Raw genomic sequence first — 57,671 nt, 5'->3', positions numbered from 1 at the left:
CGGCTTCAATTCATGATCGACAAACAGCTGCATCTGATCGGTGTGATGTGGGCTGTCGGGCCGGGTAATTGCAGCGCCGAAAGGCTGGATCGAGCGCGAAGTCACGCGCTCGCCCTCGTGCCATTCGACCCACTGGATGAAGCTGTCACCGTGGACGAGGCCCAGTCGGCCATCTTCGTCGACTTGCCAGGTGGTCGAGGCGCGCAGCGTGTCGGACCCTCCATCGAGCGGAAGGTCGACATCGCCTTGCCGCAGGCGCAGCAGGTCCGACATCGGAGGATCGATCCGACCGAAATGCTCGTTGAGATGGTCCACCGCGTCGCGCAGTTTCTCACGGACATCAGGCGTGGCGCGGTTCTGATACTCGGCGGACATGAAATCGCGGATCATGAGAAGGGCGAGCGCATCTGCTCCGCCTTTATTGTCCGCCTTGAAATCCCAGGTTAGCAGCAGATCGCGCGCCTCCGCCAGGTCGCCTTCGACTTCGAGAGTTTCCAGCGCGCTGAACAGGTCATCCACATAACCCACCCGCTCATACGCCGTATCGTATTTGATCCGCTTCAGCGTTTCGCGGTCGAGCAGGCTGGCTTCCGAAAGCAGCTTATATGCGCGGCGGGACCGGTTCGTCTGTTTGCGCTCTACGCCGAGGATCGGTGAGAAATGGTCCGGGTTCAGATCGCTCCCTTCGCCGGCGGCGGTGAACGGTTCGTTGTTGGCGTTGTAGAGCCAGCCGCTTTCAGGATTGATGAGCTTGGGAATCTCGTCGAATTCGACCGTGCCTTCCCAGATGAGATCGCTGCGATTTCCGGGCAGGACGCCGCGCCAATTGGCCTTCACCTCGTCCTGTTCGGGCCGGTCGGGAAAGGCGGCGTTGTAGATGTAGGCGATGTTGCCTTCGGCATCTGCGTAAACCGCGTTGAAATTCGGGATATCGAGCCGTTCATAAACGGCGAGCCATTCTTCCATGCTCTGCGATTTTCCGAGCCGGTAGAACGCGTCCATCGGCCTCACGCTGTCCATTCCGCCGTACCGGATCGCGAAATAACCGTTGTCGTTCTTGATCACGGGCCCGTGGACGCTGCGATAGATCGTGCGGCGAATGGGCAGCGTGACCGGCCCCATTTTTACAGGGAGCGTGACGGTCTTCGCGTCGAGTTTCAGCCACTCATCGTCGAGCTTGTACATGATGTCATCGCCATCGATGCCGGGCGAGGTCGTCACTTCAAGCTCGTAAACATCGACCAGATCCGGCCGGTTGACGGTGTAGGTCCATCCGAGGTTGCGGTTGTGGCCGAGCACCGGATAGGGCGTGCCGGGCAAGTTTGCGCCGGCATAGTGCCAGCCTTCTCCGCTCTCGACGACCAATTCATACCACGCGACACCGCCACGCAGCGGCTGGTGGGAGTTGGAAATCAATGTCGTCGGCCCGCCGGATTTCTCCGGCGCGACAGCCCAAGCATTCGACCCGAGCAATTGCGCGTCGTCGCCGATCGGGAGCGGGTGAAGCAGGCCTGCCTGCTCCTCGCGGTCGGTCACAGTGCCCGTTTCATCCCGCGGGAAGCCGGGAATATCCGGCCCGAATTCGCGGCGCAGCGGCTCGCCCGCCACGAGCGGCTGGATCACATTTGCAAGGCCGAAGAAGAAAGGCTGGCGCAGCACGAAACCGGCGGCAACGTCCTCGCCATTCACCGGAAACAGGTTTGCGAGCTTGACCTCGTCGGGATTATCCTTGGCATACTGGTTCAGCCCGGCTGCATACCCTTCGAACAGGGCGCGTGTGTCTTCCGGTAGCGATGGATATTCGCGCTCTGCCGTGCCGCGCGCATCGAGCAGATGGTACACATAATCGAATGTCGCGCCGTCCTCGCCCGCGATCGCGCCGTAACGCCCGCGTGACATCGCGATCACGTCCTGGAGGGTGAAGAAATCATCCTCGGACTGGGCAATGGCAACGCCAAACGCGACGTCCGGATCGGTGTCGCCATAGATATGCGGCACGCCGTATTCGCTGCGGATGATTTCAGCCGAGTATTCACCCGGTGGCGGCGTATCGACCCGGTGCGCATAGAATGGCTCCCACGTCATCAGGCCGATCACTGCAACCAATATGAAGGCGGCGACCGCAATACCGGTGCCGACAAACCATTTCCGCATGACAATTCCTCTCGCTTGCAAGCTTGCTAGCGCGCAAATGCCCGCCGGAAAAGGGTGCGCGTGAGGAAGCGATTGGGGATTAGAGGCACATGCGCCCTTCCGCTTTGTGGATTCGGCTGGCTACCCATGCGGGGTGAAAGCGCAGATCACCATCGGCCATGAAGCCTCCGGCCCGCCGGTCGAGTTCGATATTGAGGAACTGCTCGCCACGCGCCTGCTGGTGCAGGGCAATTCGGGTAGCGGTAAATCCCACCTTCTGCGCCGCCTGCTCGAAGAGAGCGCGCGCATGGTGCAGCAGGTGGTGATCGATCCGGAGGGCGACTTTACCTCGCTCGCCGACGAATTCGGCCACATCGTGATTGACGGAGCGGCCTATTCCCCGCCCGAGATCGAGGCGCTTGCCCGCCGGATCCGCGAACACCGGGCAAGCGTCGTGCTGGCGCTGGAGGGCCTTGAGGTCGAACAACAGATCCGCTGCGCTGCACAGTTTATCGCCGCGCTGTTCGATGCCCCGCGCGAACACTGGTTTCCTGCGCTCGTCGTGGTGGATGAAGCGCAAATGTTTGCGCCATCGGTGGCGGGCGAAATTGCCGAGGATACGCGGCGAATGACGTTGGGCGCGATGACGAACCTCATGTGCCGAGGGCGAAAGCGCGGCCTTGCGGGGATCGTCGCGACGCAGCGGCTGGCAAAGCTCGCCAAGAATGTGGCGGCGGAAGCTTCGAACTTCCTGATGGGCCGCACCTTCCTCGATATCGATATGGTGCGCGCCGCCGATCTGTTGGGGATGGAGCGGCGTCAGGCCGAACGTATCCGCGAGCTGGAGCGGGGCTATTTTCTCGCACTCGGACCCGCGATCAGCCGCCGTCCGGTTGCCGTCAAGATCGGGCCCGTGAAATCGGGGAAGAAGGACGATGTGGGCGGTTTGATGCCGATGCCATCGGAGGGTCCGGCTGACATGGAAGCGCTGCTGACACGCGACCTTGCGGCCGAGACTGCGCAGGCTTCTCCGTCTCCTCCACCGCCAGCTGCACCGCCAATCGAGGCTGTCGAGCAGCGGATCGTGAGCAGCGAAGAGGCGACCCTCAATGGCGACGCAGCCGAACCACAGACCGACGTGCAGCAGCGGATCGCTGAGATCATTGAGGAGCTCGCAAGCTCGAGCGAGGCGGCTTTTCAGTCCGCCAGCGGGCAATATCAGACGTTCCTGATGCATTGCCGCCGCGAACGCATTATCGGGCCGATGCCGGACATGCAGGCGTTCCGCCGCGACTTTGCCATTGCTGGAGCGGGGCTGGGTGATCTCGATGAAGCCACGCGCGCCCGCATTCTGAGTCTGGCCAAGAGCGTTGAGCAGGATTTGCTGGCGCCATGGCTCGTAATCGCCCGCGCGGCCCATGCAGGCGAAACCGAAGTGGATGAGGACGCTCTGGCGAGAGCCTACGGAACCAGCTCTCCCGGTCGCATTCGTCGGTTGCTCGATCATCTGGAGAAGCAGGGCGTCATCGTCGTCCGTGAAGATTTTGGCGGAGCGCGGACGGTGATGGTCCCCGGCCTGGAAGACGCCTCGGCGTAGCAGCCCTTTGCGGTAATTGACGCGCGCGATCGCAGGCGCAGAATGCGGCAAAATACGCGCCACCCCTCGCAAGAATCGGTCTGACCCCTATATCCGAGTAACACACCTGCGATTTATCCTCCGCAGGTGCTTGTGTTGCTAATATGCAACACTATATCTAGGCGGCAAAATCCATTGAGGGGAACACCCAGATGAATCTCGAAAAGTTCACAGACCGCGCCAAAGGCTTCCTGCAGAGCGCGCAAACCGTCGCGATCCGCATGAACCACCAGCGGATCACACCGCAGCACCTGTTGAAAGCACTGCTCGAAGACGAAGAAGGCATGGCCGCTGGATTGATCCAGCGCGCGGGCGGCGAAGCGGCGCTCGCGGTTAGCGCGGTCGATGCGGCATTGGCGAAGATCCCGGCAGTGACCGGCGGTGGGGCGCAGCAGACGCCGGGTCTCGATAACGATGCAGTGCGCGTGCTCGACCAGGCGGAGCAGGCCGCCGAAAAGGCCGGCGACAGCTACGTCACGGTCGAGATGATGCTGGTCGCGCTTTCGCTCGCGCCGGGTGCCGCCGGAGAGGCGATGAAGGCGGCAAGCGTCACGCCGCAGGCTCTGAATTCAGCGATCGACCAGCTTCGCGGCGGCAAGAAAGCCGACAGCGCGAATGCGGAAGCCAATTACGACGCGATGGAAAAGTTCGCCCGTGATCTCACACAGGCGGCGCGCGACGGTAAGCTCGATCCGGTTATCGGCCGCGACGAGGAAATCCGCCGCACGATCCAGATCCTCGCCCGCCGGACCAAGAACAACCCGGCGCTGATCGGCGAACCCGGCACGGGTAAGACCGCGATTGCCGAAGGCCTCGCGCTGCGTATTGCCAATGGCGACGTTCCCGACAGCCTCAAGGGCCGCACGCTCATGTCGCTCGACATGGGCGCTCTGATCGCAGGTGCGAAATATCGCGGCGAATTCGAGGAGCGGCTGAAATCGGTTCTGGACGAGGTCAAGAACGCCGACGGCCAGATCATCCTGTTCATCGACGAGATGCACACTCTGATCGGGGCGGGCGCCAGCGAAGGTTCGATGGATGCCTCGAACCTGCTGAAACCTGCTCTGTCGCGCGGCGAGCTGCACTGTATCGGCGCGACGACGCTCGATGAATACCAGAAGTATGTCGAGAAAGACCCGGCGCTTCAGCGGCGGTTTCAGCCCGTCTACATCGAGGAACCGAGCGTCGAAGACACGATCTCGATCCTTCGCGGGATCAAGGACAAGTACGAGCTGCACCACGGCGTGCGTATCACCGACGGTTCGATCGTCGCCGCCGCGCGCCTTTCCGACCGCTACATCCAGAACCGCTTCCTGCCGGATAAGGCAATCGACCTGATGGACGAGGCGGCTTCGCGCATTCGAATGGAAGTCGAGAGCAAGCCCGAAGAGATCGACGAACTCGATCGCCGGATCATCCAGCTCAAGATCGAGGAATCGGCGCTCGAAAAGGAAGGCGATCAGGGCTCGAAAGACCGGCTAGAGAACCTACGCAAGGAATTGGCCGAGCTCGAGCAGGAATCATCCGAGCTGACGACCCGCTGGCAGAACGAGCGCGACAAGATCGCTGCCGAGGGCGAGATAAAGGAACAGCTCGATCATGCCCGGCTTGAGCTGGAGCAGGCTCAGCGCGAAGGCGATCTCGCGAAAGCCGGCGAGCTTTCCTACGGCAGGATCCCCGAGCTTGAAAAGAAGCTCGCGGCTGCTGAGGAAACGACCGAGAACGCGCTGCTCCGCGAAGAGGTTACCGAAGAGGACATCGCAGGCGTTGTGGCCCGCTGGACTGGCATCCCGATGGAACGGATGATGGAAGGCGAGCGCGAAAAACTGCTGCAGATGGAAAGCATCCTCGGCAAACGCGTTATCGGGCAGGAGGCCGCGATCGAGTCCGTTTCCAAGGCCGTCCGCCGCGCGCGCGCGGGCCTCCAGGACCCAAACCGCCCGCTCGGTAGCTTCCTGTTTCTCGGCCCCACGGGTGTCGGCAAAACCGAGCTGACGAAAGCGCTTGCCGGGTTTCTGTTCGACGATGACAGCGCGATGGTGCGCATCGACATGAGCGAATTCATGGAGAAGCACTCGGTTGCCCGCCTCATCGGCGCGCCTCCGGGCTATGTCGGCTATGATGAGGGCGGCGTGTTGACCGAGGCCGTGCGGCGCAGGCCGTACCAGGTCGTGCTGTTCGACGAGGTCGAGAAAGCGCATAGCGATGTCTTCAACGTGCTGCTGCAGGTGCTCGACGATGGGCGCCTCACCGATGGACAAGGCAGGGTGGTTGATTTTTCGAACACGCTGATCATCCTTACCTCGAACCTTGGCAGTCAATTCCTGTCGAACTTGGCGGACGACCAAAAGGTCGCGGAGGTCGAGGATCAGGTCATGGATGCGGTACGAGGGCATTTCCGCCCAGAATTCCTCAACCGCCTGGACGAAATCATCCTGTTCCACCGTCTTGCGATGGAGCACATGGCGCCGATCGTCGAAATTCAGGTCAAGCGGGTGCAGAAGCTGCTGGACGACCGAAAAATCACCATCGACCTGACCGATGCCGCGCTGCGTTGGCTGGGAAGGGTTGGCTATGACCCCGTCTATGGCGCGCGTCCGCTCAAGCGTGCGGTTCAGCGGTACTTGCAGGACCCGCTGGCCGAAATGCTGCTCGAAGGCCGTGTGGCTGACGGGATGGTGGTTACGGTCGACGAAGGCGATGGCGAGCTGAAAATCACCGCGAGGGCGGATCAGGAATAGCGACACTTCGCTGACGTGCGGCTATCCAACCAGGCAGGCCGCCAATATAAAAGGCCCCGGTTTCCCGGGGCCTTTTCTTTTTGGCTTTGGCCGATCGTTTGATCAGAAAGTGAAACGAGCACCTGCGTACAGGAAACGGCCGATGTTATCATAGATGCCGCTGCCAGCTCCCGTACCAGTAACGCCGAGAGGCGGAATGGTGTTGAGGAGGTTGTCTGCACCGACATAGAAGGAATAGCCGTCATCCGTTTCGAAATCGACGCGGATGTTGTGGTAGAACGTTTCCGGATACTCGCTCGGGAACGAATAATCGGCATCCTCAGGCGGACGACCTTGGAGACTGTTGAAGGTCTCGAATTCATCCACGAACTGCTCGCCGATGTAGCGCAAGGTGTAGGTGACCCGCGGGAGACCGAAATCCAAACCAACGATCATGTTACCCGCAAACTCTGGGTCACCCAGCTCGAGAAGCTGCTGATCGATGAAGGTCGGGTCCTCGATGTTGGTGAAGTTATCACGCTCGATCACATATGACAGAAGGCCACGGAACGTAAACCCGACACCTCCAAAGTCACGTGCGTAGTTGAGATCCAAATCGATGCCCGAAGTCTTCTGAGTCGCAAAGTTAAACGGACCCGACAGGAACGAGGAATCATCCGGTCCTACCGTAAAGCTTTCGATCGAGTTGTCAGGTAGACGGCGATCCGACTGACCTTGGAAGGTCCCATCTGGCCGGCGATTGACCGCAGCACAGAACGGATTATCGATGCCGGTCGTACTATCGTAGCACTGATCGATGATCGTCTGCGGCAATAGCGAGAAGATCACGTTGTCGATCTCGATATTGTAGTAGTCTACCGAGAGCGAAAGCCCTGGAACGAATGTCGGCTGGAAAATGAAACCAGCTGTAAAGCTATCCGAAACCTCTGCTTCGAGGTTCGGGTTGCTTCCGTTCAAGCCCCGAATACCCGAGTTCGGAGTATTCTCGAATGGGACTTCGATGCCACCCACCGTAATGGTCGTCGGCACGCCATCAGCAGCACAGTTTGCTCGCCGATTAGGGTTCGCATCGATGAACTGCGCTCCGCATGGATCCTGAAGACCATTCAAGAACGTCTGGCTCGGCTCTGCAAAAAGGTCGTTCTGCGTCGGGATACGTACCGAGCGAGCGTAGCTGCCGCGTAGGCGGAGACTATCGATCGGCTGCCAGATCAGACCAGCGTTATAGGTCTCGGCCGTGCCGACATTGCCGATATTGTAATCGGAAACACGGAACGCACCTTCGAACGTAAGTTCTTGAAAGCCTGGAACATCAGCGAGAAGAGGTACGCGAATTTCCGCATAAGCTTCAAATGCTTCCAAGTTTGGTGGATCGAAGATCGGAATAGCATTCAGGAAGGTCGCACCCGAACGGGTGACTTCATCGAACGCCGAGAATGCGGTCTCTTCGCGATATTCACCACCGACAGCGAATTGCACGGGGCCAGCCGGAAGCTCAAAGAACTCCGACGTGTCACCCGCTACGAATGCAGTGACTTGGTATTGTTCGGCTTCTTGTTGTCGGTTCGAGTCGATCACGAAGTAGTCCAGCGCCGCGGCCGATGGAGCCCCGCTGCCAAACAGATTTACCGGGACACATGCAGCATCATCGTTCGAAGGATCAGCATCTGCGTTGATGCCGCAGACGATATTTCCTGCACCGTCCAGCACTGCGTTTTGCGAGTTGAAGTACTCGGAAATCAAAACGTTGCCAGCCGTCGTGTAGTCGGTTTCCAGTCGCCCGTAATTGAATGCGACTTCGTAGGCCCAGTCATCATTGAATGTGCCATCGACACCGACGACTGCACGATAAGTCTCACGACGATGGTCTTCACCGCGACCACCAAAATCGACATTGAAGCGGAAAGCACGGAAGGCGCCAGGTACGAACGTACCTGTTCCGTTTCCATCGGCGTCCAAGACCTCCACCAGTTCCGGCACACCTGCTTCGACAAGCGTGTTGCGAGCCTGCGCTGTCAGGAACGGGTTGTTGATCGAGAAGGTATTATTGAAGAACGTCGGCTGTCCCTCTTGGATAGCGTCGATACGAGCGTATTTCGCTTCGACAAACGGACGGAAAGCTTCGGTTACTTCGAAGCTCGCCAGCACGTTGACGACGGAGCGTTCAATCTCGGGCGCTAGCTGGCCCGTTAGACGCAGGGTCGAACCAAGACCGCCAATCGCGTTACCTGTCACAGCGTTCTCACGCAGATCGGCTATGATCGGGTTGGGAATCAGATTTCCGTCAGGCAAAAACACGAAAGTTTGTGACAACGGGTTCCCGCGGAAGTCGAGCGCGCCAGTGCAAGAGAAAGGAACTCCATCTGTCGAGTCCGCCGCGGGCAATCCCGGACAACTAGCAGTAAAGAGACCGCCTTCCGAAATGTTATTGTTGCGAATCCCGCCAAGGAACAAACGGTCTGGGATCCCGTCAAAGGCGTTCGGGCCCTCGCCTGAAGCATCTTCGATAGCCTGAAGCTGGCGCCGACCTGTAAAGGCTCCGGAAACCCGGTCACGGTCGGTATTGAACAGTGCACGTTGACGGCTGTACTCACCGGCAACCGCAATATTACCACGATTGTCAGCAAAATTTGTACCAGCGGTAAGGGATGCAAAAACAGTATCGCGCTCACCTTCGCTGGTGATGCCTCCCTGAATTTGGCCTTCAATACCTTCGAAGTCGCGCTTCGTGATGAAGTTCACAACACCTGCTACGGCGTCGGCACCATAAATGGCGCTGTTGCCGCCGGTCGTGATGTCGACGCGCTCAAGCAGCGAATTCGGAATGGTGTTGATGTCGACGCTGGTCGGTACGCCGGGCTGCGACGTTATGTGACGACGTCCGTTGACGAGCACAAGCGTCCGGTTCGTGCCGAGGCCGCGAAGGTCAAGCAAGTTGAGACCAGCGGTACCGATAAACCGCGTCGAGTTCGCTTGGCTGAATGTCGAGCGAAGTGAAGGGAGATCATTCAGAGCGTCGCCGATATTGATTTCGCCAGTTGACTGGATCTCTTCGAGCGAAAGCGAGACGATCGGACTCGTGCTCTCCTGGTTCGGTCGCAGGATGCGCGAACCGGTAACGGTGATCACATTATCGGCGGTGAGCGTATCTTCGGCTACTGAAGCATCGGAATCGACCGTTTCCGCGCTAGTTTCCTGATCTTGAGCCGAGAGTGGCGACCCGGCTGCTGAAAGTGCCAAGGCTGCGACCCCGACGCCCGCATAGAAGCGGGCACGACCGGCAAAGCCGGCAGAGTTCACTTTAGTCATTGATTTTAGTCCCCAGTGGTATGCTGAAAAAATTCAACAGATTTCCAAAAAGCAATCTCGCAGAGTGGACGCAAGATGTGACCCGGGACTCTGCGAGCTTTTTCTGAAAACACGCTGGTGAACGTAGCGAAAATGCAACAATCGGGCGTCTCAGAGGGCGCCTTGCGCGAGATTCAGCCCAAGGGGGTGTTGTCGCGGCCGGTTACCACGCGTTGCAGATGGTGTGATTCTCAACCCTATTCACAAAACAAAAAAGCCGCGGACCGAAGTCCGCGGCTTCTTTTTGTTCGGTCTACTTCGGCTCTAGAAGCGGAAGTTGACACCTGCGAAGATCGTACGAGCGGTGTCGTAGATCGTCGGGAAGGTGTTGCCGTTTCCGAGCGGTGGGCCCGAAGAGGTGCTAACCGGCGGAAGTTCGTCGAACAGGTTAAGGACACCGGCGCGGACGCCGATCGTGTCATTGAACTGCCAGACGGCTGCCAGATCGATGTAGCTGATCGAAGGAAGATCTTCGTCGACTTCCGGGTTCGCAGCAACCGGCTCATCGTCGGTGCCTGCGAAGAAGCGCCACGTCAGCGTCAGGTCGAGATCGGCATTCGTCTGCCAAGTGGCCGACATACGGTGACGATACTCTGGGTTGACCGGCTGAATACAGCCATTGTCCACCACGCCCTTACAGTCGATTGGATCGCCGCCCGGGAACGGAACGAAGTCGTTCTCGTCCAGAAGGGTGGCTGCATAATCGAACTGCAGACCGCCGAGGTTACCGATTTCAGTCGCGTAGCGGATCTGAGCATCGAAACCTGCGGTGTTCACAGTAGCGATGTTCAGGTTCGTCGCGGTGAAGCCAACACCCGGTGCCGCTGCGAGTGTACCCGAAGGTGCACGCTGCAGAAGTTCACAGAAGGTCGGGTCGCCGGTTGCGAGACAGTTATCCAGGATGACCTGAGCACCGATACCCGCGCTGATGAAGTCATCAACCTGGATGTCGAAATAGTCGAGTGACATCGTCAGGCCTGGTACGAAGGTCGGCTCGAACACCACACCAAAGGTGTAGGTATCTGAGCTTTCCGGTACGAGGTCTGTGTTACCGCCGGTGATCGACTGGGTCTGACCGGAGATGACGTCGAGAATGCTACCGAACTGCGCTGCGGTGACACCTGTGTTTGCACAGGCATCAAACGAAGCAATCGGAGCATTCGACGCGCAAGGGTCAAACAGCTGAACGCCATTGGCGTTAACGCCAGCCGAGTTCAGGTTCGGGAGACCCGTGTCCTGACCGGTGAACAGTTCGATGACGTTCGGCGCACGAACAGCACGCTGGAACTGTGCGCGGAACTTGAGGTCCTCAACCGGAGCCCAGACAGCCTGGATACCGAAGGCATCCGTGCTGAAGCCGTTCGAAGTGCCGTTACCGTCGGTCGTGTAATCCGAATAACGATACTGGCCCGAAAGCGTCAGTTCATCGAAGAACGGACGATCGGTTACGAGCGGAATCTGAAGCTCACCGTAAAGTTCGTAGACATTGACCGAACCGGCAACCGGCAGCGTTGCGCCGCCAACACCGGTGAAGCCGCCGCCTGGAACCTGGCTGATTTCGTCAGGGATCGAGTCGAGCGTGTCTTCACGGTACTCGACACCAACGAGGAAGGCGACGCCTTCTTCACTGAATGGCGAGCTGAAGCCGTATGCACCGAGGTCGGCCTGAACGTTGGCACCAACGACCAGCTGGGTGGTTTCACCCACCACGATGCCGACGCCCTGGATGAAGTCGGTCTGATCCGACGTAATCAGAGTGTCGCCGTCCGGCGTACGCTGGAACGGATTATATGGAACACAGCCGCCCGAAGGATCGCGGCAGACGACGTTGCCCGCACCATCATCAACAGCGAAGAACGCTTGCTGAAGATTGGCGATGATGAAGTCGTTGCTCGAAATCGAGGTGTCGGAGGTTTCGGAGTACTGACCGAATGCTTCCCATGCCCAGACGCCGTCACCGAAGTCGCCACGCAGACCGGAAACAAGACGGAAAGCCGAGTTTTCGAGACGCGAGTTACGCGGGCCGCCTTCAACGTTACGGTGCGAAGCGGTGATACCGGCCACATCGTTACCAGCTGCGATATCAGCAGCGCTACAACCGAATACGTCGGTCAGGGCGATGCCGGGAGTTCCCTGGATCAGGGGGTTGTCGCAGTTGATGTTGTAGAAGAACGTACCGAACGAAGCCGTCTGCGCAATCTGCGCATCGGAGATCACATCGGTATAGCTAAGATCGGCAAAGAACTCGATGTTGTCGGTGATCTCATAGTGACCCTTACCGTAGATCGAGAAACGTTCGGATGGGCGCTGGAAGAAGTTGAACGCACCAAAGTTGAACGTCTGAGCCGGTCCACCGATGAAAGGAACGATCGTACCGTCTTCCTGCTGGAACACGTTTTGAACCGCGTCGCCTGCAGCATCGACCACTGTGGAATCTGCGCTACCGAAGAGACGGAAGTTGCCCGAACCAACACAGCCCGCGCCGCCGAAGCTGGTCACAGGGTTGCTGGATTCACCAATCGTACAAGCCGAGAAGACACGGTCGTTCTGCGTCACCGACTCGCGGCGCTCATAGCTACCGAAGAGGGTGACGTTACCGCGGCCGTCAGCCGTGTTGGCGCCAAGGATACCCGTGAACGAGTATTCAGCACCATCGGTCGTCGAACCAGGGATCGGCTGCTGCGCAGCACCCAGAACGCTTTCGAAGAAATCGCTGCTGTTACCGGTCTGCTGGAAGCCGCCCTGAATGTCGAATTCGACGCCTTCGAAGTCACGCTTCAGCACGAAGTTGGCAACACCGCCAACAGCGTCCGAACCGTACACTGCCGAAGCACCGCCGGTCAGGATGTCGATACGCTCGATCAGCTGAGTCGGCACGAGGTCGACGTTGGCCGGCGCACTGACGGACGAACCGTAAGGCAGTCGCTTGCCGTCGATCAGGACGAGAGTACGGATCGCGCCGAGACCGCGCAGGTTCAGCTGCGCTGTACCGGTCGCGGAGTTCGAAACTTCGCCGGCCTGAGCCGCGAAAACCTGCGGCAGCTGGTTGACGAGGTCTTCGATGCGGACCGTACCCTGCTGGGTGATCTGCTCTTCGCTGACGCTGAGAACAGGGTTTGCACCTTCGAGGTTGGGGTTAACATTGAGACGCGAACCGGTAACCAGGATCTGGTTATCTTCGGCGGTTGCCGATGCATCACCATCGGAGGTGATGTCAGCGTCCTGTGCGAAGGCCGGAGCCGACGACAGAACCAAACCAACCGCCAGCGATCCGGCGCTCAGTCGGAGCTGCTTGGAAAATTTCATATGGTTTCTACCCTCATGACTGATGCCTTCCCTGAATAGTGGAAGACACATTTAAGGATGGATCCACCGGCTCGGTCCAAACATGACTGAGCGACGTTTCCATCCAAGCGTCGGGATATCCGTTAACGGCCCGCACGTACTCTGCGCAGAATCCGCCCGTCCGGTCCCTGCGTCGAGGGTTAGGCTCCTTGGAACTCAATTGGAAAGCGATTACAGGCGTTTTCGCCAAATTGAAATCGTGGTGTAGCACTGGTGCAACACTCCCCGAGAGAGGGAATTAACCATCGGTTTGTGCGAAAGCGCGTGGGTTCTTGCAATTCGGACAAAGACCCCGGTAACACATTGCCACACTTGTTGATGGCATTATCGCCGCACTCGGCTTTCGGAGAAATTGAAACATGAATGCGCTTCTTTCGCCAAGGGCTGACCGCACCATAATCGCAGTGGCCGCAGGATTTGCTGCCGTGTGGCTTTCTGCGACGGCTGCCGCCCAACCGGCGCAAGCGCCAACTGACGCCGCCGATGCTCTTGAAACGCCCGAGGTTATCGAAAAGATGTTCGGTTGCCGCGAAATTACCGATGCCGATGCGCGCCTGGCCTGCTTCGACCAAGAGGTCGCGAAAGTGTTCGCAGCTCAGGAGTCGCGAGAACTCGTTCTTGCCGAGCGCGAGCAGATCGTCGAGGCGAAGCGTGGGCTGTTTGGATTGAACTTGCCGAAGATCCGTCTTTTCGGGGGCGGTGAAGGTGACGAGGATGTCAACGAAATCACCGCAACTCTCGCGAGCGCGGAGAAGCTCGGCAATGGCCGCCACATATTCGAGCTGGAAGATGGCGCGCGCTGGATAGAGATCGAGAGCGCGACCGGGTTTCGCAAATTCGGCGCAGGCGACACGATCGTGATCGAGCGAGCTGCTCTCGGAAGCTATAAGGCGAAAGTGAACAACAAGCGCGCAGTGAAAGTGCGCCGGCTCAACTGACCTTTACGTCGAATGCGACTGTCAGGCGCTGGTCCGCGGCTGCGGAGATGAACGGCGTCGTACCGTGGTACATGGTCGATGGGAACAGCGCCAGGTGACAGGGCTTGGGCTTTATGGCCGACAATGCCGGCAGGTCGAGGCCCAGGTCGCGGGGAGGGCGGCCCAATTCAAGCCATCCTTGCCTGTCGATCTCGCTGGAAATCGTTTCCGGGACCGTAAGATAGAGCGCGCTGGAGACAATGCCCGCTGGATGGATATGGGAGGCGTGATGGTCTGACCCGCCGGTAAGCCTGACCGACCACGATCCTGCCAGCGACCATGCCGCCTCGCGATGGCGAAGCAGCGGGTGCTCCCGATCAATCGCCGGGAGGTCGGCGCGATATTCTTCCAGTGCGGCTTCGATCGTGCCTCGCAGTTCGGCGAAAATCGGCTCCGAGCGGTCGAACAGGATGCCGCGGGTCTGGCTGCCACCGCGCAGCGATTGTCCAAGCGGCATCGCCGAAATGTCATGAAGTTTGCGCAATTCTGCAGCGGCGTCGTCAATAAGGTCCGCACGCCCCGCCAAAGATCGAAACTGCACCAAGCCCGTTTGTACATGGAGCCAATCCGCCCGCTCGTTGCCGCTCATGCGCCAAGCGATCCCCAGCAGCGCCCATGCGGCGATATCCCAAGGGTTCTGTTCCAAGACACGGTCGAGCAGCGCTTCGGCCTTACCCGCGTCCTGCGCGCGGAGCCGATGGCGTGCCTCCTGGACCAAGCGCTGGGGTGAGAACGTTGCGAGGGCACTATAGATGACCTCTGCCCGGTCCCACTCGCCCGCCGCCCCCGCATGCGTCGCTTCGAGCAAGGCGAAGTGAGGCTCCTCCGGAAAACGAGCGCGCGCCTCCGCCGCGACATCCGCTGCCTCAGCTGAGCGATCGAGCGAGGCGAGCGCATTGGACAACGCGGCAAGGATGTTCGGATCGCGGGGCTGCTTCGCCGCGGCTTTGGCGTAATGGGAGGCGAAATCCTCATCGCCTACGGCCAGCCGAAATTCGGCAAGCTGGTCTTGCGCCTCGATAAACCCGGGTGCCTGGTCGGCGATTTGCTCCGCGACTATCCGGGCGCCCCTCGCATCGCCGGTAAGTGCGAGCGCGCGCGCCTTGCCCAGCCACAACCTGGCGTTGCCCGGATCGCCCCTGATCGCGCGGTCGAATAGTGTCAAAGCAGCGGGATCGCCGCGTTCAAGCGCTCTCTGGGCGGCGGAGGCAGGATCGCTGTCGGACATGATTGATCGAGCGCTAACCACGCTTGCCGTAGCGACACAAGCGATTGCGGATTGAAACGGGCGCGAAGCCCATCAATTTGGGTTCTTGATTCCGGGCTCTCGCTCACATAGGCGAGTGGCAAACAGCAACGTTTACGTAAACGAGAGGACATCCCCCATCATGCCCACAGCCTATATCGTTGACGCCGTTCGCACTGCCGGCGGCAAACGCGGCGGCCGTCTTGCCGGCGTCCATCCTGTCGACCTTCTTGCCAAATCGCTCGACGCCGTGGTCGAACGCAGCGGGATCGATCCGAAAGCCGTCGATGATGTGGTCACCGGCTGCGTAAGTCAGGCGGGCGAGCAGGCCGGGCAGGTCGGGCGCATGGGTGTGCTCGCCTCGAAACTGCTTCCGCAATCGACTCCCGCCGTCTCGATCGACCGGCAATGCGGATCATCACAGCAGGCAATCCAGTTCGCGGCACAAGCGGTGATGAGCGGCACGCAGGACGTGGTTATTGCGAGCGGCGTCGAAAGCATGACCCGCGTGCCGATGGGCTCGAACATGACACTCCATATGAAGGAGGGGCTGGGCAATTACATGTCACCCGGCGTTATGGAAAAGTACCCTGGCGTACAGTTCAGCCAGTTCATGGGCGCCCAGATGATTGCCGACAAACACGATTTTTCCAAGGATCAGCTCGATAGCTTCGCGCTCGGCAGCCATGCCAAAGCGATCAAGGCCACCGAGACCGGCGCGTTTGAGAAAGAGATTGTCCCGGTAGAAATCGAAACACCCGATGGCGAGGAGATGCACACGGTCGATGAGGGTATCCGCTTCGATGCGACGCTCGAAGGTATCGCCGGGGTCAAGCTGCTCGCGCCCGATGGCAAGATCACCGCGGCGAGCGCCAGCCAGATCTGCGACGGGTCCTCGGCAGTCATGGTCGTTTCGGAAGAAGCGCTGAAACGGCACGGCCTCACGCCAATGGCGCGCATCCACAACCTGACCGTGACAGCGGGCGATCCTGTCATCATGCTCGAAGAGCCGCTGTTCGCGACCGACCGCGCACTTGAACGTGCGGGGATGAAAATCGACGATATCGACCTGTTCGAAGTGAACGAGGCATTCGCACCGGTGCCGCTCGCATGGCTCAAACATACAGGCGCCGATCCGGACCGGCTCAATGTCCATGGCGGCGCGATCGCACTCGGCCATCCGCTGGGCGCTTCGGGAACAAAGCTGATGGCGACGCTGGTCCACGCGCTCCACCGGCACGACAAGAAATACGGGCTTCAGACGATGTGCGAAGGCGGCGGCGTCGCCAACGTCACGATCATCGAGCGCGTTTAACAGACCCACCCAAAGAAGGATTTTTCAATGGAAGTATCATCGAGCACCCCAGCCGTCGTCACTGGCGGGGCATCCGGCCTTGGCGCGGCAACCGCACGCGCTCTTGCAGCCAAAGGCGCGAAAGTCGCGATCTTCGACATGAACGAAGATAAGGGCAACGCCATGGCCGAAGAAATCGGCGGCGTGTTCTGCAAGGTCAATGTGACCAGCGATGACGATGTCGATGCAGGTTTTGCCAAGGCGCGCGATGCCCACGGGCAGGAGCGTATCCTCGTCAACTGCGCCGGTATCGGCAACGCGATCAAGACCGCCAGCCGCGACAAGCAATCGGGCGAGATCAAGCATTTCCCGATCAGCGCGTTCGATTTCGTGATTCAGGTCAACCTAATCGGCACCTTCCGCTGCATCGCCAAGTCGGCTGCCGGGATGATGACGCTCGATCCGATGGGCGATGACGGCGCGCGCGGCGCAATCGTGAACACCGCGTCCGTCGCTGCCGAAGATGGTCAGATCGGTCAGGCCGCCTATTCCGCGTCCAAGGGCGGCGTGGTTGGCATGACCTTGCCGATCGCGCGCGACCTGATGCGCGAAGGCATCCGTGTGAACACCATCCTGCCGGGCATCTTTGAAACCCCGCTGATGAACGCTGCCCCTCCGCAAGTGAAGGAAGCGCTGGCCGCGTCCGTCCCGTTCCCCAAACGCTTGGGCATGCCAGAGGAATACGCGAAACTGGCCATGACCATGATCGAGACCGGCTATTTCAACGGCGAAGACGTGCGTCTCGACGGCGGCATCCGGATGGCACCGCGGTAAGGCTTGCCGCGTTATTATGACGCGGCGCTGCTTACCTGACCCTCACGGTCCGGCGCGAACGCAAAAAATAAGAAAGCCCCCGCTGCCTCTTGGCGGCGGGGGCTTCTTTTTTCGCAGTCCAATCAGAGGCTTTGGCCGCCCGAGATTTCGATGCGTTCGCCCGACATCCAGCGCATTTCATCGGACAGGATCGCGGCAACCGCATCGCCAATCTCCTTGGGTAGGCCGGGACGGCCAAGCGCGGTCATGGCAGAGACGTGGGCGTTCACTTCGGGATTGTCGCGCACCGCACCACCTCCAAAATCGGTCTCAATTGCTCCAGGGGCGAGCGTGTTTACGCGGATACCACGTTCGCCAAGCTCCTTCGCGGCGTAGCGAGCCATCACTTCGACAGCACCCTTCATCGCGGCATAGGCGCCGTATCCGGGCAGGCTGAACCGCGCGAGACCGGTTGAAATGAACAGCACGCGGCCACCTTCGCCGATCATCGGCAGTGCAGCCTGTGTCAGGGCGAGCGGTGCCCGGACATGGAGCCGGTAGAGGCCGTCGAGGGCGGAGAGATCGGTTTCCGCAATCGGCGCATAATGCGCGGCACCTGCATTGTTGACGAGTGCATCCAGAGTATCGCTACCCAAGTCGGCGAGCGATTTGCGCACATCTTCGATGAAGGCAGCAGGGTCGGTTTCCTCCGCGTCGAAAGGCAGCATCACGGCGCGCCCACCGGCGGATGCGGCTTCCTGTACAACCTTTTCGGCTTCTTCTTGCTGCGTGCGGTAAGTGCCGATCACATTCCACCCGCGGCTTGCAAGGGCGAGGGTCATCGCTCGGCCAAGACCACGGCTGGCACCAGTGATAAGGGCTGTCGGGTTGCTCTGTGTCATCTTTATTCTCCTTCGGTTTGAGCCACTTGCGTTGGCGATGAAAGAGATATGAGGGTTCAAGCATGATGCAGCTAGACACATATTTTACATCTGTTAATTGCAGAATATGCATGAAGATGGGTTCGATCATATATTCATCCGGGTCGTTGAGGCGGGCAGCTTGCGCGCGGTTGCGATCGAGCTCGGGATCGATCCTTCTTCGGTCAGTCGCAAAGTCACGGCCTTGGAGGATCGCCTGCAGGCGAAACTGCTCCGGCGATCGACCAAAAGATCGATTCCGACCGAGGCGGGCCGGCGATATTACGAAGGCGTGCGACGTCTGGTGGATGAGCGTATGGCGCTGGAGGCGGACGTTGCCGGCTTGCTCGACGATCCGCGCGGGAAGCTCAGGATCGGGGCGCCGGTCGACTTCGGGGCGCGGTTCGTGGCTCCGGTCATCGCCAAACTGCTGCACGATGCGCCGGATCTCGATATCGAGCTTGTGCTCGGCAGCCGCTTCGACAATCTCACCGAGGCTGGACTTGATATCGTGGTGCGTATCGGGCGACTTTCGGATTCGAGTCTGATCGCGCGCAAAGTGGCCGAAGTGCCGCGCGTAATCGTCGCCTCGGCGGAGTATGCGGACATGCATGGCCTTCCGGAACATCCCTCAGAGCTTGGCGACCACCCCTTTGTATTTTATCGCGGAGGCCAGCGCCGCCTTCCGCTCACGCTTTCTCACGGAAAGAAAAGGCAAAGCGCGGAGGTGACCGGCCGGGTGGCGGCGAACAGCGTTACCGCGATCAAGCAATTGGTGCTTGGAAGCGCTGGCTTGCATCAGGGGCCGCTTTGGGCGTTCGAAAAGGAGGTTTCCTCCGGTCGGATGCGTGTTGTACTCCCGGACTGGGCCGCCGATGCCTTTCCGTTATACCTGGTGAGGCCGCAGACGCCTTACCTACCCGCAAAGGTTCGTGAATTTTCTGATCGGTTCGCGCGGGCCGCCGCCGCTGAACCCTCGCTGGAATAGTTGGCGGCGCGTCCGAAGCGCTTTCGTACAGCGCCTACTGGCGCCTATCGAATTGGTCGATCAAGTTAGCTGTGCGAACGCGATATGGCGGGCGCGATTGACCGATCGGATCGGATCGGGTTTTGTGCTTCAGGACCGCGTAACACGTGGTCCATGTCTCGCGGCCCGCCCGGTTCGATAGCATGACGGGCAGGGCAATAATGGTTGGAGATAGAATGACCGATTACACCCAGATCCTCGTAAACAAGGCTGACGGCGTTGCGACCATCACGCTCAACCGGCCGGACAAGATGAATGCCTATACTCGCACCATGGGAAGCGAGATCATGACGGCGATGGACGATATCGACGCCGATGACGAAGTGCGCGCGGTGATCTTTACCGGTGCGGGTGAACGAGCGTTCTGCGCGGGCGCGGATCTGACGCCGGAAGGGGGAGGCCACGTCTTTTCCGATCCGACCGAGGTCGACGATCTGAGCGATCCGACTGTCCGCGACGGCGGCGGACTGCTGACCCTGCGGCTGTTCGAAAGCAAGAAGCCGCTCATTTCAGCTTGCAACGGCGTGGCCGTCGGCGTCGGTGCGACGATGCAACTCGCCATGGATATCCGTCTTGCGAGTGAAACCGCTCGTTTCGGTTTTGTGTTTGCGCGCCGGGGCATCGTGCCGGAGGCAGCCTCGAGCTGGTTCCTGCCGCGGATTGTCGGGATCAGCCAGGCGCTGGAATGGTGCTATTCAGGCCGTGTCTTCAGCGCTCAGGAAGCCAAGGATGGTGGCCTCATCCGTTCGGTCCACTCGCCGCAGGTGCTTCTGAACGAAGCGCGTGCACTCGCGCAGGAGATCGCGCAAAACACTTCGGCGGTATCTGTGGCGATGACCCGCGCGATGATGTGGCGATTGATGAGCGCTGATCACCCGATGGAAGCACACAAGATCGACAGCCGGGCAATTTACCGCCTGTCGCGCGGTGCGGACGCGAAAGAGGGAATTGCGAGTTTCCTCGAGAAACGGCCTCCGCAGTATCCAGCGAAAGTCAGCGAAGACATGCCCGATTTCTACCCTTGGTGGGACGAGCGACCCTACGAATAGTGTGCGTCCGAGAGAGCTTGCCGCACTGGCGGGCCTTGCCAATCGCGATGGTTTCATGAGAAACCACTTGCGATGAACGACAAGACTACCGAAACCGGCACTGAGTGGAGCCTTTCAGGCTTCCTTCCTTATCAGCTTTCGATCGCGTCCAACGCGGTTAGCGATCTGATCGCGGAGCGATATCGCAAACGCTTCGGGTTGAAGGTTCCGGAATGGAGGATCATGGCGGTGCTGGGCGACGGGACGCAGCGAGCGTGCACGCAGCAGGCGTTGACCCAGGTGACGCGGATGGACAAGGTTGCGGTCAATCGCGCCTGCAAGGTCCTGGAGGAACGCGGTTTGATCCAGCGCGTGCCGAACGAGGCAGACGGCCGCTCGCACCTTCTCGAGCTGACGGAGGAAGGCCGGTCGATCCACCGCGAAGTCATGCCGCTGGCGCTGGCAACCGAACGCGAATTGTTCGACGGCTTCGCCCCTCGAGAACGCGCTCAATTCCGGGATTTGCTCGACCGGATGCATGTGCGCGCGGCTTCGCTAGCGGACAATTCATAGCAAGAAAAAGGGCCGGACAGGCAAACCTGACCGACCCTCTTTACTGTGCGAGCATCGTGCCTCGATGTACCCGCGTAGGCTGTTACTCGCTCAGGAGCGCATCGGAGATCGAGCAGGCCGCAGGGCCGAGGATCACGATGAAAAGCACCGGAAGGATGAACAGGATCAGCGGCACCGTCATGATGGCTGGCAGACGCGCGGCTTTCTCTTCGGCGCGCATCATCCGTTCGTTACGGAATTCGGCCGACAAGACGCGCAGTGCGCTGGCAAGCGGTGTACCGTAACGTTCAGTTTGCACCATGGTGGTGACGACGCCTTTGACCGCTTCGAGATCGACGCGGTATGCGAGGTTGTTGAAGGCGTCGCGGCGTTCATTGAGGAATGAAAGCTCGATTGCGGTGAGGGCAAATTCGTCGCCCAATTCAGGGTAGGCCTGGCCGAGTTCCTTTGCCACGCGATTGAACGCGGCATCGACTGTAAGACCGGCTTCTGCGCAAATAACGAGCAGATCGAGTGCGTCAGGCAGACCTTTCTGGATCTCCTTGGTGCGCTTGTCGGCCTTGTTCTTAAGGAAAAGCTCGGGCCCCTTGTAGGAGAGGAACAGCACCATCGCCATCGCCCCAAGCCGCGTGAAGGGTCCCCAGTCCGGGAACATTTCAGTGACATAGATGGCGACGAAACCGATGGTTCCGAACACGATCGGCAGGATCGCGCGGGCACCGATGATATAGACCGCGAGTTCCTTGTTCCGATATCCGGCATGGGCCAATTTCTGTTGGACCACGTCCAGCTGGCTCTGCTGCAGCACTTTCATGCTGTTCAGCTTTTCTTTGACCTTGTCCGTCTTGTCCGTCTTGCGAACCAGACTGGCGCGCTTTTTAGAGCCTTGAGTGATGATCCCGGCTTTGAGCTCGTCGCGCCGATCGTTGAGCGATTTGACGCGCCTTGCCATTGGGTCCCTGATGGTGACCGCGGCATAGATTGCCAGGATCACCGCAAAGGCGGCGAGGCCTGCCAGCACAGTCCCGACGAGGATAACGTCGAAACCGAGCAGCGTTGGTCCTGCGGGTTGTTGAAGCATGGCTGTGTTCCTTCCCGCTTAGATTTCGAAGTTGACCATTTTGGCCATGATGAAGACGCCGATGCTCATCCACACAAGCCCGCCGAGACCGGCCACGATGAGGCGGTCTTCATAGAAGAAGCCGGCGAGGTAACTTGGGTTCACCATGTATACCATGATGAAGACGACGAATGGCAACGAACCCACGATATAGGCCGAAGCTTTCGATTCCGAGCTCATGGCTCTGATCTTGAGCTTCATTTGCGCACGTTTGCGCAGAACGTCGGCAAGGTTCGAAAGCGTCTCGGCAAGGTTACCGCCCGTCTCGCGCTGAATGGCGAGCGTGATGCAGAAGAAGTTGAATTCCGGAATCCCGAGCCGATTGGCTGTGTCCTGGAGCGAATCCTCCATGGTTTTACCGATCTTGATCCGCTCTACGATGCCCTTGAACTCTTCACCGACGGGGCCGGGAACTTCCTGCGCCACGACCGCAAGCGTTTCTGTCACGGGGAGGCCGGACCTGAGGCCGCGGACAAGCAATTCGATCGCATCGGGAAACTTCTCATTGAAAGCGCCTGTGCGCTTCTTGATGAAAAAGCCCAGAACGAGGTGTGGAAGTCCTGCGCCGATAAAAAGTCCGACGCCGAGCGAAAGTAGAAAAGCCCCCGATTGCAGGAAAACTGCCATGGCCACCACGACGGCGAGACCGCCTGACGCGTAGGCATACTGCGTCAGTGTCCACTTCTTGCCGCTGCGATCCAGACGTATCTCAAGGGCCTCGACACGCGAACTTGATCCCGCAATGCGGTGGGCCTTCGGCCTTCGCGCAGCGATAGCTTTCTTAAGCTGGGATTCGACCTTGGTGTCGGTGCTTTCGGAATGGCGGTAACGCAATGCATCGAGGCGGCGTTTCTGCGCCTTGCCCGCACCGGAACCTGTGGCGATCAGATAGCCCACGACGATCACGGCGAATATAGCGCCGGTAACGAGCAGTGTTTGGGTAAAGTCCATACTATTGCTTTCCGCCAAGATCCTACATTGCGCCGCACCAGTCGCGGCTTGGCCTGCGAGCCTTTATCGGGGCTCACCGCGCGATCCGTATCTGCAGAGCAGATTACGGATCGCGCGGTGAAAGACGCAGCCTATTCAGCCGCTTCTTTCACTTCGGCCTTGTCCTTTTTCGCCAGTAGCGACTTCAGATCGAACCCGCCGAGCAGCGACTTTTTCTCTTCGCTGACCGATGCGAGGTCCTCCTCGCTTGCGCCCATGATCCGTTCGCCGATCTGACGAATGACCGAGCTCGCTTTGCTCGACCGATTGGCATCCACGAAAACCTGACCCAGTTTTGCCGCGTTGGTTGCAGCTTTAACGTCGTATGGGATCACGAAGTCGATCTTGCGCTCGATCGAGGCCTCGAAGTCGGCCTTGCTGATTTCGGCAACACCCGATTGCACCTTGTTGGCGACGATCATCGGATGCGCATGTGCCGCATTGGTTTTGAGCCATGACAGCACGCGGATCGTATCACGTGCAGATGCGAGCGTGAGTTCGCAGGTCAAAACGACCAGGTTCACGTCGGCAAGCAAGTGCGGGAAGTTGATCAGCATATTACGCGGCATGTCGATGACGGTCATTTCGAACGCCTGGCGGAATTCTTCCTCCAGCTGAACGAATGCGGCGCCATCGGTCATCAGCGGCTGGCTGATCGGTGCTTCTGCCGAAAGTATCGACAGCTTCTCATTGGCGCGCGTCATTGCGCGCTCGATGAAGAGTCCGTCGATACGGCTTGGATTGTCGATCGCGTCGGTCAGGCCGCGGCCTGGCTCCAGATCGAGCGCAAGCGCGCCCGTACCGAAGTGGATGTCGAGATCCAGCAGGGCCGTCGGCGAATCGTGTTCGCTGCTGAACAGCCAAGCAAGCGAGGTTGCCAGTGTCGAAGCGCCCGCGCCGCCGCGTGTGCCTACAATCGCAGTCGAGATGTGCTTCTTGACCGCGTCGCCATCACCCGCCTTGGGCGATGTAAAGACGGCAAGCGCCTGATTAAGAGCGTCGTGCACCTGCTGGGCGTTCAGAGGCTTCAGCAGATAGTCGTGGATCCCGCTCGCGATAAGATCGCGGTAGAGGCGGACATCGTTAACTTGCCCGATAGCGATCACGACCGTTCCAGGCTCGCAGACTTCTGCCAAGGCGTTGATGTCGTTCAGCGGATCTCCGCTTTCCGACAGGTCGACGACCAGGATTGCAGGGCTCGCGCTGACCGAAAGCGACTGGATCGCATTGCGGAGGCCACCTTTGTTGCACTTCTCGGTTTGCCAGCCCATCTCGATGACGACCGGACGCAAAACGTCGAGGGCGGCATCGTCGCAGATGTAAGCTGCAAACGCGTCACGATTTCCGGGCAGGCCCGATTTCCAGGGAGCGTTCATGATTACTATTCTCCTTGCCCGCCTTGAGCGTTCCGTAGGCCGCCAGCACCGGTCGGCGGCGTCTCACGATAAGTATCGATCGCTTTCGTACCGGTAGCGATCACGGTTTCGCCGGAGCCTTCCTGGCCTTCCAGCAAGTCTTGCGGATTGGCGACCATCGCAGCGAGATTGCTGTTGTTCGCGCAGCCGAAATTCGGGCTCATGCCATTGTTGTAGTTCATGTCGGACTTGGCGGACCAATCAGGGCAGCCCGGCACCGACGCCGCCGAACGCGTGATGACGACGCGTGCCTGTCCGGGCTCAAGAAATCCGACCGTGGTCGGAGCAACCGCTTCGACGATCAACCCGTAACGCCCGGCCAGTTCGTTGACCGCGTCAGCGACAGCGGGGCTGTTCGACGGATCTTCAATTGTGACACGGTCGCCATAGCGAAGGTCCATCGTCTCGAACCAGCCGTTGAGGCGCGATTGCTCAGACACCGGCAGACCTTGGGCGTTGGTGTTGACATCGAGCGTATAATTCGTCCGCTCGACCACCGGTTGCTTGGTGCTGTACAGCGATGTGTTGCTTGGCATCCCGCCGCAGCCAGCGACAGCCAGCCCCATCGAGAGCGCAAGAGCATGGAGCGGCGCTTTGGCCAGTTTGCTTTTAAATGCTGTGTGCATTGTTCTCACCTTTCTCGAGTTACAGGCTGAAACCAGGAGCTACGGCGTCGGCCGACCGCTCCTTTTTGCGGTTCTTCTTGTCAGCACGGCGCGGATCCTTAGGTGCGCTATTGGGCATGATCGCAGCCGGATCGGCATTGCTGATGTCCGGGTTGGGCGCATCCTGATCCTTGGCAGTTGGGCCAGGGCGCTGTTCGCCCGACACACCGGCATTGTCCCGGTATCCGATAAACTGCTCAAGCTCGCTGGCCGTGCGGAAACCGTCGGTCGGCAGCTTGATGTCCGAGGCGTTCACTGGTTTGACCAGGTATGGCGTGACGACGATCACGAGTTCGGTTTCGCCCTTACGGAAATCGCGCGATCGGAACAGGTTGCCGAGGATCGGTATGTCACCGAGGCCTGGAGCCTTTTCGAGAAGGTTCTGCGAATTGCCGCTCATCAGGCCCGCGATCATGAAGCTTTGGCCGGAGCCAAGTTCTACGGTCGTTTCGGTCCTGCGGATTGTCAGCGCCGGGACCTGGAAACCGTTGAGGGTAACCGCGCCCTGCGACGACAGCTCGGACACTTCCGGACGAACCCGGAGTGAAATCCGGCCATTGGCCAGCACAGTCGGCGTGTAAGAGAGGCTCACCCCGAAATCACGGTATTCAATGGCAACGTTGCCAAGGCCCTGGCTGATCGGGATCGGAAACTCGCCGCCCGCAAGGAACGTGGCGGTTTCACCCGAAAGCGCGGTCAAATTGGGCTGCGAAAGCGTGGTGATCAGTCCGAGAGTTTCCGACAGATCGAGCGCGCCGATCACGTCAAGGCCGAAGAGGCGGCCAAGACCAGCGATTGTGGTCCCTCCATCCGAGTCGATCGCTGGACCTGTGACCTCACCGAGCGCGATCTGGCCAGGACTGTTAGCGACCGCAACGGGGCCAGCGGGATCGAATGCTCCTTCACCGGCAAGCAAATTGCGCCCGGTGCCGACACCGCCCCGGAATCCGCCGAGAGAGAAATCGTATGTGGAGAGGTTGCCGCCGATCTCGCGGACGAGGCTACGGCTGACTTCAGCGAACTTGACCTGAAGGTTGACCTGCAATGGAGTGGCCGTCTTCAAACGAGTGATGACATTGGCTTCTTCACCCAGAAAGGCTTCTACCAGGCGCTGCGCTTCCGCAGCGTCTTCAGGGGCAGCAACAGTACCAGTCAGGAGCACGGTGTTCGTGCCCATCGTGGAGACATTCACCTTGGCTTCCGGCATTGCGAGCGCCATCATCTGGTCGACACTGCCAATATTGGATCCGACCCGAATGTTGGCCGAGAAAATTACGTCGCCCCGAGCATTGCTGGCGTAGATCGTGGTTTCACCGCCGGCTTTGCCGAAAACATAGAGCTGACGCTGAGATTTGATCTGAACGTCCGCTACGCCGTCATTGGCGACGAACACGTCTGCCATCGATCCGGGAATCGTGACGAGCTCACCTTTTCCGATGGACAGGACGATGTCCTGTGTCGGACTTGCGACTTGCTGTGCAGTCGCAGTGCTCATCGGAACCGCGGCCAGCGGCGCTGCGGCGATAGATGCCAAAAGCAATTTGGCAGTAAGTTGGCGTGTCATTTTTTGACCCCCCATGGGTTTCCCTGTTCCCGCAATCGCGGTTTTCAAGCTTTGTGTGTGACGAAGCATTGCAATTCCCCTCAGCGCACGACCGGCACTTCGCTCGTGGCCTTGCCGCGAGTGACGCGCACTGTCGGGCCGTTATGGATAACAACACCAGCGCCACCTGCATCGGCATTGCTGCGAGCTATCGCGGCGAGAGCCTGTGCCTTGCGCTCTTCCTGAAGACGAAACTTCGACACATCGAGAGCGGTCTGCCAGGTCTGCTTTCCATCCACAGGACGGGACAGCGCGCTGCGCAGAATGCGCTCTTCTTCTTCAGGCGAAGCGCCATCGGGGATATCGATGTCGCCGTTGGCGATCGCGCGGTCCAGTTCGGCTTGGTTGTCCGCGATCGAGCGCAGGACCAGGCTGAGTGTACCCATCGTTTGGGCGACGGCGACCTGCTCGGCCAGTTTCGGAGTAACTTCGAGTGTCACGGTCCGGAAAGCGCGGACAACGGTCTTGCCTTCTTCGTCCTGACCCGTCTCGGTCGACTGGTCAGTGGCGAGAACGCGAAGGTTGTGCAGAATTGTTTCAGCGCCTTCGAGCGAGCCTTCGGCGGCCGCATTCGCAACCGTCTGCGTGAGCACGAGATCGACGCGGTCACCCGGGAAAACGAACCCGGCAACACCCGTACGGGCGGACACAGGAACGGTCACGGCGCGCATGCCTGGGCCAAGCGCCGCAGCAAGAAATCCGCGGTCACCAGGGCTCACGAGCGAGCCCTGCGTTACTGGTTCACCGGCAGTGACCGGAAAGCGCACGACGGTGCCGAGGAGCTGGTTCACATCGGATTCGCCATCAAGGAAGTATGCGTCCTGAACGAGCTCTTCCGGCCATTGCTGATAACCAAGCGCTTCTGCAGTAACGATAGTGCCTGCAGGCAATGCGCGGTTAGCGACGAGAACTTTGGGTCCTGTCGGTGCGGGGGCCGCCACGGCCTCCGGTGCAGAACCTTCGGCGAACATGCTCCGCGCAGCAAAAGCAGTGCCGACCGCGATGATCAGCGCTCCAAGCAGCAGAACCAGCTTCTTCCTATCCATGGCTATTCTAGCCCCCTCGTTTCGGCCCTAAAGAATTGTCGGGCAGGTATGGTTTCAATCCGTACGTCTGAATTGGTTAAAATGAAGTTCACGCGACCGGCATGTCGCTCGGAAGATAGTTGACGGCGAGCACCCACAGGCCGCCGACAGCGATCGCCACGCCGTAAGGTATGGCGAGGCGTTCTTTCTGGCGGCGGAGAAAATGCCATCCGCCCATCACGATGGTCAGGACACCGCCGACCAGCGCCATCACGACCAGCAATTGCACGAAAGACGTCGGCGCTATCCAAAGCGCGAGCGCGGTGAGCAATTTGACATCGCCGCCGCCCATCATCCCGGCGGCGAACAATCCGGCGAGGATCGCGAAGGCTGCAAACGCGACCAAGATCTGCATGGCAACGTCCGGCCAGATCGACAGGCCGCTGGTCCACCAGAAAAGCGGTGCGCCAAGCGCGATTGCCAAGTTCAGCTTGTTGCTGATCTGGCGGCTACGGATGTCGGTAAAGGCGGCAATGACCAGCCCGATTGCCAAGGCAATCACCAGTCCGTAGTGAAGATACGTAGTAAGCATGTGGCCCCCGAGATTAACTGCCGGACAATCCCGCAGCTTCTCTTGACCGGTGTGCTACAGGTGATTGCTTACCGAATAGTAACCAAGACCAAGGGCCAGGCATTAGCCACGTGAGCAAAGCTTCTTCAGTTACCAGCAAATACGCTGCGAAACCGCCGATTGATCGCCGTGTCATCCCGCCCGCAGCGAATGAGGCAATCTGGGAAACCCGCGATGGTCACCGGCTGCGCCGCATCGACTGGCCCGGCAATGAAGAACGCGCTCGCGGTTCGATCCTGTTTCTGCCCGGACGCGGGGACAATTACGAAAAATATCTCGAAAGCCTGGAAGAATGGCACCGCGCAGGTTGGCGTGTGACTGCTGCGGATTGGCGGGGGCAGGCAGGCAGCGGACGCCTGGGCAAGGATGAGGTTACCGGGCATATCGAGGATTTCGGCATCTGGGTCGATGACCTCGCCGAGTTTTGGGACGCTTGGAAGGCGCAAACGCCCGCACCCCATGTGCTCGCTGCGCATTCGATGGGCGGCCATCTCGTGATGCGTGCGCTCGTCGAAAAGCGGGTGAACCCGAAGGCTGTGTTCCTGAGCGCGCCGATGCTTGGCATGAACGGGCCGCCGCTGCCTTTGCCCATGTTGCACGGCGTTGCGACGGTGATGACGAAGGTTGGCGATCCAACACGTCAGGCATGGAAGTGGAGCGAGAAACCGGGCGAACTGCCGACCGGGCGCGCAACCCTGCTGACACATGATCCGGACCGTTACGAAGACGAGCAGTGGTGGCGCGATCACCGGCCCGAATTGGTCATGGGGCCCGCCAGCTGGCGCTGGGTCGAGCGAGCCTATGCCTCGTGGCGTGAACTTGAAAAGCCGGGCGCGCTCGAAAATGTTGTGACCCCGGTGCTGATCGTGTCGACCAGCGCGGATAAGCTCGTCAGTCATCCGGCGAATGTTCGCGCGGCGGCGCGTCTTCCCAATGGACAGCTACAGGCGTTCGGGGACGAAGCAGCGCATGAAATCCTGCGCGAGGCGGATGAAGTGCGTGACGCCGCGATGCAAGCGATCGCCGAATTCCTGGATACGCACGCGCCGGCAGACGCTTCCTGACCGAAATGGCGCAGGCGCATTACGACTTTGCTGTCATCGGTGCAGGAATGGCCGGAGCGAGCATCGCTGCTGAGCTCGCACCCCATGCAAGTGTCCTCGTGCTCGAGGCCGAAGATGCGCCCGGATACCATTCGACCGGACGCTCGGCTGCGTTTTGGGAGGAATGTTATGGAGGGCCGGGCGTCGTCCCGCTGACGCTCGCATCGGGTAATTACTTACGCGAACATGGTTTCCTGAGTCCGCGCGGCGCGCTGTATGTCGGGAAACAAGAAGATCGGCAAAAGCTCGACGAGTTCTTCGAGACCTTCGCCGGCACCGGCGTGACGATCGAGCGGCTGGGGCGCGAGCGACTTGCCAGCTGCGTCCCGCAGATGGGCGAGGAGTGGTGCGATGCGATTTGGGAGCCCGCCTGCGCCGACATCGATGTTGCAGGACTCCACCAGCATTATCTGAAAGCGATGAAGCGGGCGGGCGCGACGCTTGCCTGCCGCGCGCGCGTCGCGATGCTCAATCGCTCACCAGATCGGTGGGAACTGCTGACGGAGAGCGGCGAATTATACTCGGCCGCCAGAGTTGTGAACGCAGCTGGGGCTTGGGCGGACCCGATCGCCAATCTCGCCGGAGCTCGTCCACTCGGGATACATCCAAAGCGCCGGACGGTCGTTCAGCTTCGTGTTTCGCCCGAAGTGCGAAGCGACCAACCCCTGGTCCTCGACATCAACGGCGAGTTTTACTTCAAGCCGGACAGTGGGCGGCTTTGGCTTAGCCCGCACGACGAGATTCCCAGCGATCCATGCGATGCGTCACCTGAGGAAATCGACGTGGCGCTGGTTGTCGATCGCTTCCAGAAAGCGACCGGTTGGAACGTCGAAGCGGTTGAGAGACGTTGGGCCGGCCTCCGCAGTTTCGCCCCCGACCGTCTGCCGGTTTACGGTCCAGACCCGGAAATTCCGGGTTTTCTGTGGTTCGCGGGGCAGGGTGGATTTGGCATTCAGACCGCACCGGCGGCGGCGCGGCTGGGCGCGCAGATCATTCTGGGCCGGACTGCAGATGCGATGACGCAGGCCATCGATCCGGACACTTATTCACCTGCTCGCTTCCACCGGGCCAAAGCTGCTGCCGATGTCTAGCCAAGGGCGTTTCAATCTGTAAGGTAAGGCGCGAGTTTCCAGGGACCAGATCAGAGGAGAAAAGGCATGGCTCACAAGTTCGAGATTTATAAGGACAAGGCCGGAGAATATCGGGTGCGCTTCAAATACAATTCCGAAATCATGTTCTCGACCGAAGGGTATTCGAGCAAGTCGGGTGCGAAAAGCGCGATCGAATCGATCCAGAAAAATGGTCCCGGCGCACCTGTTGAAGACAACAGCTAAGCCATAGCTTTATTAGTAGGAGCGGGCGCGCCCTTCGCGGGGCGACGCCCGTTTTTATTGCCGCGCTTCTTCTTCGTCTGCAGCGATGGCGGCCCGCTCCGCCTCGTCACTGGCAAGTTGGTCAACGCGCTCGTTTTCCGGGTGCCCGTTATGACCCTTGACCCAGTTCCAACTCACTTCATGTCTAGCCGATACGTCTATCAATTCATGCCAGAGATCGGCGTTGCGCACCGGTTTCTTGCTCGCCGTCACCCAGCCGCGTTTCTGCCAGCCTTCGACCCACTTGGTTATGCCGTCGAGCACATATTTGCTGTCGGAATAAAGATCGACCTTGCACGGTTCGATCAATGCACCCAGCCCCTTGATGACCGCCGTCATTTCCATGCGATTGTTGGTGGTATCGTCTTCGCCACCGGAAAGCTCTTTTTCATGCGCGCCCATACGCAGCAGAGCCCCCCAGCCGCCCGGACCGGGATTGCCCTTGCAGGCCCCGTCGGTAAAAATTTCAACGTGTTTCATCGGACGCTTCATCTGTTCGTCTTTATGTTCGGTCAAACAGGTTTTCGCCTAAATCGTCGTAAACGCGCCATCTTGCAACAAATTGCATCGGGTTTTTGCGGGTGACCAGTGCGTCGTCCGGCGTGTCGAGCCAGTCCTCCGCACGGCTCGCCACGAAGCGGAGGGCGGCACCTTTGGCGATCTGAGGCAGCATTGCCTTTTCTGCATTTTCGAGCGGTCTGACACTTTCATATCCCGCGATGAGCGCCATCCCGAGGTCGCGGCGATATCGGTTCTGATCGTCAAAGCACCATGCTGCGTGTGTAGTGGCAAGATCGAGCGCCATCGATCCGGTACAGGCGAAGTAAAAATCGATGAGGCCCGTCACCGACTCGCCCAGCATGAGAACATTGTCGGGAAAAAGATCGGCATGAATGTTCGTCTGAGGCAATTGGTCGAGATCGAGCGCGGCCGCAGCCCGGGCCGGTGCGAGCATGGCAGGCAGGTCGGGATCGATGTGACCCAGCCGGTCCTCGCCGCATCGTTCGAGCAAAGCGAGGTTATCTGCAAAGCTCATGGTATTGGCACGGCTGCGGCCAAAGTCGCGGCTCGCCAAATGCATCCTGGCAAGGACTTCGCCAACAGCGCCCGCCTGCGCGGCGCTCGGCTGTGTCGGAGAGACACCTGGCAGGAATTCGATCAGGGCGACCGCTTTGCCTTGCTCCATCCTGTAGGCTGACCCTTCGCGGTCATGGATGGTGCGCGGCACCGGGCAGTTCCTGGCAGAGAGGTGGTCGAGCAGTCCAAGGAAATAGGGCAGGTCGGACAGCTCTATGCGCCGCTCATACATGGTGAGTATGTAGCGCGCGCCATGGCCGTCTGGACCAGTCGTGTCGATCAGCCAGTTCGAATTGGACACGCCCTCGGCGATGCCTTTCGCCGAAACCAGTGCGCCGACATCGTATTGGGAAATGAGTTCCGAAAGCTCCTCAGCGCCAAGATGCGTGTAAACCGCCATGCGAGCGTGCGCGCGTTCCTGTTATTCGGTCAGCTGGCGTGGAAGTTTGAACACCATCTTTTCTTCTGCCGCAGTGATGGTGCGCTCCCTGATCGGGCGCAATTTCCCGAGAGCATCGACGACTTCGCGCACGAGGACCTCAGGGGCGGAGGCTCCAGCCGTCAGGCCTAGAGTTTTCACGCCTTCTAGCCACCCCGGTTCGATCTCGTCCGCGCGCTGGATCAGTTTCGCGGGCGTTCCGAGACGCTCGGACACTTCGACCAGACGCAGCGAATTCGAAGAGTTCGGCGCTCCGATCACCAGCACGAGATCGCAATCCGGGGCGAGATCCTTGACCGCCGCCTGGCGGTTGGACGTAGCGTAACAGATGTCTTCCGCCTTCGGTCCGCTGATATTCGGAAAACGCCATTCCAGTGCAGCGATCACTTCCGCGGTGTCGTCTACCGAAAGCGTCGTCTGCGTAAGATAGGCTAGCTCATCGTCGCTATCGAAAGGCAGCTTGTCGACGTCCTCGATAGTCTCGACCAGCGTCATCTGGCCGGGCGCCACCTGCCCCATCGTCCCGATCACTTCAGGGTGACCTTCGTGCCCGACAAAGATGATGTGGCGGTTCTTCTCGATCTGGCGCTCTGCCTGGCGGTGCACTTTCGACACAAGGGGGCAGGTCGCGTCAAGGTAGATCATGTTGCGCCGCTCGGCCTCTGCCGGCACGGATTTGGGTACGCCGTGCGCGCTGAACACGACCGGCGCATCGGCAGGCACTTCGTCCAGTTCCTCGACGAAGATCGCACCCTTGGCCTTCAGCCCCTCGACGACATATTTGTTGTGGACGATTTCATGCCGGACGTAGACCGGCGCGCCGTAACGCTCGAGCGATTTCTCGACGATTTCGATCGCTCTATCCACACCGGCGCAAAAGCCGCGCGGCGCAGCGATAAGCAGGTTTAGCGGTTCGTCGGCGGAGGTCATGTTTCCGCCAGCGGTGTCGGAATTGGGAAAGGGCGCGTTCATGTCCCTCCCTCTAGCGCTTTGCTGCGCGCACCGCTAGGGCGAGAGCGAATGCCGCGCCGATTGTGCAGCGGCTCTCAGGATCGACAATTCAAGGACGTGTTTTTGATGGCATTTCGCACCCGTGTTTTTGGCGCAGTCGCGCTGGCTGCTGCAGTGGCAGGATGCGCCGGTGAGGGCGATCTGGTAATTGACCAGGGTGTCGGCATCACCGCCGTGCTTTCGTCATGTCCTTCGGTAGGGATTCCCGACTATACCGGCGACGTCACCGTATTTCTCACCGCAGGCAACCCGACGCTCGACAATCTCGATATGACAGCCTCGATGACCAACCTTCGGTCGGTCTGCGATGAGTCGGGTGAGCGCGTCTATAGCGAGGCGACGTTCGACGTGAATGCCCGCCGCGCCGATGTGAGCGGTGCCCGCAGCGTAACACTGCCTTATTACGTCACTGTGCTGCGCGGAGGCAGTGCGGTCGTGACCAAACGTGTCGGGCAAGTCACCTTGAATTTCGCCGACGGCCAGGAACGCGCGAGCGCGACCGGCAAGGCAGGCTCTTTCGTCGATCGCGCTGCCTCGACCTTGCCTGCCGATATTCGAGAGAAGATCACGCGACGCCGACGCCCCGGGGATGTCGACGCCGCGCTTGATCCGCTGTCCGCCCCCGAGGTGAAAGCCGCGATCCAGCGAACCAGCTTTGAGATGCTGATCGGGTTCCAGCTTACCGAGGATCAACTGGCTTATAACGCCACGCGTTGATCCACCCGCACGGTGACGTGCATGCAAAGCGCTCCGCATTGGTGTCTCCGCTCGATTGCGGCCGATCGCGCCATCGTTCGCTCGCGCCGCGCGAGTTGGCCGATATTCGGCCTTTGTCCCTTTTTCACTTTCCGCTAACTGCGCCGATGAAATGACCGAGAAGAAAACCCTTTACGCCGCATACGCGGCGAAAATCGAAAGCGTGCTCGCTGCCTTGGCAGCCGAAGGCGTGCTGCCCGCCGATGCGAGCTTTGCCAGTGTCGCAGTCGAGCCGCCGCGTGATCCTGCGCATGGTGATCTTGCGACCAACGCAGCAATGGTGCTGGCGAAGGCGGCGAAGACCAATCCGCGCGCACTGGCCGAACAGATCGCCGCAAAGCTCGAAGCCGAGCCGACCGTGACCAGCGCGGAGATTGCCGGTCCTGGCTTCATTAATTTGCGGCTTCAGGCATCAGAATGGCTCGCCGAGCTCGCTGCCATTGCGGCTCAGGCCGATGACTACGGACGGTCTTCGATGGGTGCGGGACGGACGGTCAACGTCGAATATGTCTCGGCCAATCCGACCGGGCCGATGCATATGGGCCATTGCCGCGGCGCGGTGGTGGGTGATGCGCTGTCGAGCCTGCTCGAATTCGCAGGCCACAAGGTGACGCGCGAATACTATATCAACGACGCGGGCGGACAGGTCGATGTGCTCGCTAGCTCCGCGCACCTGCGCTACCGCGAGGCCTTGGGCGAAGATATCGGTGATATTCCCGAAGGCCTCTATCCCGGTGATTACCTTAAGCCCGTAGGCGAAAGCCTCGCACAGGAGCTTGGCGACCGGCACAAGGATGAGCCGGAAGGCGCATGGCTCCCGATCTTTCGCGCCGAAGCCGTCACGCGCATGATGGAGCTGATCAAGAGTGATTTGGCGCTGCTGGGTATCCACCACGACGTGTTTTCGTCTGAGGCGGCCCTCCACATGGCGGGCAAGCCCGATGAGGCGGAAGCCTGGCTGCGTGAACACGATCTCGTGTATGATGGCATGCTGGAAGCTCCCAAGGGCAAGGCGCCTCCCGAAGACTGGGAGCCGGTCGAACTGCCGCTGTTCCGCTCGACGAAATTCGGTGACGATCAGGACCGCCCGATCAAGAAATCGAACGGCGCGTGGACCTATTTCGGCGCCGATCTCGCCTATCACATGCAGAAAGCCGAGAATGCCGATGAGTTGATCGACATCTGGGGTGCGGATCATGCGGGCACGGTGAAACGGATCAAGGCCGCCGTCGCCGCCTTGTCCGAGGGGCAGGGCCAGCCAATCCCGTTCGACGTGAAGCTGGTCCAGATGGTCCAGTTGATGCGTGGCGGCGAGCCTGTGAAAATGTCCAAGCGCTCGGGCAATTTCATCACGATAGCCGACATGGTTCATGAAGTCGGCCGCGATGTCGTTCGTTTCACCATGCTGAGCCGGAAGCCCGAAGCGCAGATGGAATTCGATTTCGCCAAGGTGGTCGAAGCGTCGAAAGACAATCCTGTTTTTTACGTTCAATACGCGCATGCACGCATTCGCTCGACCCTTCGCAAGGCGGCGGATGCGGGGTTCGCGCCTGCGGACGCAGCGCTCGATCGCCTCGGGGACGAAGAGATCGCTCTCATCCGCAACGCCGCGCAATTTCCGCGCATTATCGAATCCGCCGCAAAAGCCCGTGAGGCGCACCGTATAGCGTTCTACCTGTATGATCTTGCTGCAGAACTGCACGCATTCTGGAATTTAGGTAACGACGATTCGCAGAAGCGGTTCATCGTGGAACAGGACCAAGCTTTGACAGAGGCGAGGCTTTTCCTTGCGCAGGCAATCGGGCAGGTAATCCGTAATGGTCTGAATGTGCTGGGTGTGGAAGCCGTTGAATCTCTGTAACGGTTAGCTAACGTCATCCTGTGTCGGGGCTTGATGGAAAGGTGATGATCCATGTCGGTCGAAGCTGAGTTCGAGAATACGGGCGGTTCCGCGGACGAACTCGATCTGTCGGAAAGCGACAGCCTTCCCTGGCTGGAGGCCGATGAGGAGGACGAGGCTGCTGGCGGCGTCGACAAGGGGCAAATCGTCGGGTTTGCCCTGGTTCTGTTTGCGTTGCTGATCGGCATTGTCGGAACGATCTATCTGCTCACCAATACGGTGGGCGACAGCGAGTTCGTGGCCGATGGCAGCACTATCGCAGCGCCTGAGGGCCCGATCAAAGAACGACCGGAAGATCCGGGTGGCAAGGAATTTGCCGGGACCGGCAATGTCGCACCAGCCGTCGGAGAAGGCCAGGCGCGCGAAGGGCAGATGGGCAACACCGACGTAGCCGAGGCCCCTGATACCGCACCGGACGGGGAGACATCCGCAGCAGAGAGTTCTGCGGTCGCAGTAGCCTCACCGGAGCCTGCGCCCCAGACTGAGCTGGAGGGTGTCGGAGTGCAATTAGCCGCTTACAACACCCGATCGAGAGCGCGAACCGGTTGGGAGACGCTCACTCGCCAGACCGATGTCCTCAACGGCTTGAAATATCGCGTCGTCGAAGGCGTGGTAGATGGCAGCACCGTCTACCGTCTCCAGGCTGTTCTTCCTGACCGGGCCGCAGCTGTCGAGCTGTGCCGCAAGGTCAAAGAGGATGGGCTCGACTGCGCCGTGAAATCGTAAGCCGGGCGCGCTTCGTGCGAGGCCTATCCACGGCACCGGACCGTTTTCCCCCACATTAGAAGGTTAGTGCGCTTGCCTGACAGGACACCTCCTGCAACTCTTCGTTCATGATTCCGGCTATTTTCGGATGTTCCGGGCCGCAGCTGACGGCCGATGAGCGCGCTTTCTTCCGCGAGGCGGATCCCGCGGGCTACATCCTGTTCGGCCGAAATTGCGTGACACCAGAGCAGCTTCGCGCGCTCACCGATGAGCTTCGCGCGCTGCATGGCAGGGAGCGCCTGCTGATCTCGATCGATCAGGAAGGCGGCCGCGTCGCGCGGCTGCGTCCGCCACATTGGTCGGCCTATCCTGCAGGCGAGGCTTTCGACCGGCTTTATGACCTAGCCCCCGCCAGCGCCATCGAAGCTGCCCGGGCCAATGCGCATGCCATGGCGCTCGAGCTTTCCGCGATGGGGATCACGATTGATTTCCACGCGCCGTTTGACGTCCGCCGGCCCGAGACAGATAACGCCATCGGTGACCGCTCGCTCGGCAGCGATCCGATGCAGGTTGCCGCGCTAGGCCGCGCCGTGCTCGACGGGATGGTAATGGGCGGAGTAGCAGGTTGCCTCAAGCATATGCCTGGCCATGGCCGGGCCACGGTGGACAGCCACCACGAAATGCCCACCGTGACCGCAGGCGTTGAGGAGTTGGAGACCGACATCGCTCCGTTCAGGGCGCTCAATCACGCGTCTATCGGGATGACCGCACACCTGCTCTTCACCGCTTGGGATCCCGATAACCCTGCGACGCTGTCAGCAACGATCATCCGGGATATCATTCGCGGCGAGATCGGTTTCGAAGGATTGCTCCTGACCGACGATATCGACATGGAAGCGCTCAAGGGTACCATCCCTGAGCGTTCGGCGCTCGCACATGCGGCCGGCTGCGATATCGTGCTGAATTGCTGGGCAAAGATGGACGATATGGAGGGCATTTGCGAGGCCCTGCCGTCCATGTCCGATGCCACGTCCGCACGGCTCGACCGCGCGCTCGCGGAAACGCGGGTCGCCTCTGAACTGACCGCCGCGCAGTCCGAATTGCTCGCCAAGCGCGATGCCTTGCTGGCGCTGACGGGAGAGGCGGCATGACCATTAATGCAGAAGACGGTTTCATGTTTGAAGGCGGCGCGGCAGGCGTGCCAGAACCGACCGCCGAATTGCCCGAGGGCTGGGCGGACGACGAGAGTAGCAGGCACGGCGCAAAATCCGGCGACAAGGCGCTCTATCTCGAACTCGATGGATGGGAAGGTCCGCTAGACCTGTTGCTCGATCTCGCAAGGCGTCAGAAAGTCGATCTGCGCCAGATTTCGATACTCGCTCTCGTCGACCAATACCTGACCTATATCGAGCGGGCAGAGGAGCTTCGGCTCGAACTCGCTGCCGATTACCTCGTGATGGCGGCCTGGCTGGCTTATCTCAAATCATCGCTTTTGCTGCCCAAGGAAGAGCAGGAAGATCCGAGTCCGGAAGAACTCGCCCTGCGCTTGCAATTGCGTTTGCAGCGGCTCGGCGCAATGCGCGAAGCCGCGGCGCGGTTGATGGGGCGCGACCGGATCGGACGCGACACCTTCCTGCGCGGATCGCCCGAGGGTTTGCGCATAGACCGCAAAACCCAGTGGAAGAGCGACGCCTATTCGCTGATACAGGCTTATGGGCAGGTGAAGGCGCGCACCGCACCGCGCATCTATCATGTCGCCGATCGCCCGGTGATGACGCTCGACAGCGCGCTGGACCGCGTGTCGGCGATGCTGGGCGTCACTCTAGAATGGATGGAAATCCGCGATTTCCTGCCGCGCCATGCCGATCCGGAGCTGCGCAAGTCAGCGCTCGCCTCGAGTTTTGTGGCTGCGCTTGAGCTTGCGCGTCTCGGGCGCGCGGAAATCGATCAGGACATGCCGTTTTCGCCGCTGCGCATCCGCCGCTTGAAAGAACGGGTGACGGCGTGAGCGACGACGTATCCGAAGACGGCATACCGGTGACCGATGCCGCGCCTGCGCGCTCCGACGATGAGATCGTGCGCGCGCTGGAGGCGACCCTTTTCGCCTCCGAAGACCCCATGAGCGTCGACGCGCTGTCCACCCATTTGGGCGGGCTGGACAACGCGGCCATCCGCAAAGGCTTGCAGGCGCTCGAGGTGCATTACTCCAAACGCGGCGTACATCTGGTCGAGCGCGGAAAGCGCTGGCATTTCGAAACTGCACCTGATCTTGCGCACCTGTTGAGACGCGAACGCGAACAGGTTCGCCGACTGAGCCGGGCCGCCACCGAGGTGCTCGCCATCATCGCTTACCACGAGCCAGTGAGCCGCGCGGAAATCGAATCGATCCGCGGAGTCCAGACCGCCAAGGGTACACTCGATGTCTTGATGGAGGCAGGCTGGATCAAGCTTGCAGGACGGCGAGAGGTTCCCGGTCGCCCTGTGATCTACGCCACGACGCCGGAATTCCTCGACCATTTCGGCCTCACCTCGCGCCGCGATTTGCCCGGCATGGACGAACTGCGCGCTGCTGGTTTGCTCGACCCGGTCGACGATGCACTGGAAGAAGCGATGGAGGGTGCTGGGTCTGACCAATCGGGCGATGACAATGCACAGGACGAGCCCATGGTCGACGGCTCGGAAGATATCGGCCTTACCACTTGATCCTGCCAATTGCACTCCAGATACAGCGCCGACTAGCGCGAAGGCATGATCGCGCCTATATTGGCCTCACACACTATTAGAGAGAGTTCGCATGGGCGGTATCGGCATCTGGCAAATTGTAATCGTGGCGCTCGTCGTCCTGATCCTGTTCGGACGCGGGCGCATTTCTGAAATGATGGGCGATTTCGGCAAGGGTATCTCGAGCTTCAAGAAGGGCATGACCGAGGAAGAAGAGGCGAAACCCGCTTCAAAGGCGCAGATCGAAGCTCCGGCGAAGGATGTGCCCGCCCAAGACACCAAAACAAGCGAGCGGAGCGATTCCGCCAGCTGACCTACCCGGCGGCGCATCGCTTGCGCGCTTGAAGGCTTTCAATGTTCGATATCGGCGCTGCTGAACTTCTTGTCATCGTCATCGTGGCGATCCTCGTGATCGGTCCCAAGGAGATGCCGCGCGCCATGCGTACTGCAGGCCGCTGGATCGGTCAGGTTCGCAAGGTGTCGGCGCATTTCCGGACGGGCATCGATGCGATGGTTCGCGAAGCCGAGCTTGAGGACATGGAGAAGAAGTGGAAGGCGCAGAATGAGGAAATCATGAAGCGCACGGCCATAACTGCGGAAAATGGCGCAGACACGCCCGTCATGACCGGTCCGCCTCCGCTTTCCACCGATGATGGCCCAGATCCGGAAGCCGACGATCCCGCGCCGAAGGTCTCCGCTGAATCCCGCCAGCCCAAAGCAGATGATGCGGCCCCGGAATTGCCGCTCGCCCCGCGCGAAGACTCTGCGACCGTCAGCAAAAAGTCAGCTGGATAACGGTCATGGCATTCAAAATTTCAGATATAGACGAGACCCGCGCTCCCCTGCTGGACCATCTGGTCGAGCTGCGTTCGCGGCTGATGCGATCTGTCTTCGCTCTGATGATCGGCTTCGGCATCTGTTTCTACTTCGCCGATCCGATTCTCGCATTTCTGGTCCAACCGCTGAAAGACGCGTTTCCAAACGGAGAAGGGCAGCTGATCTTCACCCGGTTGCCGGAGCTGTTCTTCGTCGATCTGAAAGTGGGACTGTTCGCCGGTTTCATGGTGAGCTTTCCAATCATCGCAAACCAGCTCTGGGCATTCGTCGCGCCGGGCCTTTATGCGAAGGAAAAGAAGGCGTTCCTGCCGTTTCTCATCGCGACGCCGGTGCTGTTTATTGGCGGTGCCTCGCTCGCCTATTTCGTCGTCATGCCGACCGCATTCCGCTGGTTCCTGGGATTTGGCGGAGATGCGGGCGGGCTGGCTGTGGAGGCGTTGCCCGCCGCGGGCGATTACCTTGATCTGGTGATGCAGTTCATCCTCGCATTCGGGCTTACTTTTCTGCTTCCCGTGCTCCTCATGCTGCTGCACCGGGCCGGCATCGTGACGCGTGCGCAAATGTCCGGTGCACGGCGCTATGTCGTGGTCGGAGTGGTTGCGCTCGCTGCGATCGTGACGCCGCCCGATCCAGGGTCTCAGGTGATCCTTGCGCTGCCCCTACTCGTCCTGTTTGAAGGGTCGCTGCTTCTCATGCGCCTACAGGAACGCTCGATCGCCAAGAAAGCGAAGCGGGAAGATGACGCCGCGAGCAAGGAGCAGACCGAGGTCGAGGCCTGACGCCAAAGCCCTTTGGGCCGTCGTTACGATAGCCGACCGGCCCCCAAGACCAGCGATGAACGAGTCATTGAACGACGTCTGTTCAGCGCGCCCGTTTGCCACCGACCCACACCCCGTGGATTTTGGTTTCGCGAATGTCTGCCGGAGATGCCAGCATCGGATCGCGGTCGACCAAGATGAAATCGGCCCGCTCCCCTGGTATAAGACGCCCAAACCGGCCGTCTGCGAAACCGGCATAGGCCGCATCAGCGGTGAAGGCCTTCAGCGCTGCTTCGCGGCTTACGGTTTCGCTTGGCAGCCATCCGCCGAACGGCTCTCCGTTCGCGTCGGTGCGGCTGATTGCGACTGCGAGCCCCGCGAAGGCGTCCGCAGGTTCGACCGGAGCATCGGACCCGAACGCCAGCTTCCCGCCGACTTTCAACACGCTGCGCCAGGCATAGGCGCCGTCCAGCCGGTCAGGACCCAGCCTAGCCTCCGCCATCGTTCGGTCTGACGTCTGGTGCAGCGGCTGCATGGAAGCGATTACCCCATGCTTGCCGAATTCCTCGAGATCTGCCGGGTCGACGATTTGCGCGTGTTCGATCCGCCAGCGCCGGTCGCCTTCATATGTCTCGGAAAGCTCCTCGATCGCATTGAGAACTTCGGAATTGGCCGCATCCCCGATGGCGTGAATGGCGGTCTGAAAATTGTCGAGCGCGGCGCGGCTCATCAGGTTGCGCAGCTGCGCGGGCGTAAGCAGCGGCAGGCCGGTTGTTTCCGGCTCATCTTCGTAAGGAGCCTTCAGGACTGCCCCGCGCGAGCCGAGCGCGCCATCAAGATACAGCTTGATCCCGCCCATACGAAGCTTGTCGTCATACAGCCACGGGGTTGGTCCCGGACCAGCGATCAGGTCCATCGTATCGGCGTCGGTGGCGTAGGACATGATCCGGATCCCGAGCCGTCCTGCATCGCCCGCGCGGCGGAAGGTTTGCCAATCCTCGATACTGGTACCCATGTCGGCAACAGCCGTGATCCCGTTTGCCAGCAGGATTTCCTGCGCTTTTGTGAGCGCGGCGTCACGGTCTTCGGGGCGGGGTGCGGGCACTACCTTGGCGATAACCGCTTCCGCTGCGTCAACGAAGACGCCTGATGGATCGCGGCTGCCCGCCTTGCGAATGATGCGGCCGCCGACGGGGTCTTCATTCGCGCCTGTGACACCGGCGACAGTGATGGCGATGGTGTTGGCCCAGCTGGCATGACCATCCACGCGCTGCAGCCAAACCGGACGATCGGGCACAGCTGTATCCAGCTCCTCTGCGGTTGGGAAGCGGCCAAGGCCCCATTTCTCCTGATTCCAGCCCCGGCCCAATATCCATGGTCTGCCGGGATTTTCCTCTGCGAAAGCGGCGATCTTCGCCAGCGCATCTTCGAGCGAGGTCGTGTCAGACAGATCGAGCAGCAACGCACCGAACCCGATTCCCATGACGTGGACATGCGCATCGATCATTCCGGGAAGCATCACGCGGCCTTCGCCGTCGATGCCGAATTCGATATCTCTGGGGCGCTCGTCTTCACGGTCCAGGACCTGCGTTACAATTCCGTTGTCGTCGAAGACGAGGCCGGTGAAACGGACGATCTCACCGGTTTCGGAAACGGTCACTCCATCGACATTGTCGATCAGCGTGTCTGCTGATGCAGGCACCGTAACAAGCGCCGCCGCTGCGGCCATCGCGCGGGTCAGAAATCGCATCGTGTTCATCCTTGAATGCGGGTGTTTTCAGAAGCGCCTTTGGGAAGGCGGGTGATCAGCGCGCTGGTATCGTGCCTGCCGCCTCCCGCCGCTTGCACATCGGCATAGAATTGATCCACCAGCGCAGTGATCGGGGACGACAGGCCGAGCCTTTTCGCTTCGTCGAGCGCGTAACCGAGATCCTTGCGCATCCAGTCGATAGCGAAGCCGAAATCGAATTTTTCAGCCGTCATCGTGTTCCAGCGATTGTCCATCTGCCAGCTTTGCGCTGCACCGCCGGAGATCGCCTCGTACGTCCTGCCAAGATCAAGGCCCGCGGCCTCTGCCAGCCGGATCGCTTCCGACAGGCCGCCGAGCACGCCGGCGATGCACATCTGGTTGGCCATCTTCGCCGTCTGCCCCGCACCGCTGGGGCCGACATGGACGATTGATTTCGCATAGCAATCCATCACGGGCCGGGCGCGGTCCATGGCTTTGGATGATCCGCCACACATGACCGCGAGCTGTCCGTTCACCGCTCCTGCCTCACCGCCGCTGACCGGGGCATCGAGCGTTTCGATGCCGCAGGCCCCGGCTTCTTTCGCCAGGTGGCGAGCCATGTCGGCCGAAACGGTTGTGTGATCGACCAGCAGCGATCCGGAGCGCATCGCCGCGAGCGCGCCTCGGTCGCCGAGCGCGACTTCGCGCAGGTCATCATCGTTGCCGACGCAGATGAAGACGATATCCGCCTCGCGCGCAGCCTCGGCAGGTGTTTTGGCGAAAGCGATCTCAAGCCCCTCTTCCGCCCAGGTCTCTTGCCAGCGCGCAGCACGCTTTTCGGACCTGTTGAAGGCGGTTACGCGGTGACCTGAGCGGGCAAGATGTCCGGTCATCGGGCCGCCCATCACGCCGAGGCCGAGAAATGCGATTGATAGCGGTGAAGTCATGACCCGCAGCCCTAATCCGTTTCACATGAGAAGCCAATCGGACCGTCGGAGTTTTCAGGTCTCCGAGCGGCGGTCGCACGGATGAAAGCAATTCTTCGCACAGGGGTCGGCAATTCGAATTGCCCTTGGCCGCGCGAAAGCCTAATCCCGCCAGCACCATGACAGCCAACACCGCACCGATAGCCCCGCTCGCGGCGAGCACAGCCAGCCCCGATGAACTGACCATCGACACCATCCGCGCCGCCGCCGCCCGGATCGAAGGTGCGGTCGTCAAAACGCCGATGATGCATTCGATCACGCTTTCGGAAATAACCGGTGCCGAGATCTGGCTGAAGTTCGAAAATCTGCAGTTCACCGCTGCTTACAAGGAACGCGGTGCGCTCAACGCACTTTTGCACCTTACCGACGAGCAGAAGAGGCGCGGCGTCATCGCGGCGTCTGCCGGTAATCATAGCCAGGGCCTGTCGTATCACGGCACCCGTCTTGGCGTGCCGGTCCATATCGTGATGCCGAAGACCACACCGACGGTTAAGGTCATGCAGACCGAGAGCGTCGGCGGCAAGGTCGTACTGCATGGCGAAACCTTCGACGAGGCGCACGCCCATGCACGCAAGCTTGAGCAGGAAATGGGCCTTACGTTTGTCCACCCGTTCGACGATCCGCTTATCGCTGCAGGGCAGGGCACCGTAGCGCTCGAAATGCTGGAGGTTCAGCCAAAGCTCGATTGCCTGGTGACGCCGATTGGCGGAGGCGGACTGATTTCAGGCATGGCGACTGTCGCGCGCGCGGCCGATCCGGATATCGAGGTTGTCGGTGTCCAGGCCGCGCTCTTTCCGAGCATGTTCGACAGGATAAAGGGAGAGAGCCACGATTGCGGCGGGGACACCCTGGCCGAAGGCATCGCGGTCAAGAAACCGGGTGAGTTCACGAGCAAGGTCATCGCCGAGCGTGTCGACGATATCCTGCTGGTTGACGAACCATCGCTGGAAAAAGCGGTATCGCTCCTGCTCCAGATCGAAAAGACCGTTGTCGAGGGCGCAGGCGCGGCGGGCCTCGCCGCGGTGCTCAGCAACCCCGAACGCTTTGCCGGGAAGACCATCGGCCTCGTCCTCTGCGGCGGGAACATCGATACCCGTTTGCTCGCAAATGTCCTCTTGCGCGATCTGGCGCGCCAGGGGCGTCTCGCCCGATTGCGCATCACGCTGCAGGATCGTCCGGGTGCCCTGTTCAAGGTGATGCGCCTGTTTGATGCGCACAATGTCAACATCATCGAAATCTATCACCAGCGGATATTCACCTCGCTGCCGGCGAAGGGCTTGATTACCGACATCGAATGCGAAGCGCGCGATGCGGAGCAGGTCGAGCGGCTGGTCGAAGGGTTGCGAGCCAAGAAATACGACGTCCAGCTTGTCGAATTGAACTAGAATGCCGGAGTAGTCGAGCGGCATCGGCGGAACGGATTCACGAAGCGGGGGCATTCGAGACCAGCGCCTGGACGCTGGCCGTATTGTGCAAACTAAGCCTTTATTCACCCTGTTTCATGGTTAAGGGTCTTTTACCGCCCGGCCTGAAAAGGCATAACATCGCCTTAACAAATACAGAATCGATTCTTCCAGCCAGAGGACGCAGCCAATCCCGTGACGGCCCCGATCCGCTTTCCCCGTTTCTTCGTGACCAGTCCGGCACCGTGCCCGTACCTGCCCGACCGGCAGGAACGTAAGGTCTTCACGGAGCTGAAGGGGGCGCATTCGGACCAACTTAACGAAGCGCTTGGCCGGATTGGTTTTCGGCGCAGCCAGACAGTGGCCTATCGCCCGAGTTGCCTCGATTGCCAGGCGTGTGTGTCGGTGCGGGTCGTCGCCTGCGAGTTCAAACCTTCGAGCACACAAAAGCGTGAGATCAGGCGCAATTCCGATCTTGTCGTGACCGAATGTCGTCCGTGGGCAACCGACGAGCAGTTCGAGCTTCTCGCTAAATATCTCAGCGTCAGACACCCTGATGGAGGGATGTCCGCCATGGACGAACTCGATTACGCTGACATGATCGAGCATACGCCGGTGACCAGCACGGTCATCGAATATCGCGAGCCGACGACGAACGGCGAACCGGGTAAATTGGTCGGCGCATGCCTGACCGATCGCCAGGGCGACGGCCTGTCGATGATCTATTCGTTTTATGATCCCGACCACGAGGGCCGCGCGGGTCTGGGCAATTATATCATCCTCGACCATATCCAGCGCGCGGCGCAGGACCGGCTCCCTTATGTGTATCTCGGCTATTGGGTCGAGGGCTCGCCGCGAATGCAATATAAAGTCCGCTACCGTCCGCTCGAACGTCTTACGCGGGACGGTTGGCAGCGGATGGACCGCGAAGAACAGAGCAAGCTAATCGCCAAGGCGACTGCACCTCGCGGCGAAAAGGCTGGAACCTTGGGTGGCGCAAGGGGTAAAGACGGGCAACCGGTCAAATTTCCCGCGAGCTAATATTTGCCACTTTTACAATTAGATCTTCTCCTGGCGAGCGGGCTCTGCGCTGCGGGCATGCTCGTGCATGGTGGGGTCAGTGCGCAAACCCAGCAGGAAACCGTTAGCTCGCAAGAGGAGGAACCGGCCGCGGCCCCTGAACCGCCAAGGGTGCAGGTTCCTACCAGCACAACACTCGATGAGCTGATCCCGCAAAGCGCCGTCGAGGAGGCGGAAGATTGGGCGAGGCAGGGCGTAGGCGAGCCTGAGCGAGCCGAGGTGGACCCCGAAGCGGTCGCGGAGGCTGCAGAAGACGGGTTGGAAGATGCTCCCGATCCGGCCATCGCGGCGACTCTCGACGGGTTTGAAATTCCGGAGCCTCAGAGGTTGGAGCCCGATCCCGACGGCGAAGTGCTGGCCGAAATCGATGCGCCGGACCTCATGCAGTTTCCCGAGCTCGAGGAATTCGAGGTCAGCGACGAGTTGATCCTCGCATTTCCAGCCGACAACGATGCGTTTCCTGAACGCACCAATTTCCTCGAGAGGTTCAGGACTTTGTCGACCGTCGAGGCGCTAGAGAGCGGCGACGATACCGTTCCGCAACTCGCCGCAAGGGCGCGGGCGGATGAGGAGTTGCTGCTCGAGATGCTGCGCACCTATGGCTATTACGGCGGTGAGGTCGCGCGGCAGCTGTCTGGCGGCAGGCGCGGTGACAATGGCGATATAGCGGGCGCCGACATCGATCCGCAGGTGCGTTTCGATATTCTTCCGGGCGAGCGATATTCCTTTGGTGCAATCGACCTGGGCGATCTGGTCAGCGCCCCCGACAGTGAAGAATTGCGGGCGAGCTTCGCGATTGAAAGCGGCGATCCCCTTCAATCCGACAGGATCGTAGAAGAAGAACTCGATTTGCGCGTGGCTCTTGGCGAGAGCGGGTATCCTTTCGCCGAGGTCGATGCACCGTCATTGCTCGTCGATCATGCTCGCAATGAAGGTGATTTGTCGCTTCCGGTGCAGCCCGGCGGCAAGTATGTATTCGGAGGAGTGCAGAGCTCCGACCCCGACTTTCTTTCCGGACGCCATCTTTCGCGGATCGCGCGGTTCGACAACGGCGATGTGTACCAGACGAGCCTGCAAGCCGATTTGCGGCGCGCTGTGATCGCCACCGGGCTGGTGACCAGCGTTGCGGTCACGCCGCGCGAGATAGAGCCGCCGGAAGGGGGAGAGCCGGGCCAGGTTGCCCTCGATGTCGAGTTTGACCGTGCTCCCACGCGAACCATTGCGGGCGCTATCGGCTACGGCACCGAAGATGGGCTTAAGTTGGAGGCTAGCTGGGAACACCGCAACCTGTTCCCGCCCGAAGGTGCGCTAAGGTTGCGCGGCATCCTCGGTACGCGCGAACAGCTCGCCAGTGTGACCTACAAGAAGAACAACTTTCGCGACCGCGACCAGGTGCTGACTGTCGATACCTATGCGAGCGATATCGAAACCGAAGCAGTCGACGCACGTACCCTTGGTTTGCGCGGGACTTTCGAACGAGTGTCAAACCTGCTTTTCCAGAAGCCGCTCAGCTGGCAGGTCGGCGCGGAGGTGCTTTACACCGATGAACGCAACCGCGTCGAGGAAGGTGAACCTGGTCCGCGCCAGGTTTATACGATCGGTAGCCTGTTTGGCAGCGCGACGCTCGATGCGAGCGACGACTTGCTCGACCCGACGAGCGGCTACCGGATCACGGGTTTTGCCGCGCCCGAAGTGTCGAGATCGTTGGGCGAAACCACCTATTACGTGCGCACTCAGGCCGATGCGAGCTACTACCAGGAAGTCGGCACAACGGTGCTCGCTGGAAGAGTTCGCGCCGCGGCCATCGTCGGTGCCGAGGCTTTCGAAATTGCGCCATCGCGCAGACTTTATGCAGGCGGCGGCGGGTCGGTGCGCGGATACGCGTTCCAGGCGATCGGACCCAGAGATGAGTTCGGTGAAGCGCTGGGCGGCGGCTCGGTTGTAGAATTGTCTCTCGAAGCGCGAATTCAGACAGGTTTCCTTGATGGAGCTATTGAAGTCGTTCCGTTTGTCGATGCAGGCTCCGTTGCTCGCAGTTCGCGGCCGGATTTCAGTGTCATCCAATATGGCGCAGGTATAGGCATTCGGTACAAGACCAGCTTCGGACCGATCCGCGTCGACGTAGGGGCGCCGCTTAATCCGACTGAATTCGATGCGCCGGTCGTTGTGTATGTCAGTCTGGGTCAGGCATTCTGATGGCGGAAGAAGACGTCATGGCGCAAGGCGATGCGGACACTCCGGTTCGCAAGCGCAAACGCCGCTGGGCCAAGCGAGCGGGCTGGGCCATGGCCATCCTGCTGCTGCCATTGGTGCTCGCCGCGTTGTTCCTGAGCTCACCGATCGGGAAGCGTTTTGTGACCGAACAGATCGCTCAGATCGCACCGGCATCGGGCCTTCGTTTCGAAGTGGGCCGGATCGAGGGCGATATTTACGGCCAGGCTGTCCTCCACGACGTGATCTTCAGCGATCCGCAGGGTGAATTTCTGACCATCCCCGAAGTCGTGCTCGATTGGCATCCTCTGACCTTCCTGTGGAGCGGTATCGATGTAAGGGAGTTGACGGCGCGCCGCGGACGGCTGGAGCGTTTACCCGAGCTTTTGCCGGGCGATCCCGACGCTCCGCTGCTTCCCGATTTCGACATCCGCGTCGATGAGCTGGTCATCGACAGCTTTGTCCTCGCTCCGGGTATTGCGGGGGATCAGGCGCATACCGTCGATTTGACCGGCAGGGTCGATATTCGCTCTGGGCGCGCGCTGGTTCAGGCGGATGGCCGCGTCGGGCCCGAGGATCGGCTCGCGCTGCTCCTCGACGCGGAACCAGATGGCGATCAGTTCGATATCTCGCTCGACTATCACGCCGCAGCGGATGGCCCGATCGCCTTGATAGCCGGTCTCGATGCTGCTTACGACGCGCAGATCGAGGGCGATGGCACATGGTCGAAATGGATCGGCTATGCCCTCTTGACGCGCCAGCGCCGTGATTCAGAGGCAGAGCGTGTCGCGGCGCTCAGACTGACGAACAATGCTGGGACCTACAGCGCGCTCGGCCAGATCAGCGCTCCGGTCAGCAGCGGCGGGATCGTCGGCCGGGCGCTTGGTGAAGCAGTGTCGCTCGCCGTCAGCGGCACGTTGGAGGAGAGCGTCTTCGACGGGCGCGTTGCCGCGATCACATCCGCGCTCGACGTGCGCGGCGATGGTGCGGTCGATCTTGCCGGCAATCGTTTCGACGATTTCGATGCACGCGTCGTGTTGCGCGATCCCGACCTGCTTGGCGAGACGTTCACCCTGCAAGCCGCACGCCTTTCGGCGACAATTGACGGCCCCTTCCGCGATTTGACCATCGCGCATGATCTTACCGTCGAGCAACTCGCCGCCGGGACCACGTTGATAGAAGGTATCGCCCAATCAAGCACCGCGACGTTCGACGGCGAGAGATTTGTTCTCCCGCTGGATGCCCGCGTAGAACAGGTTGTGAGCGGGATTGAACTGGTCGATCCGAGGCTGAACGATGGCACGTTGACAGGCACACTGACCTACGCGGGTACGCAATTGAATGCAGACAATGCGCGTGTGACCTTCCCGGGATTGACAGGCGTGCTCGCTCTCAGGGGAAACACGGCGCAAGGCGTCTATGCTGTCGCCGGCCCGGTTACCGCAGACAATCTGGTTCTGGATGATATTGGAACGATCGATGCGAGGGCCGATCTCGTGGCGCGTTTCGGAACCAATATCCCTTGGAGCGTCCGCGCGAACCTTGATGGAGAGCTGGGCGATGTTTCGAATGCCAGCGTCGCTAATGTCGCCGGGCAAACGCTAGCGTTCGAAGGTGCCTTCGGTGTGGCCGCCGATCAACCGATCGTGCTGCGCGACGTCTCTCTCGAGAGCGATCGGCTGACGGCTGAGTTCGATACGCAGATCGCAGGCGGTGTGACTTCGTTGGAGGGGACCGGGCGCCATAGTGAATACGGGCCGTTTACCGTCGATGCAGAGCTCGGCGGAGAAGGGACACGCGCCAATCTGGTGCTGGCCGATCCGCTGCCTGCTGCCGGGCTCAAAGACGTGCGGCTCGCGATCGCACCCAGCGACAATGGGTTCGCCATTGATGCGTCGGGCGGTTCGCTTCTCGGCCCGTTTGAAGGTTCGCTCGGCCTCGTCCTTCCCGCCGACGCGCCAACGCGCATCGCGGTTGATCGGATGCGGATTTTCAGGACGAATGTGACAGGGCAACTGACGCTGCAAGACGCCGGGATCGCGGGCAACCTCGCGCTTTCTGGCGGCGGGCTGGACGGGACGATCTCGCTGTCGCCTTCAGGCAATGGTGCCCAAAGCTTCGATGTCGATATGGCCGCTCGCCAAGCTCGATTCGGCGGCGATACGCCAATAGGTCTAGCTTTCGCGGATATCGATGCATCCGGCACTTTTCGCGAGGGCAGCAGCCGGGTTGCGGCAGACATACAAGGCAGGGGCCTGGAATACGGGGCACTCAAAATCGCCAATTTCGCGGCAACAGCATCCATCGAAAACGGTGTTGGCGATGTGACCGCTTCGATTGCCGGTCGGCGTAGCGATGGGTTTGCGCTCAAATTGGACGGTGATATCGCGCCGGAACGGATCGCGCTCTATGCGCGCGGCGAATATGGCGGGCGAGATATCACCATGCCGCGGCGCGCCGTGCTTACAGCGCAGGAAGGCGGCGGGTGGCGCCTGGCGCCAACCCAGATCGGGTTCGCACGCGGTTTCGCGATCCTCGAAGGCGAATTCGGGGGCAGCGAAACCCAACTAAGCGCCAAGCTTGCCGAAATGCCGCTCCGGCTTGCGGATCTCGCAGGCGCTGACCTCGGCCTCGGCGGTCGTTTGTCGGGTATTCTCACATGGACCCAAGGCGCCGGAGGCCCGCCGATCGCGAACGCCAGAGTGCGGATCGACGATTTCACACGGTCCGGCCTGCTTCTGTCGTCGACCCCCATTGACGTCCTCGCCGTGGCCGATCTGACTGCCCAAAGCCTTACGCTCGGCGCGCGACTGCGTGTTGACGATGATCCGTTAGGGCGGTTGGACGCCCGCATAACCGCGCTGGGTGAGGGTGACGATCTTGCCCGCCGGATCATGAATGGACGGCTCAATGCCAACTTCGCCTATGATGGTAGCGCCACGGCGCTTTGGCGTCTCGCAGCGATCGAGACATTCGACCTGACCGGACCTATCAGCGTAAGCGCGAACGCGACCGGAACCCTCGCAAACCCGAGCATCAATGGCAGTCTGGCGAGCGATGACCTTCGCCTGCAAAGTGCCGTATCCGGCACCGATATCGACGACGTATCGGCGCGCGGACGCTTCGCGGGTTCGCGATTGGTCCTTTCCCGATTCTCCGGCACGACGAGAGGGGGCGGCACGGTCAGCGGTAGCGGAACGGTAGACCTCGCTTCGATGGGTGCGAACCGTGGACCGCAGATCGATTTGCGCGCAGCCGCCAACGATGCAAGGCTGCTGGCGGCCAATGGTCTCGATGCCACAATTACCGGACCTTTGCGTATCGTATCGAACGGATCAGGGGGCACGATCGCAGGCCGCGTGTCCATCGACAGGGCAACATGGAAGCTCGGGATAGCAGCGGAGGACATGTCTCTGCCGCAGATCGAAACCCGGGAAATCAACCGGCCGGATAGTCTCGGCACCCAGACCCGGACGGCGTCGGATTCGTGGCGCTATCTCATCAACGCTTCCGCACCCAGCCGTGTGTCGGTCGACGGCCTCGGCCTGGAAAGCGAATGGGGCGTGGATATCGCGTTGCGGGGCACGGTGGATGATCCGCGCCTTGGAGGCGAGGCGCGATTGGTCCGCGGGGACTACACCTTCGCCGGAACGCGGTTCGAACTGACCGAAGGGCGCATCGCCTTCGATGCCAATGTCCCGATCGACCCACGGCTCGACATCGAAGCGGAAACGAGCGCCAACGGCACGAATGTGATCGTCTCGATCACCGGGAATGCGCAAGCGCCTGAAATCGCTTTCTCATCCGAGCCGACGCTGCCAGAGGAAGAGATCCTGGCGCAGCTGCTGTTCGGCGGCTCGGTCACTTCGCTTTCGGCAACCGACGCGGTGCAGTTGGGCGCCGCTCTCGCATCGCTCAGAGGAGGGGGTGGGGGCATCGATCCTATCGGCGAGTTGCGGCGCTCGATCGGTCTCGACCAGCTTCGTATCGTCAGCGCAGATCCTGCCCTCGGGCGGCAAACCGGGGTCGCGCTCGGAAAGAATATCGGTCGCAGGGTCTACGTCGAGATTGTGACGGACGGGCGCGGGTACAGCGCAACTTCGATCGAGTATCGCGTCACACGGTGGCTTGCTCTGCTGGGAACTGTATCGACGATAGGCCGTGACAGCGTGTTGGCGGAAATCAGCCGCGACTACTGACGGTCATTCGCGGGATATCATTCGCTCGCGCCGAGTAGCGCCGATGTATCTACCAAAACCGCATCGATCGGAATCATGACGCCATTGTTCCCGGCGATGGATTCGCCGGTCAGACGCGCGCTCTGTCCGCTTTCATTCCGGATGATTATTTGTTCGCCATCGAGCGTGAGCGTGAGGTTTCCTGCGCCGAAGGTTGCCAGGCTCACCTCGCCGTCATTTTCCTGGATGGCGGAACGGATTGCGTCGGGGGTCAAGGCTCCGGGTACCATATGATCGCGCAAGACAGCGGCGACAATTGCGCCCCGGTCTTCGCTTGCGAGCGCCGCTTTGGCATCCTCTCCAAGACCGTCGAAAGCCGTGTCCGTCGGTGCCAGCACGGTGTAGCTGGCATCACCCTCCAAAATTCCCTTGAGCCCTGTCCGCTCAAACGCACCCGCCGCGATAGAGATTGCGCCTACGTCGCCGACAATTTCCGAAAGCGCGTCACCAGATCGATCCGCGATATTGCCGGAGGTTTCGATATCGTCGGTCTCGCTGCCACATGCAGCAAGCAGCAGGGTAATACCGGCGATGAAACCGGCCTTTGGCGAGTTGTGGGCCATGTGTAATTCTCTCAGATTGCAAGGTCGATTGCAGAGGCGACCAAGGCGGTTTCCGGATCGATCTCATAGATATAGCCATCGGCATAGCGGTAGCGGGCCCCGGGGCGGTCATAGTAACGATCACGGTAAGCATACGGGACATTGTAGACGTCGTAACCGCGCGGCATGGGCTGGCCCACGATGATATCGTCGCCGGTAAGCAGCGCGGCCACCGATGTGATCGCAGCGGTTTCCGGATCAACCCGATAAATCACATTGTCGGCATAACGATAACCGCGGGGGTCATCAAAGCCATAAAAGTCTTCGTAATATCGCGGGAGCCGGCGCGCCTCGTAATCGCTGGGCCACACATTGCCGATGCCAAGCGCCCCTGCGAGCAAAGGGACGAACCCGGCCAGCCCATCAGCGCGGTATCTCAGCAAATACCCGTCATTGTATAAAAAGCGCCCAGCATCTGCGCCGAACAGACCGAAGAAACCGGGATCGTACCGGCGAAAGCTCTGTCTCGCCTGGCCCGGCGGGAGGCAACCGTTGCGCTTCTTCGCGAGGCCTGGCGGACATCCGCCAATCACGCGCGTCCGCGTCCCGAATGTGTCTCTGAGCAGAGCGGGGGCGAATCCGATATCGATGTCGATGCCATCGCGATCTCTACGACCGGAATTGCCGCGTCCCCCGTTTTCGCGGTTTCCATTTCCGCGCACGACTGCAGGTCCGCCGCGATTGCCATTGCCACGATCGACCTGGACGGGAGGACCCCCGCGGTTTCCTGCTTCACGGTTCCCATTGCCGCCGCCACGCCGGATTTGCGCAGGCGAGTCGCCCCGATTGCCGACATTGCCGTTGCCGCGGTTTTTGTTGCCACCGCCATTGCCGGGATTGCCTTTCGCAGCAGCGACCGGAGGGCCGCCCTTTCCGTTACCCTTACCGTTTCCATTGCCTTGACCCTGCGCAAGAGCGGCTGGACTGGCGATGAGCGCGATTGCGGCGGTGGTTGCGAACCATTTCAGCATGAGAAATCCTCCATTGAGGACAACAACTACAGCGCTGATCGCCGGTTCCAAAACGGTGAGGTCTCCGCGCTATCCCTGATCAGTCCTCACGCCGGTAAAGCGCGGCTTCCTCCGCGCGTCGCCTGACCAGCCCTTTCAGAACGCGACCTCCGGCGATGTTCCACCGGGCGAACTCTCCTGCCGCGCCCTCGTAATCGCGAGCGATATGGCGCCTCGTCAAAGTCGCGCGTGCGATTGCACCGGTGTTGTAATGAAAGCTGACCATGGCATCGAATTGGTTCTGCGTCGTGGGGGCGTCGCCGATTGCACGCGCCACGCCAGCGGCGTAGCGTTTGAGATCATTGGTCAGCCTGGTGTCGCACTGCTCCTGCGTCCAGACTGTGCCGGCCGATATGCGGCCGCCGTGCCCGTCCGATCCGGTCGCGCCCCAACCGATAGTCCAAGGCTCCGCCCCGGTACCCGGGTCCGGATACGCTTCAATCAAGCCATCCGGTCTCAGCCGTGCGCATCCCTCGAAACGTTTGATGAGCGCGGTGCCGCGAGGCCCGATTGCTGAAGGGGTTTCGTGCGGTGTCTTTGTCGCATCTTCGCCCAGCGCATCGAGCGCATCATCGATCGCATCGACTTCGGACTGGCGGAAACTGCGCTTCAGCATGGATCGAATGGTATCGAAGAGAATCTTTCGGGATTTGGGTGCGGGCATCAACAGGCCTCCAAAGCTTAAGGGGAGACCGGGCAATTAGGCACGAAAGACCGAAGTAGGAAAACACTTTGCTGCCTTAGCTAACTCTGCCTGTCACCAAGCGTCGCCTATGCCGACCCGTTGATGGTGTTCACGGACCGCTGCAGTCAGGGACGCGCGCGGGAGTGCACTTGGGCGTGAATTTCGCGTTAGCTTACGCGCTACACACCTTAACTTCACACCGGAAAAATGCGCCCCAAAAGGCCACTCAGGTCAACCGTTTAAGCATGCAATTCGCCGCCATGCGGGTGCATATCCTTTCGCTCGTGATACCCCGAGGTCGTCGGCAGGCAGGGTCACCCAATCGAATTAACCATGGTTCGAAAGGCGAGCTTAGCCATTGTCGGCGAGCTTGGGTTGGCGGCGAATATGAATTCGTGGCCGGGGTCAGATGGCGGGAAAACTAGCTTTGAGCACAACCATTGAGCGTGTGTCCGATGATGATTGCGTTGCAGATCATCGGACTGACGAGAACGCCAGCAACGGCGACACACCAGAATCATTTTCCCTTTCGAAAACCGCAGGCGTAGCGGGGCTGGCAATGGCTACTGCCGCGTGCGGCGGCGGTGGCTCGAGCGAAGGCGGTACTCCCACCGTCGGCACACCCCCTCCGGGGCCTGCAGCGCCTGTGGTGCGGCGGCCCGAAAATGATGCCGAGGCTGCGCGGTTCCTTCTCCAGTCGTCTTTTGCCGTGAGCACGGGCGCGATCGAGCAGGTGACGACCCAAGGGTACGAGCCATGGCTCGACCGGCAGATGGCAAGCTCGAATTCACAGAGCGCCCGCGAGTTCTTCTCCAGCCGCAATTTCGACCAAGTGAACGCAGAGAAGCATTACAATACAGCGCAAACAGGCGACGGTATGATCTGGTCGCAGCTGATGACCGGCGGAAGCAGCGTTCGCAAACGAGCGGCGCTGGCGCTGTCAGAATTCTTCGTCGTGTCGTTGAACTCGGTCGATATGACATGGCGATCCCCGGCCATTGGGGAATACTGGGATATCCTCAACCGCCATGCATTCGGCAATTACCGGGATCTGATCGAGGACATCACGCTGAACCCGGCAATGGGCGTATTCCTCAACACGCGCGGCAACAAGAAAGCCGACCCCCGAACCGGGCGCGTCCCGGATGAAAATTATGGCCGTGAGATCATGCAATTGTTCTCCATCGGGCTGTACGAGCTCAATCCGGATGGGACACAGCGGCTCTCCGGCGGCGAGCCGATCGAAACCTACGACAACGATGATGTGACCGGCATCGCCAAAGTGTTCACCGGCTACGACTTCGATTACACGGATATCGGCTTCACAACGGAAGTGGGTGGCAGCCGCGATATCCCGGATGCCGAATTCGCGCGCCAACCCATGACGGCCGATCCGGCCAAGTGGCGCTACCCAAGGGACAGATCTTTCCACGCTGAAGAGGAAAAGCAGTTCCTCGGCATGACCATCCCCGCCGGTACGAGCGCAGCCGATAGTCTCACGATGGCGCTCGATCACTTGTTCGAGCACCCGAATGTCGGGCCGTTTTTCGGCAAGCAGATGATCCAGAGGCTGGTGACCAGCAATCCGAGTCCGGGGTATGTCCAGCGTGTGGCTGCAGCGTTCGATGACAACGGAAGCGGCACGCGGGGCGATCTCAAAGCGGTATTCAAGGCAGTGTTGCTCGACGACGAAGCTCTCAATCCTGCGAATGTGACGGCGGCAGGGTTTGGCAAGTTGCGAGAACCGATGCTCCGCTTCGTCCAGTTGGGTCGGACTTTCGGTGTCAGCTCCATTAGCGGTGACTGGCAAGTCGGGAATTTTTCCGACGCTTCGGACCAGTTGGGGCAATCGCCGCTTCGCTCCCCTTCGGTCTTCAATTTCTTTCGGCCGTCCTATTTCCCGACAGGTTCGCAGGCAGCGGATAACGGCCTGCTGGCGCCCGAGTTCCAAATCGTCAACGAAACCTCGGTCGCGGGATATGTGAACTTCATGGAGCGCGCGATCGAGATGCGCGGCTACCGTTTTCGCGATTTGCAACTGGACTATTCGGAAGAGGTCGCAATTGCCGATGACAGCCAGCAATTGCTGGACCGGCTCGATCTCTTGCTCACGGCAAACCAGCTGACCACGGAAGTTCGGGACATCATCAAGGCGGCGATGGACGATGTGGTCCTCGATGAAATGAGCACGACGGAAGACAAGCTTCGCAGGGTTCATATCGGCATACTGCTGACGATGGCCTCAACCGATTACCTCGTACAGAAATAAGGGCGCGGACATGTACATCGGCAAAGATATCGAACTGTCGCGCCGCGCATTCTTGCGCCGGTCGGGGCAATTGGCGGCCATGGGCGGTGCTTCCTCCTATGCGCTTGGGCTTGCAGGAATCGGCGAAGCGGCGGCCTTTTCTACGGGCGGCGATTACAAGGCGTTGGTTTGCGTGTTCCTCTATGGCGGCAACGACCACGGGAATACGCTGATCCCGTTCGATCCGGTCAACTATGCCCGCTATTCCA

46 protein-coding genes (2 of these 46 running past the window's edge) are annotated in these 57,671 nt (G+C 60.4%); 26 read left to right on the top strand and 20 right to left on the bottom strand.

Annotated elements, in window-relative coordinates:
• Positions 1–2,154, bottom strand: the 5' portion of a protein-coding gene (locus tag KCG45_RS01905; RefSeq protein WP_218315455.1) for an acylase. 69 nt of this gene lie to the left of the window's left edge; the window shows 2,154 of its 2,223 coding nt (coding positions 1–2,154); it begins with the start codon at positions 2,152–2,154; the stop codon falls past the left edge of the window.
• A 133-nt stretch (positions 2,155–2,287) separates the two neighbouring features.
• On the opposite strand from KCG45_RS01905, the gene KCG45_RS01900 reads away from it, so the two are divergent.
• Both KCG45_RS01900 and clpB read left to right on the top strand, forming a co-directional pair.
• On the top strand, positions 2,288–3,730 hold the full coding sequence (locus KCG45_RS01900; protein WP_218315454.1) for an ATP-binding protein: 1,443 nt from the start codon (positions 2,288–2,290) through the stop codon (positions 3,728–3,730).
• A gap of 191 nt (positions 3,731–3,921) precedes the next feature.
• Positions 3,922–6,510 (top strand): ATP-dependent chaperone ClpB, encoded by a 2,589-nt coding sequence (clpB, locus tag KCG45_RS01895; RefSeq protein WP_218315453.1) that lies wholly within the window; start codon positions 3,922–3,924, stop codon positions 6,508–6,510.
• Between the two features lie 102 nt (positions 6,511–6,612).
• Here clpB and KCG45_RS01890 read toward each other — a convergent pair whose 3' ends face one another.
• Both KCG45_RS01890 and KCG45_RS01885 read right to left on the bottom strand, forming a co-directional pair.
• Positions 6,613–9,819, bottom strand: a complete 3,207-nt coding sequence (locus tag KCG45_RS01890) for a TonB-dependent receptor domain-containing protein (RefSeq protein ID WP_218315452.1) — start codon at positions 9,817–9,819, stop codon at positions 6,613–6,615.
• A 303-nt stretch (positions 9,820–10,122) separates the two neighbouring features.
• Positions 10,123–13,164, bottom strand: a complete 3,042-nt coding sequence (locus KCG45_RS01885; RefSeq protein ID WP_218315451.1) for a TonB-dependent receptor domain-containing protein — start codon at positions 13,162–13,164, stop codon at positions 10,123–10,125.
• A gap of 398 nt (positions 13,165–13,562) precedes the next feature.
• On the opposite strand from KCG45_RS01885, the gene KCG45_RS01880 reads away from it, so the two are divergent.
• Positions 13,563–14,141, top strand: a complete 579-nt coding sequence (locus KCG45_RS01880; protein WP_218315450.1) for a hypothetical protein — start codon at positions 13,563–13,565, stop codon at positions 14,139–14,141.
• Here KCG45_RS01880 and KCG45_RS01875 read toward each other — a convergent pair.
• Positions 14,134–15,408: a 2OG-Fe(II) oxygenase family protein gene (locus KCG45_RS01875; protein ID WP_218315449.1), complete on the bottom strand. Its 1,275-nt coding sequence runs from the start codon at positions 15,406–15,408 to the stop codon at positions 14,134–14,136. The genes KCG45_RS01880 and KCG45_RS01875 overlap by 8 nt on opposite strands.
• 160 nt (positions 15,409–15,568) lie before the next feature.
• Between KCG45_RS01875 and KCG45_RS01870 the strand changes: the two genes are divergently transcribed.
• Positions 15,569–16,741, top strand: a complete 1,173-nt coding sequence (locus KCG45_RS01870) for an acetyl-CoA C-acetyltransferase (protein WP_218315448.1) — start codon at positions 15,569–15,571, stop codon at positions 16,739–16,741.
• Between the two features lie 27 nt (positions 16,742–16,768).
• Entirely contained in the window at positions 16,769–17,554 is a 786-nt protein-coding gene (locus KCG45_RS01865) for an SDR family NAD(P)-dependent oxidoreductase (protein WP_218315447.1), read from the top strand.
• Positions 17,555–17,676: 122 nt separating this feature from the next.
• Here the strand turns inward: KCG45_RS01865 and KCG45_RS01860 are convergent, their stop codons facing one another.
• Positions 17,677–18,435 carry an SDR family NAD(P)-dependent oxidoreductase gene (locus KCG45_RS01860; protein ID WP_218315446.1) on the bottom strand — a complete coding sequence of 253 codons (759 nt, stop codon included), beginning with the start codon at positions 18,433–18,435 and terminating at the stop codon, positions 17,677–17,679.
• 106 nt (positions 18,436–18,541) lie between these two features.
• Between KCG45_RS01860 and KCG45_RS01855 the strand changes: the two genes are divergently transcribed.
• From KCG45_RS01855 to KCG45_RS01845, 3 genes are all read left to right on the top strand, one after another.
• Complete coding sequence (locus KCG45_RS01855) at positions 18,542–19,441, top strand: LysR family transcriptional regulator (protein ID WP_255548002.1); 900 nt, start codon at positions 18,542–18,544, stop codon at positions 19,439–19,441.
• A gap of 215 nt (positions 19,442–19,656) precedes the next feature.
• Positions 19,657–20,529: a crotonase/enoyl-CoA hydratase family protein gene (locus tag KCG45_RS01850; RefSeq protein WP_218315444.1), complete on the top strand. Its 873-nt coding sequence runs from the start codon at positions 19,657–19,659 to the stop codon at positions 20,527–20,529.
• Positions 20,530–20,601: 72 nt separating this feature from the next.
• Positions 20,602–21,081 carry a MarR family winged helix-turn-helix transcriptional regulator gene (locus KCG45_RS01845; RefSeq protein ID WP_218315443.1) on the top strand — a complete coding sequence of 160 codons (480 nt, stop codon included), beginning with the start codon at positions 20,602–20,604 and terminating at the stop codon, positions 21,079–21,081.
• A gap of 82 nt (positions 21,082–21,163) precedes the next feature.
• Here KCG45_RS01845 and KCG45_RS01840 read toward each other — a convergent pair whose 3' ends face one another.
• From KCG45_RS01840 to KCG45_RS01810, 7 genes are all read right to left on the bottom strand, one after another.
• A complete protein-coding gene (locus KCG45_RS01840; RefSeq protein ID WP_218315442.1) occupies positions 21,164–22,162 on the bottom strand; it encodes a type II secretion system F family protein in 999 nt (332 codons plus the stop codon).
• An 18-nt stretch (positions 22,163–22,180) separates the two neighbouring features.
• Positions 22,181–23,152 carry a type II secretion system F family protein gene (locus KCG45_RS01835; RefSeq protein WP_218315441.1) on the bottom strand — a complete coding sequence of 324 codons (972 nt, stop codon included), beginning with the start codon at positions 23,150–23,152 and terminating at the stop codon, positions 22,181–22,183.
• A 131-nt stretch (positions 23,153–23,283) separates the two neighbouring features.
• The gene (locus KCG45_RS01830; protein WP_218315440.1) at positions 23,284–24,567 is read right to left on the bottom strand and encodes a P-loop NTPase family protein; all 1,284 of its coding nucleotides are present in this window, start codon (positions 24,565–24,567) and stop codon (positions 23,284–23,286) included.
• Between the two features lie 5 nt (positions 24,568–24,572).
• Entirely contained in the window at positions 24,573–25,232 is a 660-nt protein-coding gene (locus KCG45_RS01825) for a CpaD family pilus assembly protein (protein WP_218315439.1), read from the bottom strand.
• A gap of 19 nt (positions 25,233–25,251) precedes the next feature.
• A complete protein-coding gene (locus KCG45_RS01820) occupies positions 25,252–26,835 on the bottom strand; it encodes a type II and III secretion system protein family protein (protein WP_218315438.1) in 1,584 nt (527 codons plus the stop codon).
• Between the two features lie 80 nt (positions 26,836–26,915).
• Positions 26,916–27,920: a Flp pilus assembly protein CpaB gene (cpaB, locus tag KCG45_RS01815; protein WP_218315437.1), complete on the bottom strand. Its 1,005-nt coding sequence runs from the start codon at positions 27,918–27,920 to the stop codon at positions 26,916–26,918.
• An 88-nt stretch (positions 27,921–28,008) separates the two neighbouring features.
• A complete protein-coding gene (locus tag KCG45_RS01810) occupies positions 28,009–28,491 on the bottom strand; it encodes an A24 family peptidase (RefSeq protein WP_218315436.1) in 483 nt (160 codons plus the stop codon).
• 110 nt (positions 28,492–28,601) lie between these two features.
• Here KCG45_RS01810 and KCG45_RS01805 point away from each other — a divergent pair, with 110 nt between their 5' ends.
• From KCG45_RS01805 to KCG45_RS01795, 3 genes are all read left to right on the top strand, one after another.
• Complete coding sequence (locus KCG45_RS01805) at positions 28,602–29,594, top strand: alpha/beta fold hydrolase (RefSeq protein WP_218315435.1); 993 nt, start codon at positions 28,602–28,604, stop codon at positions 29,592–29,594.
• 5 nt (positions 29,595–29,599) lie between these two features.
• On the top strand, positions 29,600–30,724 hold the full coding sequence (locus KCG45_RS01800) for an NAD(P)/FAD-dependent oxidoreductase (protein WP_218315434.1): 1,125 nt from the start codon (positions 29,600–29,602) through the stop codon (positions 30,722–30,724).
• A 66-nt stretch (positions 30,725–30,790) separates the two neighbouring features.
• A complete protein-coding gene (locus KCG45_RS01795) occupies positions 30,791–30,967 on the top strand; it encodes a YegP family protein (protein ID WP_218315433.1) in 177 nt (58 codons plus the stop codon).
• Positions 30,968–31,021: 54 nt separating this feature from the next.
• Here KCG45_RS01795 and rnhA read toward each other — a convergent pair whose 3' ends face one another.
• Genes rnhA through ispH form a run of 3 tightly spaced genes read right to left on the bottom strand, consistent with a single transcriptional unit; the run spans position 31,022 to position 33,494 of the window.
• Positions 31,022–31,486, bottom strand: coding sequence for a ribonuclease HI (gene rnhA, locus KCG45_RS01790; RefSeq protein WP_218316352.1), 465 nt, complete (start codon positions 31,484–31,486; stop codon positions 31,022–31,024).
• Positions 31,487–31,508: 22 nt separating this feature from the next.
• Positions 31,509–32,483 carry a homoserine kinase gene (locus tag KCG45_RS01785; protein ID WP_218315432.1) on the bottom strand — a complete coding sequence of 325 codons (975 nt, stop codon included), beginning with the start codon at positions 32,481–32,483 and terminating at the stop codon, positions 31,509–31,511.
• Positions 32,484–32,504: 21 nt separating this feature from the next.
• Positions 32,505–33,494 (bottom strand): 4-hydroxy-3-methylbut-2-enyl diphosphate reductase, encoded by a 990-nt coding sequence (ispH, locus tag KCG45_RS01780; RefSeq protein ID WP_218315431.1) that lies wholly within the window; start codon positions 33,492–33,494, stop codon positions 32,505–32,507.
• 105 nt (positions 33,495–33,599) lie between these two features.
• Between ispH and KCG45_RS01775 the strand changes: the two genes are divergently transcribed.
• From KCG45_RS01775 to tatC, 9 genes are all read left to right on the top strand, one after another.
• Positions 33,600–34,250: a hypothetical protein gene (locus KCG45_RS01775; RefSeq protein ID WP_218315430.1), complete on the top strand. Its 651-nt coding sequence runs from the start codon at positions 33,600–33,602 to the stop codon at positions 34,248–34,250.
• Positions 34,251–34,401: 151 nt separating this feature from the next.
• Positions 34,402–36,150: an arginine--tRNA ligase gene (argS, locus tag KCG45_RS01770; RefSeq protein ID WP_218315429.1), complete on the top strand. Its 1,749-nt coding sequence runs from the start codon at positions 34,402–34,404 to the stop codon at positions 36,148–36,150.
• A gap of 51 nt (positions 36,151–36,201) precedes the next feature.
• On the top strand, positions 36,202–36,915 hold the full coding sequence (locus tag KCG45_RS01765) for an SPOR domain-containing protein (protein WP_218315428.1): 714 nt from the start codon (positions 36,202–36,204) through the stop codon (positions 36,913–36,915).
• A 107-nt stretch (positions 36,916–37,022) separates the two neighbouring features.
• Positions 37,023–38,045, top strand: a complete 1,023-nt coding sequence (gene nagZ, locus KCG45_RS01760) for a beta-N-acetylhexosaminidase (RefSeq protein WP_218315427.1) — start codon at positions 37,023–37,025, stop codon at positions 38,043–38,045.
• Positions 38,042–38,902 (top strand): segregation and condensation protein A, encoded by an 861-nt coding sequence (locus KCG45_RS01755; protein ID WP_218315426.1) that lies wholly within the window; start codon positions 38,042–38,044, stop codon positions 38,900–38,902. The genes nagZ and KCG45_RS01755 overlap by 4 nt, the downstream gene beginning before the upstream one ends.
• Before the next feature lie 110 nt (positions 38,903–39,012).
• Positions 39,013–39,597, top strand: coding sequence for an SMC-Scp complex subunit ScpB (scpB, locus tag KCG45_RS01750; RefSeq protein WP_439648914.1), 585 nt, complete (start codon positions 39,013–39,015; stop codon positions 39,595–39,597).
• Positions 39,598–39,688: 91 nt separating this feature from the next.
• Positions 39,689–39,928 (top strand): twin-arginine translocase TatA/TatE family subunit, encoded by a 240-nt coding sequence (locus KCG45_RS01745; protein WP_218315425.1) that lies wholly within the window; start codon positions 39,689–39,691, stop codon positions 39,926–39,928.
• A 41-nt stretch (positions 39,929–39,969) separates the two neighbouring features.
• Entirely contained in the window at positions 39,970–40,410 is a 441-nt protein-coding gene (tatB, locus tag KCG45_RS01740) for a Sec-independent protein translocase protein TatB (protein ID WP_218315424.1), read from the top strand.
• Between the two features lie 5 nt (positions 40,411–40,415).
• A complete protein-coding gene (gene tatC, locus KCG45_RS01735) occupies positions 40,416–41,231 on the top strand; it encodes a twin-arginine translocase subunit TatC (RefSeq protein ID WP_218315423.1) in 816 nt (271 codons plus the stop codon).
• Between the two features lie 82 nt (positions 41,232–41,313).
• Here tatC and KCG45_RS01730 read toward each other — a convergent pair whose 3' ends face one another.
• Both KCG45_RS01730 and KCG45_RS01725 read right to left on the bottom strand, forming a co-directional pair.
• Complete coding sequence (locus KCG45_RS01730; RefSeq protein ID WP_218315422.1) at positions 41,314–42,960, bottom strand: amidohydrolase; 1,647 nt, start codon at positions 42,958–42,960, stop codon at positions 41,314–41,316.
• 5 nt (positions 42,961–42,965) lie between these two features.
• Entirely contained in the window at positions 42,966–43,886 is a 921-nt protein-coding gene (locus KCG45_RS01725) for an NAD(P)-dependent oxidoreductase (protein ID WP_218315421.1), read from the bottom strand.
• 158 nt (positions 43,887–44,044) lie between these two features.
• Here KCG45_RS01725 and KCG45_RS01720 point away from each other — a divergent pair, with 158 nt between their 5' ends.
• The 4 genes from KCG45_RS01720 to KCG45_RS01705 all read left to right on the top strand — a co-directional run bounded on the left by KCG45_RS01720 (position 44,045) and on the right by KCG45_RS01705 (position 52,818).
• A complete protein-coding gene (locus KCG45_RS01720; RefSeq protein WP_218315420.1) occupies positions 44,045–45,310 on the top strand; it encodes a threonine ammonia-lyase in 1,266 nt (421 codons plus the stop codon).
• Positions 45,311–45,523: 213 nt separating this feature from the next.
• Positions 45,524–46,369: an arginyltransferase gene (locus KCG45_RS01715; protein ID WP_218315419.1), complete on the top strand. Its 846-nt coding sequence runs from the start codon at positions 45,524–45,526 to the stop codon at positions 46,367–46,369.
• A 57-nt stretch (positions 46,370–46,426) separates the two neighbouring features.
• Entirely contained in the window at positions 46,427–48,604 is a 2,178-nt protein-coding gene (locus KCG45_RS01710) for an autotransporter assembly complex protein TamA (protein ID WP_218315418.1), read from the top strand.
• Complete coding sequence (locus KCG45_RS01705) at positions 48,604–52,818, top strand: translocation/assembly module TamB domain-containing protein (RefSeq protein ID WP_218315417.1); 4,215 nt, start codon at positions 48,604–48,606, stop codon at positions 52,816–52,818. The genes KCG45_RS01710 and KCG45_RS01705 overlap by 1 nt, the downstream gene beginning before the upstream one ends.
• Before the next feature lie 17 nt (positions 52,819–52,835).
• Here KCG45_RS01705 and KCG45_RS01700 read toward each other — a convergent pair whose 3' ends face one another.
• From KCG45_RS01700 to KCG45_RS01690, 3 genes are all read right to left on the bottom strand, one after another.
• The gene (locus tag KCG45_RS01700) at positions 52,836–53,420 is read right to left on the bottom strand and encodes a fasciclin domain-containing protein (RefSeq protein ID WP_218315416.1); all 585 of its coding nucleotides are present in this window, start codon (positions 53,418–53,420) and stop codon (positions 52,836–52,838) included.
• An 11-nt stretch (positions 53,421–53,431) separates the two neighbouring features.
• Entirely contained in the window at positions 53,432–54,430 is a 999-nt protein-coding gene (locus tag KCG45_RS01695) for a hypothetical protein (protein ID WP_218315415.1), read from the bottom strand.
• Between the two features lie 79 nt (positions 54,431–54,509).
• Positions 54,510–55,133: a lysozyme gene (locus tag KCG45_RS01690; protein ID WP_218315414.1), complete on the bottom strand. Its 624-nt coding sequence runs from the start codon at positions 55,131–55,133 to the stop codon at positions 54,510–54,512.
• A gap of 448 nt (positions 55,134–55,581) precedes the next feature.
• Here KCG45_RS01690 and KCG45_RS01685 point away from each other — a divergent pair, with 448 nt between their 5' ends.
• Positions 55,582–57,423, top strand: a complete 1,842-nt coding sequence (locus KCG45_RS01685) for a DUF1800 domain-containing protein (protein WP_255547900.1) — start codon at positions 55,582–55,584, stop codon at positions 57,421–57,423.
• 10 nt (positions 57,424–57,433) lie between these two features.
• Positions 57,434–57,671 carry the beginning of a DUF1501 domain-containing protein gene (locus KCG45_RS01680; RefSeq protein WP_218315412.1) on the top strand. It continues 1,199 nt past the right edge of the window, so the window shows 238 of its 1,437 coding nt (coding positions 1–238); its start codon is at positions 57,434–57,436; the stop codon falls past the right edge of the window.

It is taken from the genome of Erythrobacter ani (assembly GCF_019204025.1).
Classification (GTDB): domain Bacteria; phylum Pseudomonadota; class Alphaproteobacteria; order Sphingomonadales; family Sphingomonadaceae; genus Erythrobacter; species Erythrobacter ani.
This window is presented reverse-complemented; position numbering and strand designations above follow the sequence as displayed.

Coding starts and splice junctions, on each gene's coding strand:
- KCG45_RS01710 (WP_218315418.1), top strand. CDS start 46,427: ATGCTCGTGCATGGTGGGGTCAGTGCGCAAACCCAGCAGGAAACCGTT.
- KCG45_RS01845 (WP_218315443.1), top strand. CDS start 20,602: ATGAACGACAAGACTACCGAAACCGGCACTGAGTGGAGCCTTTCAGGC.
- KCG45_RS01840 (WP_218315442.1), bottom strand. CDS start 22,162: ATGCTTCAACAACCCGCAGGACCAACGCTGCTCGGTTTCGACGTTATC.
- KCG45_RS01745 (WP_218315425.1), top strand. CDS start 39,689: ATGGGCGGTATCGGCATCTGGCAAATTGTAATCGTGGCGCTCGTCGTC.
- KCG45_RS01765 (WP_218315428.1), top strand. CDS start 36,202: ATGTCGGTCGAAGCTGAGTTCGAGAATACGGGCGGTTCCGCGGACGAA.
- KCG45_RS01795 (WP_218315433.1), top strand. CDS start 30,791: ATGGCTCACAAGTTCGAGATTTATAAGGACAAGGCCGGAGAATATCGG.
- KCG45_RS01860 (WP_218315446.1), bottom strand. CDS start 18,435: ATGACACAGAGCAACCCGACAGCCCTTATCACTGGTGCCAGCCGTGGT.
- scpB (WP_439648914.1), top strand. CDS start 39,013: ATGAGCGTCGACGCGCTGTCCACCCATTTGGGCGGGCTGGACAACGCG.
- KCG45_RS01785 (WP_218315432.1), bottom strand. CDS start 32,483: ATGGCGGTTTACACGCATCTTGGCGCTGAGGAGCTTTCGGAACTCATT.
- KCG45_RS01865 (WP_218315447.1), top strand. CDS start 16,769: ATGGAAGTATCATCGAGCACCCCAGCCGTCGTCACTGGCGGGGCATCC.
- KCG45_RS01880 (WP_218315450.1), top strand. CDS start 13,563: ATGAATGCGCTTCTTTCGCCAAGGGCTGACCGCACCATAATCGCAGTG.
- KCG45_RS01775 (WP_218315430.1), top strand. CDS start 33,600: ATGGCATTTCGCACCCGTGTTTTTGGCGCAGTCGCGCTGGCTGCTGCA.
- KCG45_RS01720 (WP_218315420.1), top strand. CDS start 44,045: ATGACAGCCAACACCGCACCGATAGCCCCGCTCGCGGCGAGCACAGCC.
- KCG45_RS01890 (WP_218315452.1), bottom strand. CDS start 9,819: ATGACTAAAGTGAACTCTGCCGGCTTTGCCGGTCGTGCCCGCTTCTAT.
- tatC (WP_218315423.1), top strand. CDS start 40,416: ATGGCATTCAAAATTTCAGATATAGACGAGACCCGCGCTCCCCTGCTG.
- KCG45_RS01730 (WP_218315422.1), bottom strand. CDS start 42,960: ATGCGATTTCTGACCCGCGCGATGGCCGCAGCGGCGGCGCTTGTTACG.
- KCG45_RS01705 (WP_218315417.1), top strand. CDS start 48,604: ATGGCGGAAGAAGACGTCATGGCGCAAGGCGATGCGGACACTCCGGTT.
- KCG45_RS01885 (WP_218315451.1), bottom strand. CDS start 13,164: ATGAAATTTTCCAAGCAGCTCCGACTGAGCGCCGGATCGCTGGCGGTT.
- KCG45_RS01820 (WP_218315438.1), bottom strand. CDS start 26,835: ATGACACGCCAACTTACTGCCAAATTGCTTTTGGCATCTATCGCCGCA.
- KCG45_RS01825 (WP_218315439.1), bottom strand. CDS start 25,232: ATGCACACAGCATTTAAAAGCAAACTGGCCAAAGCGCCGCTCCATGCT.
- KCG45_RS01695 (WP_218315415.1), bottom strand. CDS start 54,430: ATGCTGAAATGGTTCGCAACCACCGCCGCAATCGCGCTCATCGCCAGT.
- cpaB (WP_218315437.1), bottom strand. CDS start 27,920: ATGGATAGGAAGAAGCTGGTTCTGCTGCTTGGAGCGCTGATCATCGCG.
- KCG45_RS01875 (WP_218315449.1), bottom strand. CDS start 15,408: ATGTCCGACAGCGATCCTGCCTCCGCCGCCCAGAGAGCGCTTGAACGC.
- rnhA (WP_218316352.1), bottom strand. CDS start 31,486: ATGAAACACGTTGAAATTTTTACCGACGGGGCCTGCAAGGGCAATCCC.
- KCG45_RS01850 (WP_218315444.1), top strand. CDS start 19,657: ATGACCGATTACACCCAGATCCTCGTAAACAAGGCTGACGGCGTTGCG.
- KCG45_RS01810 (WP_218315436.1), bottom strand. CDS start 28,491: ATGCTTACTACGTATCTTCACTACGGACTGGTGATTGCCTTGGCAATC.
- KCG45_RS01755 (WP_218315426.1), top strand. CDS start 38,042: ATGACCATTAATGCAGAAGACGGTTTCATGTTTGAAGGCGGCGCGGCA.
- KCG45_RS01690 (WP_218315414.1), bottom strand. CDS start 55,133: ATGCCCGCACCCAAATCCCGAAAGATTCTCTTCGATACCATTCGATCC.
- tatB (WP_218315424.1), top strand. CDS start 39,970: ATGTTCGATATCGGCGCTGCTGAACTTCTTGTCATCGTCATCGTGGCG.
- nagZ (WP_218315427.1), top strand. CDS start 37,023: ATGATTCCGGCTATTTTCGGATGTTCCGGGCCGCAGCTGACGGCCGAT.
- argS (WP_218315429.1), top strand. CDS start 34,402: ATGACCGAGAAGAAAACCCTTTACGCCGCATACGCGGCGAAAATCGAA.
- KCG45_RS01800 (WP_218315434.1), top strand. CDS start 29,600: ATGGCGCAGGCGCATTACGACTTTGCTGTCATCGGTGCAGGAATGGCC.
- KCG45_RS01700 (WP_218315416.1), bottom strand. CDS start 53,420: ATGGCCCACAACTCGCCAAAGGCCGGTTTCATCGCCGGTATTACCCTG.
- KCG45_RS01725 (WP_218315421.1), bottom strand. CDS start 43,886: ATGACTTCACCGCTATCAATCGCATTTCTCGGCCTCGGCGTGATGGGC.
- clpB (WP_218315453.1), top strand. CDS start 3,922: ATGAATCTCGAAAAGTTCACAGACCGCGCCAAAGGCTTCCTGCAGAGC.
- KCG45_RS01830 (WP_218315440.1), bottom strand. CDS start 24,567: ATGAACGCTCCCTGGAAATCGGGCCTGCCCGGAAATCGTGACGCGTTT.
- KCG45_RS01835 (WP_218315441.1), bottom strand. CDS start 23,152: ATGGACTTTACCCAAACACTGCTCGTTACCGGCGCTATATTCGCCGTG.
- KCG45_RS01870 (WP_218315448.1), top strand. CDS start 15,569: ATGCCCACAGCCTATATCGTTGACGCCGTTCGCACTGCCGGCGGCAAA.
- KCG45_RS01855 (WP_255548002.1), top strand. CDS start 18,542: ATGCATGAAGATGGGTTCGATCATATATTCATCCGGGTCGTTGAGGCG.
- ispH (WP_218315431.1), bottom strand. CDS start 33,494: ATGAACGCGCCCTTTCCCAATTCCGACACCGCTGGCGGAAACATGACC.